47 protein-coding genes and 1 pseudogene are annotated in these 45,013 nt (G+C 68.4%); 9 read left to right on the top strand and 39 right to left on the bottom strand.

Going from position 1 to position 45,013, the window contains the following annotated elements:
- Positions 1-282 precede the first annotated feature (282 nt).
- The 5 genes from QSJ59_RS17645 to QSJ59_RS17625 form a co-directional block, all read right to left on the bottom strand.
- Positions 283-1,041: an NADH-quinone oxidoreductase subunit C gene (locus QSJ59_RS17645; protein ID WP_285760706.1), complete on the bottom strand. Its 759-nt coding sequence runs from the start codon at positions 1,039-1,041 to the stop codon at positions 283-285.
- Positions 1,038-1,598: a NuoB/complex I 20 kDa subunit family protein gene (locus QSJ59_RS17640; RefSeq protein ID WP_285760705.1), complete on the bottom strand. Its 561-nt coding sequence runs from the start codon at positions 1,596-1,598 to the stop codon at positions 1,038-1,040. Before QSJ59_RS17640 ends, QSJ59_RS17645 begins: the two co-directional genes overlap by 4 nt.
- Positions 1,599-1,677: 79 nt before the next feature.
- On the bottom strand, positions 1,678-2,037 hold the full coding sequence (locus QSJ59_RS17635; protein WP_285760704.1) for an NADH-quinone oxidoreductase subunit A: 360 nt from the start codon (positions 2,035-2,037) through the stop codon (positions 1,678-1,680).
- Positions 2,038-2,135: 98 nt separating this feature from the next.
- Positions 2,136-3,443: a geranylgeranyl reductase family protein gene (locus tag QSJ59_RS17630; protein ID WP_285760702.1), complete on the bottom strand. Its 1,308-nt coding sequence runs from the start codon at positions 3,441-3,443 to the stop codon at positions 2,136-2,138.
- A 458-nt stretch (positions 3,444-3,901) separates the two neighbouring features.
- Positions 3,902-4,612 (bottom strand): demethylmenaquinone methyltransferase, encoded by a 711-nt coding sequence (locus tag QSJ59_RS17625; protein WP_285760701.1) that lies wholly within the window; start codon positions 4,610-4,612, stop codon positions 3,902-3,904.
- Between the two features lie 137 nt (positions 4,613-4,749).
- Here QSJ59_RS17625 and QSJ59_RS17620 point away from each other — a divergent pair, with 137 nt between their 5' ends.
- Positions 4,750-6,039, top strand: a complete 1,290-nt coding sequence (locus tag QSJ59_RS17620) for a delta-60 repeat domain-containing protein (RefSeq protein ID WP_432707502.1) — start codon at positions 4,750-4,752, stop codon at positions 6,037-6,039.
- 61 nt (positions 6,040-6,100) lie between these two features.
- Here QSJ59_RS17620 and QSJ59_RS17615 read toward each other — a convergent pair whose 3' ends face one another.
- Positions 6,101-6,376, bottom strand: a complete 276-nt coding sequence (locus QSJ59_RS17615) for a DUF4229 domain-containing protein (RefSeq protein WP_285760700.1) — start codon at positions 6,374-6,376, stop codon at positions 6,101-6,103.
- A gap of 401 nt (positions 6,377-6,777) precedes the next feature.
- Here QSJ59_RS17615 and QSJ59_RS17610 point away from each other — a divergent pair, with 401 nt between their 5' ends.
- Entirely contained in the window at positions 6,778-6,978 is a 201-nt protein-coding gene (locus QSJ59_RS17610; protein ID WP_285760698.1) for a BldC family transcriptional regulator, read from the top strand.
- Between the two features lie 111 nt (positions 6,979-7,089).
- Positions 7,090-7,440 (top strand): PLD nuclease N-terminal domain-containing protein, encoded by a 351-nt coding sequence (locus tag QSJ59_RS17605; RefSeq protein WP_285760696.1) that lies wholly within the window; start codon positions 7,090-7,092, stop codon positions 7,438-7,440.
- 142 nt (positions 7,441-7,582) lie between these two features.
- Here QSJ59_RS17605 and ccsB read toward each other — a convergent pair whose 3' ends face one another.
- The 9 genes from ccsB to QSJ59_RS17560 form a co-directional block, all read right to left on the bottom strand.
- Positions 7,583-8,575, bottom strand: a complete 993-nt coding sequence (ccsB, locus tag QSJ59_RS17600; protein WP_285760851.1) for a c-type cytochrome biogenesis protein CcsB — start codon at positions 8,573-8,575, stop codon at positions 7,583-7,585.
- Between the two features lie 124 nt (positions 8,576-8,699).
- Complete coding sequence (gene resB, locus QSJ59_RS17595) at positions 8,700-10,253, bottom strand: cytochrome c biogenesis protein ResB (protein ID WP_285760695.1); 1,554 nt, start codon at positions 10,251-10,253, stop codon at positions 8,700-8,702.
- Between the two features lie 2 nt (positions 10,254-10,255).
- A complete protein-coding gene (locus QSJ59_RS17590; protein WP_285760694.1) occupies positions 10,256-11,071 on the bottom strand; it encodes a cytochrome c biogenesis CcdA family protein in 816 nt (271 codons plus the stop codon).
- On the bottom strand, positions 11,068-11,691 hold the full coding sequence (locus tag QSJ59_RS17585; protein WP_285760693.1) for a TlpA family protein disulfide reductase: 624 nt from the start codon (positions 11,689-11,691) through the stop codon (positions 11,068-11,070). The genes QSJ59_RS17590 and QSJ59_RS17585 overlap by 4 nt, the downstream gene beginning before the upstream one ends.
- Positions 11,692-11,916: 225 nt before the next feature.
- Entirely contained in the window at positions 11,917-12,120 is a 204-nt protein-coding gene (locus tag QSJ59_RS17580) for a helix-turn-helix domain-containing protein (protein ID WP_285760692.1), read from the bottom strand.
- 306 nt (positions 12,121-12,426) lie between these two features.
- On the bottom strand, positions 12,427-13,224 hold the full coding sequence (locus QSJ59_RS17575; protein WP_285760691.1) for a phosphatase: 798 nt from the start codon (positions 13,222-13,224) through the stop codon (positions 12,427-12,429).
- Positions 13,225-13,354: 130 nt separating this feature from the next.
- On the bottom strand, positions 13,355-14,533 hold the full coding sequence (locus QSJ59_RS17570) for an acetoin utilization protein AcuC (protein WP_285760690.1): 1,179 nt from the start codon (positions 14,531-14,533) through the stop codon (positions 13,355-13,357).
- Between the two features lie 87 nt (positions 14,534-14,620).
- Entirely contained in the window at positions 14,621-15,415 is a 795-nt protein-coding gene (proC, locus tag QSJ59_RS17565) for a pyrroline-5-carboxylate reductase (protein WP_285760689.1), read from the bottom strand.
- A 113-nt stretch (positions 15,416-15,528) separates the two neighbouring features.
- On the bottom strand, positions 15,529-16,428 hold the full coding sequence (locus tag QSJ59_RS17560) for a sugar phosphate isomerase/epimerase family protein (RefSeq protein ID WP_285760687.1): 900 nt from the start codon (positions 16,426-16,428) through the stop codon (positions 15,529-15,531).
- A 90-nt stretch (positions 16,429-16,518) separates the two neighbouring features.
- On the opposite strand from QSJ59_RS17560, the gene QSJ59_RS17555 reads away from it, so the two are divergent.
- A complete protein-coding gene (locus QSJ59_RS17555) occupies positions 16,519-17,217 on the top strand; it encodes a class I SAM-dependent methyltransferase (RefSeq protein ID WP_285760686.1) in 699 nt (232 codons plus the stop codon).
- Positions 17,218-17,226: 9 nt separating this feature from the next.
- Here QSJ59_RS17555 and QSJ59_RS17550 read toward each other — a convergent pair whose 3' ends face one another.
- Entirely contained in the window at positions 17,227-17,904 is a 678-nt protein-coding gene (locus QSJ59_RS17550) for a hypothetical protein (protein WP_285760685.1), read from the bottom strand.
- A gap of 211 nt (positions 17,905-18,115) precedes the next feature.
- On the opposite strand from QSJ59_RS17550, the gene radA reads away from it, so the two are divergent.
- A complete protein-coding gene (gene radA, locus QSJ59_RS17545) occupies positions 18,116-19,474 on the top strand; it encodes a DNA repair protein RadA (protein WP_285760684.1) in 1,359 nt (452 codons plus the stop codon).
- 249 nt (positions 19,475-19,723) lie between these two features.
- Entirely contained in the window at positions 19,724-20,452 is a 729-nt protein-coding gene (locus tag QSJ59_RS17540) for a GIDE domain-containing protein (protein WP_285760683.1), read from the top strand.
- Positions 20,453-20,705: 253 nt separating this feature from the next.
- Here the strand turns inward: QSJ59_RS17540 and QSJ59_RS17535 are convergent, their stop codons facing one another.
- The 11 genes from QSJ59_RS17535 to QSJ59_RS17490 all read right to left on the bottom strand — a co-directional run bounded on the left by QSJ59_RS17535 (position 20,706) and on the right by QSJ59_RS17490 (position 31,608).
- Complete coding sequence (locus tag QSJ59_RS17535; protein ID WP_285760682.1) at positions 20,706-21,416, bottom strand: type 1 glutamine amidotransferase; 711 nt, start codon at positions 21,414-21,416, stop codon at positions 20,706-20,708.
- A 15-nt stretch (positions 21,417-21,431) separates the two neighbouring features.
- Complete coding sequence (locus tag QSJ59_RS17530) at positions 21,432-22,688, bottom strand: MurT ligase domain-containing protein (protein ID WP_285760681.1); 1,257 nt, start codon at positions 22,686-22,688, stop codon at positions 21,432-21,434.
- Between the two features lie 244 nt (positions 22,689-22,932).
- Complete coding sequence (locus QSJ59_RS17525; RefSeq protein ID WP_285760680.1) at positions 22,933-24,855, bottom strand: hypothetical protein; 1,923 nt, start codon at positions 24,853-24,855, stop codon at positions 22,933-22,935.
- Positions 24,856-25,083: 228 nt separating this feature from the next.
- Positions 25,084-26,592, bottom strand: coding sequence for an RNA polymerase sigma factor (locus tag QSJ59_RS17520; RefSeq protein ID WP_285760679.1), 1,509 nt, complete (start codon positions 26,590-26,592; stop codon positions 25,084-25,086).
- A 243-nt stretch (positions 26,593-26,835) separates the two neighbouring features.
- Positions 26,836-27,141 (bottom strand): DUF1416 domain-containing protein, encoded by a 306-nt coding sequence (locus QSJ59_RS17515; RefSeq protein WP_285760678.1) that lies wholly within the window; start codon positions 27,139-27,141, stop codon positions 26,836-26,838.
- On the bottom strand, positions 27,138-27,977 hold the full coding sequence (locus tag QSJ59_RS17510; protein WP_285760677.1) for a sulfurtransferase: 840 nt from the start codon (positions 27,975-27,977) through the stop codon (positions 27,138-27,140). Before QSJ59_RS17510 ends, QSJ59_RS17515 begins: the two co-directional genes overlap by 4 nt.
- A gap of 20 nt (positions 27,978-27,997) precedes the next feature.
- Positions 27,998-28,474, bottom strand: coding sequence for a DUF4395 domain-containing protein (locus QSJ59_RS17505; RefSeq protein WP_285760676.1), 477 nt, complete (start codon positions 28,472-28,474; stop codon positions 27,998-28,000).
- Between the two features lie 122 nt (positions 28,475-28,596).
- The gene (locus QSJ59_RS24395) at positions 28,597-28,686 is read right to left on the bottom strand and encodes a putative leader peptide (protein ID WP_432707497.1); all 90 of its coding nucleotides are present in this window, start codon (positions 28,684-28,686) and stop codon (positions 28,597-28,599) included.
- Positions 28,687-29,054: 368 nt separating this feature from the next.
- Positions 29,055-29,378 carry a thioredoxin family protein gene (locus QSJ59_RS17500; RefSeq protein WP_285760850.1) on the bottom strand — a complete coding sequence of 108 codons (324 nt, stop codon included), beginning with the start codon at positions 29,376-29,378 and terminating at the stop codon, positions 29,055-29,057.
- 156 nt (positions 29,379-29,534) lie between these two features.
- Positions 29,535-30,224 (bottom strand): LmeA family phospholipid-binding protein, encoded by a 690-nt coding sequence (locus tag QSJ59_RS17495; RefSeq protein WP_285760675.1) that lies wholly within the window; start codon positions 30,222-30,224, stop codon positions 29,535-29,537.
- Between the two features lie 190 nt (positions 30,225-30,414).
- A complete protein-coding gene (locus QSJ59_RS17490) occupies positions 30,415-31,608 on the bottom strand; it encodes a putative quinol monooxygenase (RefSeq protein WP_285760674.1) in 1,194 nt (397 codons plus the stop codon).
- Between the two features lie 185 nt (positions 31,609-31,793).
- On the opposite strand from QSJ59_RS17490, the gene QSJ59_RS17485 reads away from it, so the two are divergent.
- Positions 31,794-32,675: an HAD family hydrolase gene (locus QSJ59_RS17485; protein ID WP_285760673.1), complete on the top strand. Its 882-nt coding sequence runs from the start codon at positions 31,794-31,796 to the stop codon at positions 32,673-32,675.
- A 30-nt stretch (positions 32,676-32,705) separates the two neighbouring features.
- On the opposite strand, the gene QSJ59_RS17480 is transcribed toward QSJ59_RS17485, so the two are convergent.
- From QSJ59_RS17480 to hemL, 6 genes are all read right to left on the bottom strand, one after another.
- A complete protein-coding gene (locus QSJ59_RS17480; RefSeq protein WP_285760672.1) occupies positions 32,706-33,623 on the bottom strand; it encodes a lysophospholipid acyltransferase family protein in 918 nt (305 codons plus the stop codon).
- A gap of 105 nt (positions 33,624-33,728) precedes the next feature.
- Positions 33,729-34,733 (bottom strand): NAD-dependent epimerase/dehydratase family protein, encoded by a 1,005-nt coding sequence (locus tag QSJ59_RS17475; RefSeq protein ID WP_285760671.1) that lies wholly within the window; start codon positions 34,731-34,733, stop codon positions 33,729-33,731.
- A gap of 130 nt (positions 34,734-34,863) precedes the next feature.
- Positions 34,864-34,962, bottom strand: a complete 99-nt coding sequence (locus tag QSJ59_RS17470) for a 30S ribosomal protein bS22 (RefSeq protein WP_078760640.1) — start codon at positions 34,960-34,962, stop codon at positions 34,864-34,866.
- A gap of 241 nt (positions 34,963-35,203) precedes the next feature.
- Positions 35,204-35,839, bottom strand: a complete 636-nt coding sequence (locus QSJ59_RS17465) for a histidine phosphatase family protein (RefSeq protein ID WP_285760669.1) — start codon at positions 35,837-35,839, stop codon at positions 35,204-35,206.
- Positions 35,836-36,834 carry a LysR family transcriptional regulator gene (locus QSJ59_RS17460; protein WP_285760668.1) on the bottom strand — a complete coding sequence of 333 codons (999 nt, stop codon included), beginning with the start codon at positions 36,832-36,834 and terminating at the stop codon, positions 35,836-35,838. The genes QSJ59_RS17465 and QSJ59_RS17460 overlap by 4 nt, the downstream gene beginning before the upstream one ends.
- 173 nt (positions 36,835-37,007) lie before the next feature.
- Positions 37,008-38,300 (bottom strand): glutamate-1-semialdehyde 2,1-aminomutase, encoded by a 1,293-nt coding sequence (hemL, locus tag QSJ59_RS17455; RefSeq protein ID WP_285760667.1) that lies wholly within the window; start codon positions 38,298-38,300, stop codon positions 37,008-37,010.
- A 179-nt stretch (positions 38,301-38,479) separates the two neighbouring features.
- Here hemL and rraA point away from each other — a divergent pair.
- Positions 38,480-38,965 (top strand): annotated as a pseudogene (gene rraA, locus QSJ59_RS17450) (ribonuclease E activity regulator RraA).
- A 91-nt stretch (positions 38,966-39,056) separates the two neighbouring features.
- Here rraA and solA read toward each other — a convergent pair.
- From solA to QSJ59_RS17435, 3 genes are all read right to left on the bottom strand, one after another.
- The gene (gene solA / locus QSJ59_RS17445) at positions 39,057-40,196 is read right to left on the bottom strand and encodes an N-methyl-L-tryptophan oxidase (protein WP_285760666.1); all 1,140 of its coding nucleotides are present in this window, start codon (positions 40,194-40,196) and stop codon (positions 39,057-39,059) included.
- Between the two features lie 258 nt (positions 40,197-40,454).
- On the bottom strand, positions 40,455-40,820 hold the full coding sequence (locus QSJ59_RS17440) for a BP74-related protein (protein WP_285760664.1): 366 nt from the start codon (positions 40,818-40,820) through the stop codon (positions 40,455-40,457).
- Between the two features lie 360 nt (positions 40,821-41,180).
- Positions 41,181-41,495, bottom strand: coding sequence for a hypothetical protein (locus QSJ59_RS17435; protein WP_285760663.1), 315 nt, complete (start codon positions 41,493-41,495; stop codon positions 41,181-41,183).
- A 544-nt stretch (positions 41,496-42,039) separates the two neighbouring features.
- Between QSJ59_RS17435 and QSJ59_RS17430 the strand changes: the two genes are divergently transcribed.
- The gene (locus QSJ59_RS17430) at positions 42,040-42,714 is read left to right on the top strand and encodes a formylglycine-generating enzyme family protein (protein WP_285760662.1); all 675 of its coding nucleotides are present in this window, start codon (positions 42,040-42,042) and stop codon (positions 42,712-42,714) included.
- A gap of 407 nt (positions 42,715-43,121) precedes the next feature.
- On the opposite strand, the gene QSJ59_RS17425 is transcribed toward QSJ59_RS17430, so the two are convergent.
- The 3 genes from QSJ59_RS17425 to QSJ59_RS17415 all read right to left on the bottom strand — a co-directional run bounded on the left by QSJ59_RS17425 (position 43,122) and on the right by QSJ59_RS17415 (position 44,878).
- A complete protein-coding gene (locus QSJ59_RS17425; protein WP_285760661.1) occupies positions 43,122-43,670 on the bottom strand; it encodes an NUDIX domain-containing protein in 549 nt (182 codons plus the stop codon).
- 163 nt (positions 43,671-43,833) lie between these two features.
- Positions 43,834-44,202: a VOC family protein gene (locus QSJ59_RS17420; protein WP_285760660.1), complete on the bottom strand. Its 369-nt coding sequence runs from the start codon at positions 44,200-44,202 to the stop codon at positions 43,834-43,836.
- 268 nt (positions 44,203-44,470) lie between these two features.
- Positions 44,471-44,878 (bottom strand): SSI family serine proteinase inhibitor, encoded by a 408-nt coding sequence (locus QSJ59_RS17415; RefSeq protein ID WP_285760659.1) that lies wholly within the window; start codon positions 44,876-44,878, stop codon positions 44,471-44,473.
- Between the last annotated feature and the right edge of the window lie 135 nt (positions 44,879-45,013).

Raw genomic sequence — 45,013 nt, 5'->3', positions numbered from 1 at the left:
CTCTCTCGACTCTGCCGCCGGCATGAACGCGCTCCGCGCAAGGACACCGCCGACTCCGCTCGCTCCTCGGCTCGCCGCTGCGAGTCCCAGTCACCGCCGCTTGCGTCGACGTAGGTTTCCGTCGGGGTCGTACTCATGGTCGCGCTCCCCTCCTCTCTCGACTCTGCCGCCGGCATGAACGCGCTCCGCGCAAGGACACCGCCGACTCCGCTCGCTCCTCGGCTCGCCGCTGCGAGTCCCAGTCACCGCCGCTTGCGTCGACGTAGGTTTCCGTCGGGGTGGTCACGCGTACGACCTCCGCTCGTCCGGCGGCGGGATCGTGGCTCCGCGGTACTCGACCGGGATCCCGCCCAATGGGTAGTCCTTGCGCTGGGGGTGGCCGTTCCAGTCATCGGGCATCTGGATCCGGGTGAGACCGGGGTGTCCGTCGAAGACGATCCCGAAGAAGTCCCACGCCTCGCGCTCGTGCCAGTCGTTCGTGGGATAGACGGCGACGATCGAGGGGATGTGCGGGTCGGTGTCGGGGCAGGTGACCTCGAGCCGGATCTCGCGGTTGTGCGTGATCGAGCGCATTTGGTAAACCGCGTGCAGCTCACGATCGGTATCGGAGGGGTAGTGCACGCCGCTGACACCCAGGCACAGCTCGAACCGCAGCGCGGGATCGTCGCGCAGGCGGGCGGCGACCTCGGTCAGGTGCTCGCGGCGCACGTGGAAGGTGAGCTCGCCGCGGTCCACCAGGACCCGCTCGATCGCGTCGCCGAAAGAGGTGCCGGCCTCCTTGAGGGCGTGCTCCAGGGCATCGGCGACGACGTCGAAGTCCGCGGTGCGGGGATCGGCCTCGTCGGCGTAGGGGCGCTCGGTTCCCAGCGGGATGTCCCGAAAGACCTGGAGCCCCCCGTATCCGGAGGTGTCCCCCGAGCTCTTCGCGCCGAACATGCCCCTGCGGGCGACCGGCGAGTTGAGACGTTCCTCACCCAGCTTCGAGGGGAGGTTTTCCCCTTCTGCTAGGTTAGGCTTACCTTCATGGCTTTCGGGGCTCATGGGGTGTTGCCCCCTTCGCTGTGCTGGACCAACGGCAGCATGCGCATGCGCCGCGTCTCCAGTTCTTCGATCTCGCGCTCGCGATGTGCGCCGAGCTTGGTGTTCTGGACCTTGTCGTGCAGTTTGAGCACGGCGTCCAGCAGCATCTCGGGGCGCGGCGGGCAACCGGGGAGGTAGATGTCCACAGGGACGACGTGGTCGACGCCCTGAACGATGGCGTAGTTGTTGAACATGCCTCCACTGGAGGAGCACACGCCCATGGCGATGACCCATTTCGGGTCGGCCATCTGGTCGTAGATGGTGCGCAGGACGGGGGCCATCTTCTGGCTCACCCGGCCCGCAACGATCATCAGGTCGGCCTGGCGTGGAGTGGCCGAGAACCGCTCCATGCCGAAACGGGCGATGTCGTAGCGCGGTCCGCCGACCGACATCATCTCGATGGCGCAACAGGCCAGCCCGAACGTCGCCGGCCACATCGACGTCTTGCGGACGAATCCGACGGCCTGCTCCACGGTGGTCAGCAGAACTCCGCTGGGCAGCTTCTCTTCGAGTCCCATCAGGCGAACCCCCTTTCCGGTTCTTCGATCTCACTGGGTCGGGACACACTGGACGGGCCGTGCGCGGGCCCCATACGCGTCAGTCCCATGCGAGTCCTTCACGGCGCCACTCGTAGGCATAGGCAATCGAGACGTTGACGAGGAAGAGGATCATCGCCACCAGGCCGAAGAGCCCCAGGGAGTCGAGATGGACCGCCCAGGGGACCATGAAGATGATCTCGATGTCGAAGACGATGAAGAGCATCGCCGTCAGGTAGTACTTGACGGTGAAACGACCGCCGCCGACCGGCTGCGGGGTGGGGTCGATACCGCACTCGTACGCCTGGAGCTTGGTGCGGTTGTAGCGCTTGGGGCCGGCGACCGAGCCGGCCACCAGCGAGACCACCACGAACGCGGCGCCGATCCCACCGAGTACGAAGATGGGTGCGTAGAGCTCCATCGCTAACCGTTCCCTGTCGTTGCTGCGCGGAATTTGTTCATCACTTGGGGTCCTCGCTGGGGTGTCTGAAGACGCGCGCTTTGGCTCCCGCGACCGGTTCAGGCAGCGGGAGCCAGTTTCGAGAGGCCGTTGATGACCCGGTCCATGGCATCGCCGTGGGTGGGCTCGGTGAGGTTGGCCAGCAGCTTGAGCGTGAAGCGCATCAGGAGCGGCTGCGGGAGGCCGTACTTGGTCGCGTACTTCATGAAGTCGGGGTTGCCGATCATCTTCACGAAATAGCGGCCCAGCGTGTAGTAGCCGCCGTAGGTGTCGCGCAGGATGACCGGGTAGCGCAGCAGGGTCCGCTCCCGGGCCTGCTGGGTGGGCCTGCTGAGCGCTTGGGCGACCACGTCGGCGGCGATGTGGCCGGCCTCCATCGCATAGGCGATGCCCTCGCCGTTGAAGGGATTGACCATCCCCCCGGCATCACCCACCAGCAGCAGCCCGCGCGCGTAGTGCGGCGTGCGGTTGAAGCCCATGGGCAGCGCGGCGCCCAGGATCTTGCCCTGCTGGTTCTCCTCGGTGAAGCCCCACTCCTCGGGCATACTCTGCGTCCAACGGCGGAGCAGTTCGCGATAGTCCACCTTGCCGAAGGAGGCGGTGGAGTTGAGGATGCCCAGACCGACGTTGCTCGTGCCGTCCCCGACACCGAAGATCCAGCCGTACCCCGGCAACAGGACGTCCTTGCCTGCGCTGCGGTCCCACAGTTCCAGCCAGGACTCCAGGTAGTCGTCGTCGTGGCGGGGGCTGGTGAAGTAGGTGCGTACGGCGACGCCCATGGGGCGGTCGTCGCGCTTGCGCACGCCCATCGCGACGGAGAGCCGGGAGGAGTTGCCGTCCGCGGCGATCACCAGCGGGGCACGGAAGTGCACCCGGTCGCCCTCGGAGTTCTTGGCCGCGACACCGACGATGCGGTTGCTGCGCTCGTCGATGACCGGCTCGGTGACGGTGGTGCGCTCCAGGAGCCGGGCGCCGGCCTTGACGGCCTGGTTCACCAGGATCTGGTCGAAGTCGTATCGGGTGCGGACCAGGCCGATGCCCGGGTATTCGGCGAGGTCGGGCCAGGGCAGTTCCAGGCGCGCACCCCCGCCGATGATGCGGAGTCCGTGGTTCTTGACCCACCCGTCGCCCTCGTAGGAGACGCCCATCGAGGTGAGCTGCTTGACGGCTCGCGGGGTGAGGCCATCGCCGCAGACCTTCTCGCGGGGGAAGGACGTCTTCTCCAGAAGGAGGACATCGACTCCGGCCTGGGCGAGGTAGTAGGCGGCCGTGCATCCGGCGGGCCCCGCGCCGACGATGATGACATCGGCTTCGTTCGCGGGTGGTCCGTTGACGGCAGACGATGGGGTCGGTGCTGTCTGGCTCACGAATGGTCCTGACTGCTCGGCGCGGCATTGCGCTGGGTCATGCTGGGAGACGGGGTTTGTGGCTATACATATTTGCGGGAAAGAACTCGCACCCTTGTGAAGCACTTCACAAGGGTTTGTGTCGCAGTCTAGACCGTCTCCCACCCCGGAGCGACCCCCGCCCCCACTTGGCGAACAGCGCAGCCGCACCCTCCCGACAAGGGGTTTCACCAACCAACGATGCGGATATATAGAGGGGTTTGACCGCCTTGTCGCACAAAGGCGAGAGGGCACACCCCCAGCGAACTTGGTTCCACGAAAGGGATATTCAACGCTTATCGCCCGAACTTCACCGCTTCCGCTCCCAGTCACACCAGGGGATATCAATCCGGAGAAGATCTTTTTCGGCGCACCCCGGATACACCGAGTGCGCACGACCGGTCGGTCGTGCGCACTCGGTGGAGCGGTGAGAAGTCGGTTCAGGCCCGGCGGTATCCCCGGTGCAGAGCGACCACGCCCAGGCTGAGGTTGCGCCAGGCGACGTCAGACCATCCGACCGCCTGCAGTTCCTTGGCCAGAGCCGGCTGGTCCGGCCAGGCCGCGATGGACTCAGAGAGATAGGAGTAGGCCGAGGGGTTGTCGCTGAAGCCGCGCGCCACGAGTGGCAGCACGACCTCCATCCCCTTGCCCAGGGCCTTGTCGAGGGCCCCGACCGGCAGGTGGCTGAACTCGCAGATGACGATACGACCGCCGACCTTGGTGACGCGCAACAACTCGGCCAGGGCGTCGCCGACGTCATTGACGTTGCGCAGACCGAAGGAGATGGTCACGGCATCGAAGGTCCGATCGGCGAACGGGAGCCGCAGCGCGTCCCCGGCCACCACGGTGACCCCGCGGCGGGAGGCGCCGCCCCGACGCTCGGCACCGACCTGGAGCATGCCCAGCGAGAAGTCGCAGGCGATGACCCTGGCCCCCTTGGCGGTGAAGGATTCCGACGAGGTTCCCGTCCCGGCCGCGAGGTCCAGCACCAATTCCCCGCTGTACGCCTCCACGGCCTGTACGGCCGCGCGCCGCCAGCGCCGGTCCTGGCCCAGTGAGAGCACGTCGTTGACGAGGTCGTAGCGTCCGGCGATGGCGTCGAACATCGCGGCGACGTCTCGGGGGTTCTTGTCGAGTTCGGCACGGGTCATGACGACCAGCCTAAAGCGGTCCGGAGTCCAGAAGAACCGGTTCCGTCTCGCCGGAAATCCTTTTTCCGCCCGACCCCGAACCGGAAAACGGTTACTGTAGGTAATCGCCTATGCCGTTTGAGCAAACGGATGACCTTTTGGAGCCCTGGAGACCGCTCGTGCCCCGCACCCTCTCGTTCCTGACCGCCGGCCTCGCCGCGTTGACCGTCGCGGGGATGCTCGCAGCTCCCGCCGAAGCCGGCACCGCGCACTCTTTTGTGGTCAGCGAGAAACCCGTGGCGTGGACCCCGCACATCCTCGACGGCAGCGTGAAGTCGATCGTCCAGATCGGTCGCACCGTGGTCGTGGGTGGCGACTTCTCCACCGTGACCGACCCCAACCGGGACGTGACCGTGGAGCGGGACGGACTGTTCGCCTTCGACTACGGGACCGGGCGGATCGATACGGACTTCACCCCCAGGGTCAACGGCACGGTGGTTTCCCTCGCAGCGGGCCCGGGCGCCACGGTGTACGCCGGCGGTACGTTCACCAGGGTCAACGGGTACGCACAGCGAGGGGTCACCCAACTCTCGACGGCAAACGGCAGCCGGATGACGGCCTTCGGCGGAAATCTCGACAACGGTGCGACCTACCGCTTGGCCACGCACAGCGGAAAGCTCTACGTGGGTGGGAGCTTCACCTCGATCAGCGGACAGTCACGCACTGGAATCGCCCGGCTGGACGGGACCAGCGGCGCCGTGGACGGCGCATTCGACATCGCGATCAGCGAACCGCGCCGCGGCACGCTGCGCGTGCAGGAACTCGCGCTGAGTCCGGATGGGCGACGCCTGCTCATCAACGGAACCTTCACCAAGGTGCAGGGGCAGCGGCGCCAGCAGATCGCGATGATCGACACCGCTTCCAGCCCTGCGCGTCTGGGGAACTGGTCCACCGAGGCGTTCGCCTCGGAGTGCGACTACGCCAAGCTGCACACGTACATGCGCCAGATGTCGTTCTCCCCGGACGGCTCCTACTTCGCGGTGGTCACCAGCGGGGGCCCGGAGAAGAAGCCGGGACTGTGCAAGAGCGCCAGCCGCTGGGAAACCACCGACATCCCCCAATCGCGCCACACCTGGGTGAACTACACCGGCGGCGATTCGCTGTACTCGGTGGAGGTCACCGGTGCGGCCGTCTATGTCGGGGGGCACCAGCGTTGGCTGGACAACCCCCGGGGCCACAAGTCCGCCGGGGAGGGCGCGGTCTCCCGGGAAGGAATCGGCGCGATCGATCCCCGTACGGGCAAGGCACTGGCCTGGAACCCGGGCAGGACCCGCGGATACGGTGTGGAGGCGCTGCTCTCCACTCCGGACGGTCTCTACGTCGGCAGCGACACCGAACGGCTGAACGGGCTCTACCGGGCCCGCCTGGGGATGTTCCCGGCCCTCTGAACCGAACGGCGGATCTGGTCGCGCCGCGTCCGTCGGGTGGCCGTGTCGAGCACGGTCGGGACTAGCCGACGGGGCGATGCTCGGCGTCTCCCTCGTCCTCTTTGGCCGATCCGGCGTCCAGACGGTCGGCGACCCCCTCTCCCTTGGCCAATCGCGCAGAAAGCGACGCCGACATCGCGTCGCGCTGCTTGGAGAGCAGAACAAAGCTGACCAGGCCGCTGACCAGGAAAGCAAGCACCAATGCCAAGAGGTCCCGGGCCCCGAGAACGTAAACCACACCGAGGGTGACCACGAACAACAGCAGGCGTGCCGCGGTATAGGTGATGACGTTGCGCATGAAACTGCCTCACAACGGGCGAGTCGGCGAATAGATTAGGGGAAGGCAACGCGCGGGGCCGGACCAGCGACCACCGCAAGAACGTGGTGTCGGCATCCGCACCGGAGCCCACAGCACGCACGTCCCCCCACATCACAGGGTAAGGGGGTCGCTTCCGGAGGCGGGAACCACCCCTCCCGTGCGCTGTCGCCTGTCTCGGCCCGGATATCCACATCCGACTCGACACAGGGGGCACCCAAAAAGTGACACCCAAATCAAAGATTACGTTCAGGTCACATCTCGCCGAGGGCCGATCCCTTCTTCCTAATTTTTACGAAAACTAGGGATGAAACGGACTAACTCGTGCACACTAGGGGATCAAACGCCCGTCCTGAATTCCAAGACGGGTCGGAAGGGGGATTGTGAAGGTGGAAAGAGGAAGCGAACGCTTGCTGACACCCGGAGAGGTAGCCTCCCTCTTCAGGGTCGATCCCAAGACGGTGACCCGATGGGCTGCCTCCGGTCGGATCAGCAGCATCCGCACGCCCGGCGGACACCGCCGGTTCCGTGAATCCGAGGTCCGGGCACTGCTACACGGGGAGACCACCGAGAGCTCGCGCTAGCGAGGCTTCAGCGGGTGTTCCTGCGCCGATAAACGTGACAACCCCGCCGATGCCGACCTCCCATCGTGTCCCCCCGCGCATACGGGGCGTTTCCCCGGATAGTGTGGAAGCATGGTGTGGCTCGGTGGCCTAATTACGCTGCTCTCGATCGTGCTCTGGGTGTACGCGTTCTTCGACGCGCTCACCAGCCCGGCAGAGGAAGTCCGCAACCTTCCTAAACTCCTCTGGCTGGCCATCATCCTGATCTTCATGGTGGTCGGTCCACTGCTGTGGTTCTACCTCGGGCGCCCACGCGCCCCCGTCACAGCGGCTGACTCCGCTTCCGTGACGGCGACCTCCGTCGATGACCTGGATCCCTCGGACTTCCAGAAACCGTCCGGACGCCAGCGTCCTCTCGGCCCGGATGACGATCCCGAGTTCCTGCGACGGCTGGACAACAAGCGCATCGACCCCGAGGACTGAGTACCCGAACAGACGAAGGCCCGCCCCGTAACGGGGCGGGCCTTCGTCGTTTCCGATGCGCGGGACGGGTTCCTCCCGGGGCACGCACAGCCGCCCGGGCCACAACGAGACGGGGCCGGCCGGCTCCGCCCCCGCGGGTGGATCACGCGTAGGAGTGCAGACCGCTGAACATGTAGTTGACGCCAAAGAAGTTGAACAGCAGGCACGCGAAACCGATCAGGCTGATCCAGGCGGCCTTCTTGCCCTGCCAGCCCGCCGTGGCCCGCGCGTGCAGGTAGGCGGCATAGACGACCCAGGTGATGAAGGACCAGACCTCCTTGGGGTCCCAACCCCAGAATCGGCCCCACGCCTCGTCCGCCCAGATCGCGCCGGCGATGACACCGAACGTCCACAGCGGGAAGGCCAGGATGATCATCCGGTGCGCGACACGGTCCAGCAGTTCGGCACTGGGAAGTTTGGCGGCGATGCTGCTGACCGTCTCACCGAGCGCACGCTTGGCCTCGGTCCGCTGGGCGACCAAGTAGGTGATGGTGGCCGAACCGGAGACCATGAAGGCGCCGGTCGCCAGGATCAACGCTGAGACGTGGATGGCGATCCAGTAGGAGTCCAGGGCGGGAACGACCGGTCCGGCCTCCCCGTCGAGCCAGCGCACCGCGATCCCCAGCAGCAGCAGAACGGGGATCAGGACAAAGGTCCCGAGGTAACGGGCCTTGTAGCGGAAAGAGGTGAACAGAAACGCGCCCACACCGCAGAAGCAGATCGCGACGACGAACTCGAACATGTTGCCCCACGGCCAGCGGTCCACCGCCAGCCCCCGGGTGACGATCTGCACGAGGTTGATGGCGAACCCGACCACGGTGACGCCGAGACCCACGCGCCCGAAGATGTGCCGTGACGCCTTGACCTCGGGCTCTTTCGAGCGCAGGTTGACCGTGAGGTCGTCGACCCGGCCCTCGGTGGCGCCCACGGCCACCAGCCGGGTCCCCGCCAGCGACTCGCGACGCCCGTAGGCGGCCTCGAAGACGAACAGGAAGAGGGCGATCGCGTAGGCGATGATCAGGGCGAGGACGAGGTCCTCGCTGATCCCCGCAAGATTGGAATCTGCCGCGACATTCGCGGCGAGGGCGTGCACCACCACTGCTCCTTCTCGGTACCTGTGTCCGTATGAGCGGGCCGGGCCCGCGCCTTGTCCCGACCCCGCGCTGCGGTGCGGGCGGCCGGTGTCCGGAGCACGCCATCGGGGCGCGGTCCGGACCGGGTCATCTGAGCCGCTGGTTGAGGCCGCTGGCGAGTTCGTGGAACCGGGCCAGGGAAGCCGCGCCCTCGGTCTTGACGAGTCCGGCGACCTCGACAACCGTACGCCCGTCGGCTCCGGGGCGGGCCCGGACCCACACCCGGCGAGGCTGGACGAACAGCGTGCCCAGCAGCCCCACGACGGCGGCGATCGCGCTGACGAGCGCCGGCACCCGCGACGGGTTGCTGGCGACCTGGAGGCTGATGTAGTCGCTGACGCCGGTGAACTCGATGGTCCCCGCCCCGTCAGGGAGCTCCCAGGTGTCGCCCGGGGCCATCGCCGGGGACTCCCCCACCTGTGTCATCCGCTCGGCGTAGAGCTGGTAGACCGACTGGGAGTCACCGCTGTCCAGGCCGAGGTCGCCGACGAAGCCCTTGAGGACGACCCGCGGATTGCGCGCCTCGGGGAAGTCGGAGACGAGATCGCCACTCTCCGCGGTCGCCGCCGACGGCAGGAAGACCCCGGTGAAACCGAGCTGCTCGGGCGCACTGTCGGGAACCTTCACCACGCCGTCGGAGGTGAAGGTGAAGGTGTCGCGGAACAGGAAGGGCACCGGCTGGTCGAGGACCACGTCGCCCCGGGAGTCGGTGACCTTGAACGAGGGGGCGTAGCCGTGTCCGAGCAGGTACACCTGTGCACCGTCGACCTGGAGTGGGTGGTTGACCTTTAGGACATGCGTCTGCTCGACCTCGCCGGGAGCCTCGCGGTAGGTGACATCGGCACTGAAGGAGTCGGCCTGTCCGGAGAAGCTTCCGTCCTGCACGAACGCGGCCTCGAAGTCGTCCAGACGCAGCCAGAACGGCTCGATTGCATCCGGGTCGACCGCGTGGCCGGGGTGGAAGGCGTCGTAGGAGGGGAGCGTGTTGGCGAAGCTGTCGCCCTCGACGAGCAGCATGTTTCCGCGGTAGCCGAAGAACGATCCGATGGCCAGGGCGACCAAGAGCGCCAGCAGTGCCAGGTGGAAGAGCACGTTCCCGGTCTCGCGCAGGTAGCCGGCCTCCGCCGACAACGAGTCCGTGTCGGCCTCGATCCGGTAGCCCTTGAGCAGTGGACGCGCCTGGGTGAGCACCTCGTCGGGCGTCGCGTCGGTGGAGAAGGTCGCGGAGTAGGGCATCCGGTCCAAACGGCGTGGCGTTTTGGGCGGACGGGCCCGCATCAGGCGGTAGTGGGCGAGTGCGCGCGGCAGGACGCACCCGGTGAGCGAGACGAACAGCAGCAGGTAGATCGCCGCGTACCAGGGCGAGGAGTAGACGTCGAAGAGGAAGAAGCGGTCGAGCCAGGGCGCCAGGTCGGGATTCTCGAAGAAGTAGTTCTGGACCTGCTCGATGCTGACCCCCCGTTGAGGGAGCAAGGAGCCGGGAATCGCGCCCAACGCCAGTAGGAACAGCAGGATGAGTGCGGTGCGCATCGAGGTGAGGATGCGCCAGGCCCAGCGCACCCAGCCAAGAGGCGAGAGTCGGGGCGCTGAGGAGCCGGGGCCGTCCGAGGAGGCCGGCGCGGTGGGTTTGAGTGAGGTCACTGCTAGATCACCGTCGTGAAGGTTGCGGCCCAGCCCTGCATGATGGCCGTGAGGTCGGTCCAGAGCCCGCTGACCAGGAGCAAGCCCACCAGGACGAGCATCGCGCCGCCGACGGCGGTGATGGCCCGGTAGTGGCGCTTGACCCAGTCGAAGGCCCCCAGAGCTTTTCGGTAGAGCAGGGCTGCGAGAACGAACGGCAGCCCGAGTCCGAGGCAGTAGACGAGGGACAGCAGCGCACCGCGGCCGACGCTGCCCTCGACGAATGCCAGGGACTGCACGGCGGCCAGTGTCGGGCCGATGCAGGGGGTCCAGCCCAGTCCGAAGAGGATGCCCAGCAGAGGGGCGCCGGCGAGGCCGGCGCTGGGAAGACGGTGGAAGCGGAACTCCCGGTTCAGTCCGGGAAGCACTCCCATGAAAGCCAGGCCCAGCACGATGGTCAGCCCGCCCAGTACCCGGGTGATGACATCGGCGTGGTCCAGAAGCAGCCCGCCGACACCGCCGAAGAACACGCCGACGGCGACGAACACGGCGGTGAACCCCGCAACGAACAGCAGGCTTCCGGCAAGCATGGTCCATCGTCGGGTGGCCAGTACGTCGTCCACGGTGACGGCGGTCGCGGTTGCCCCGCCTTCAGGGGGTGCGGTGGTGGCAGCACGCCGATGTGCGGCGATATCGGCACCGGTCATGCCCGTGACGTAGGACAGGTAGCCCGGGACCAGCGGCAGAACGCACGGGGAGAGGAAGGACACCAGTCCGGCTGCCATCGCCAACGGAACGGCGAGCAGAAGGGAGCCGCTGAAGATCGTCTCGGCGATCACGGGGTTTCCGCGTCTTTGCCGCCCTCTGCGGCGATGGGTTCGACGATCTCGGTGAGCCCGTCGTAGTTGGTGGCGCCGATGATCCGGGCGGCGATGCGGCCCTCACGGTCGATCACCAGGGTGCTGGGGATCGCCTGAGGAGGGACGGTGTCGCGGAACGCCTGGGAGACCTCACCCGGCTGGTCGTAGAGGCTGGGGTAGGTCACCTCCTGGTTGCGCTCGAACGCCTGCGCAGCGGTGAGGTTGTCCTTGATGTTGATCCCGAGGAACTCCACGCCGGCATCGCGGTACTCGGCGTACACCTCTTCCAGGACGGGTGTCTCGGCACGGCAGGGCGCGCACCAGCTGGCCCAGAAGTTGACGACGACGACACTGCCCAGATGGTCGGAGAGGGCCAATTCCTCGCCGTCCAGGGTCTCGCCTGCGACCTCGGGCGCTTCTTGGCGGTCGGCGACCGCGAAGGCGGTGCTGGAGCCGTCGCCCGCGACGTAGCGGTCCTCGGCTCCGGTGTCGCCTGCTGTCACCCCACCGGCGCAGCCGGCGAGCACGATGAGCGCCGCGAGGGCGGCACCGCACCGCAGGGCCGATCGCACGGGGGAGTGGAGCTGGCTGAAAGGCATCGTGAAAGACCTCGTCAGAGGGGCTTGAGCGGGATTACCTCAATAACGACGAAGTGTAGTAGATGCCTGGAAGCCCCTGACGGAGCCCCGTCGATAACCGGTTCGCCCACGGATTCGGCCGGTCACGCACTCCGGAGGCGCCGGCGGGACGGCCGGGAGGGCGGACAAAAAGCTTCCCCCGTGCGGGCGATGGCGAGTCATCGTCTGCACGGGGGAAGCAAGGGGCTACCCCGCTTCGACGAACGCCTCACGAAGGTAGTCGTGCACGGCGCGCTCCGGTACCCGGTAGGAACGCCCCACCCGGATCGCCGGGAGCACACCGGAGTGGACCATCCGATAAACCGTCATCTTGGAGACCCGCATGATCCCGGCCACCTCTGCGACGGTCAGGAACCTGACCTCGTCCAGTGGAGGCTTACTCCCGCTCATTTACGACGCCCTCTTTCCCGGACGTGCTGCACCACTGCCTGCCCACGCGGCACGTTGCCGCGTGGCCTTCTCTCCACGCCCACCGCCGCGCTCGTGTGTCGTTCGGTCACTACTGACACGTCCGTTTTCAGAGTAAATCCGGGCCCGGGTCATTGAAAGGTCGTTTTCCCTATCCGTGCGTCCGACTGGGGAATGCGGGACACCTGAGGTTTAGCCCATGGGTAGGCGAATCCGAAACTCCAGGCTATGGCCACTGACCAGGCATGCAGCCGGTGTCCGGACCGGTTTCGGTTCCCGGCCCCGAGGTCATGCCAATCCGGCCCGGCTCAACACGTAGTCCGACAACGGACGGTAGTCCTCGGTGAGGTATCCATCGTCCAGAGGGACCGTCGTATGCAACTTTCCTTCATACTCACCCAGGAACAGGGCAGGATCGTTACAGTCAGCAAATCCGACGGTCTCAATGCCCGCCTCCCCTGCGGCACCGGCGAAGCCGTGGTCGGATATGACCAACTGCGGCCATGGCTCACCGCGCTCGGTGAGGTCGGCCAGCGCGGCGCGCATCCCGAAGGGGTGATGGCTGTGGCGGGGGTTCTTGCCGTCCATGACGAGGCCGACCTCGTCACGCCACACCAGGACCCGACGGGACGGCGGATGCTCGCCGGAGACGTCGTAGGAGTAACCGGCTGCGCCGGTCACGACCTCGCACCCGCGCTCGGCGAGCGCGTCCTTCCACGCCCGGTACGTGGCGTGCAGGTTCTTGGGATGGCCCGTCGCGAACATGACGCGCTCCCGTCGGTCGGCCGCCTGGGCGATGCGGCCGGCCAGGGCCTCCAGCGCGTCCACCGTGCGGTCCGGATCGATGGTGTCGATCCCCCACAGGTACGTCTCGTCGTCGACGACCCCACAGCGCTTGGACATGAGCGCGAGAACCTCGGCGAACGACCATTCCTGGGAGAAGGTCAATCCGAACTGGTAGTAGGGGTCGCCCTGGACGAGCCGCCGGTAGTGCTTGAGGTTGTTCTGCCGCGGAGTGTCGACCTGACCTGCGATCCCAGTACGCACCAGATGATCGACGAGTTCCGCGCGGGAGGGCGGCGTCACCAGTGAACCCCCTTATCGAAATGAGTGAGCCCGAGATCCCGACAATCACGGACTATCGAGGCATCGTCATACCCGATTCACGACGTGTTCACCCGCACGGAGGCCGGGGTGTCGGCCCCACCGGCCCGCCTCAGAGCATCGGATCGATCCCGTGGCAGGGGAAAACCGCCCGTCTGGTGGCCTGAATGGCCCGGTCGACCGGATCATCAGGATCGAACCCGTCTTCGAAGGGCGTGTAATCGGGGCTGCGGCAGTCGGTCATGCGCAACGGCGCGGTCTCCCCCGTGCGCTCCTTGACGAAGCGCTGCCACTCCTCGGGGGTGGCCAGACCGGGGTCGAGCGGGTGTCCGGACGCTTCTGCGAGCAGATGGGTCCAGGCCCGCGGAACCACCTGGACGAGTTCGTAACCGCCCCCGCCGAGGATGACCCAGCGCCCCCCTGCCGTCTCCTTGGCGAGTTCGTGCAGCGCGGAGTAGGTCCGACGTTGGCCGTCGACGCTGAGCAGAAGGTTGGCGAGCGGGTCCAGCACATGGGTGTCGCAGCCCTGTTGGGTGACCAGGACTTCCGGCTGGAATTCGCGCAGCAGCGGCGGGACGACCGCGTGAAAGGCACGCAGCCAGCTCGCGTCGTTGGTGCCGGCCGGCAGCGCGACGTTGGCGGAATAGCCCTCGGCTCGGGGTCCACCGATCTCACCGGGGCGCCCGGTTCCGGGAAAGAGCGTCAGCGGGGACTCGTGCAGGCTGATCGTCAGCACGCGGGGGTCGTCGTAGAACATGGACTGCACACCGTCGCCGTGGTGGACGTCGACGTCCACGTAGGCGACCCGCTTGGCCCCCTGTTCGAGCAGCCAGGCGATCGCCAGGGCGGCGTCGTTGTAGACGCAGAATCCCCACGCGTTCTTGCGCATGGAGTGGTGGAGGCCACCGGCGATGTTGGCGCCGTGCTCGGCCTCGCCGTTCCACACCGCGCGCGCCGCGGCGACGGACGCCCCCGAGATGAGAGCGGCGGCGTCGTGCATGTGCGGGAAGACAGGGTTGTCCGTGGTGCCCAGACCGTAGGCGTCATCGGGGTGCAGGGTGGTACCGGCCTGTTTGACCGCCGCGATGTAGCCGGGGTCGTGGACCAGTTCCAGCAGGGCGTCGTCGGCCGGCTCGACCGGGGCGAAGGAGATTCCCGGAGAATCGAAGACGCCGAGTCCGCGCGCCAGCGCCATGGTCAGCTCGACCCGGATCGGGGCGAGGGGGTGGTCGGAGCCGAAATTGTATGCGGTCAGTCCGTCGTCCCACGCGATGCGCAGTGCGCAGCCCATTCGCCCTCCGTCAACTGATGCCGTGTCCTGGCACACACCCTAGCCAAAGCGGACGAACCAGAGGTGAACTGGGGTTATGGGCCCCGATCACCCTTCGGAAAGTTGGCGGCTGCGGTCGCGGGCCGCCTCGATCGCGTCGGTGAAAGCGGTACGGACCCCGTGACGCTCCAGTTCGCGTACCGCGGCGGCGGTGGTTCCGCCCGGGGAGCTGACCGCCTCGCGCAGCACCACGGGATGTTCGCCGGAGTCGCGCAGCATTGCCGCGGCACCGGTAATGGTCTGGGTCACCAGCTTTTCCGCCGTGGCTCGGGGCATGCCCATGAGGACGCCGGCCTCGATCATCGTCTCGGCGATGAAGTAGAAGTAGGCGGGTCCGCTTCCTGACAGGGCGGTGACGGTGTCCATGTACTTCTCCGGCACCCGCACCACCTCCCCGACCGAGCTGAGCAGCGACTCCGCGCGCTCCAGGTGCTCGTCGCGGGCGTGCCGGCCCCCGGCGACGGCCGTCATCCCCAAGCCCACGAGGGCAGGGGTGTTGGGCATCGCCCGAACGACGGCGGTATCGGGGTTGAGATGTTTCTCCAGCACCTCGGTGGTGATGCCCGCCGCGACCGACACGACGAGGCAGTCGGGGCGTAGTGCGGGAGCGAGATCGTCGAGCAGGGCGACCATGTCCTGGGGCTTGAGCGCGATGATCAGCGTGCTCGCTTGCCGGGCGGCCTCGGCCGCAGGGACGACGCGCACGGCGTAGCGCGCACGGAGCTCCGCGGCGTGGTCCGCGCGAGGCTCGGTGACGAGCACGTCGGCCGGGTCGTGCCCGGTGTTCAGCATCCCGGCGAGCAGCGCCTCGCCCATCTTGCCCGCACCGATGATCGCGATCATGTGGTCCCCACCTTTCGTACGCCCCCAACGGTAGCGGGAGGCGGCGCCACGAAACGACGGCACGGTCACGTCCCCGTGCCGGAGCAGGGGGTTCGGCAGACGCACCGAAGTGGTCAGGCAGTGCCGTCGACGGTTCCGTCCGAGTCCACCGAGAACACTCGGTGGGCGATGTCGGAACCGCTCCGGTGAGCCGCACCGGCGACCTGCTGGCGCGACGGCTGGGCGAAGTGCAGCCGGGTGAAGGCCAGTGCTTCTGCGAGCTCGGTGAGGCGCGTCTCGCGGTCGGACTTGCGGGTGCTGACCTCCAGGACGATCTGGCCCTTGTAGTCGATCTCGGCGAGGTGCTCCAGAAGCTCGGCGCAGGGCTGCCGGCCGCGACCGGGGATCAGGTGCTCGTCGATGTTCTGGCCGCCGATGCCGTCGGCCATGTGCACGTGGGAGAGCCGGTCGCCGAGTTTGCGGGCCATGTCCATGGCGTCGGAACGCGACATGGCGGTGTGCGAGAGGTCGAGGGTGACGTCGGGGTAGTCCCGGTCCAGGGGGTTCCAACTGGGGGCGTAGGGCACGACCTTCTTGCCGCGCATGTGCACCTGGTACATGTTCTCGACCGCGAACTTCACGTCGGTCTCGTCCTGCATGCGTGCGACGCCCTGCTCGAACTCCTTGGCGTATTCGCGCTGCCACTTGAACGCCGGGTGGACCACGATGGTCTCGGCGCCGAGGGCCTCGGCCATCTCCTTGGACTTGACGAGCTTGTGCCACGGATCGCGTCCCCACACCCGCTGGGTGAAGATGAGACAGGGCGAGTGGACCGCCAGAATCGGGATCTGATGGTAGTCGGAGAGCCGCCGGAGCATGTCGATGTCCTGGCTGGCGGGGTCGGTGGTGACCATGACTTCGACACCGTCGTAGCCGAGCTTGGCCGCGATCTCGAAGGCCGCAGGGGTCTTCTCCGGGTACACCGACGCCGTCGAGAGGACGACCGGCGCTTCTGGAACCTGGATAGCGCTCACGCGAAACAGCCTACGCGCTGTGGTGCGGGGTTGATTCGCACGGCAAAGCCGGTCGGGGTCGCGCCGGGGTGTCTCACTAGACTCCCGAGGATGAGAAAGGCGCTCGCCGGGGCGATCCCCAGCCCGAACATCTGGAACAGCCCGAGGCTGTACGAACTGGAGAACGCGGCTGTCGACCCGCACGGCCGGATCGAGGCCGCGATGCGCGAGGTCCGCGACTGGAGCGGGGCACACGTACTGGACGTGGGCTGCGGAACCGGTTATCACCTGCCCCGGTTCGCCGCGACCGCGGCACGGGTGACCGGCGTCGAGCCGCACCGCGAACTCGCCGCGGCAGCCAGTTCGCGGGTGCGCGGGCTGGCCAACGTGACCGTGGCGCACGGGGTGGCCCAATCCCTGCCCCTTCCCGATTCCTCGGTGGACGTGGTGCACGCGCGGTGGTCCTACTTCTTCGGCCCCGGCTGCGAGCCCGGTCTCGTCGAGCTGGGCCGGGTACTGCGTCGGGGCGGAACGGCCTTCGTCATCGACAACGACGCCACGCGCAGCACGTTCGGCGGTTGGTTCCGCCGCGCGCTGGCGGGTTACGACCCCGGTGCGGTCGAACGCTTCTGGTCGGCACGGGGGTTCCAACGGCGCAGCCTGGACATGGGGTGGCGCTTCGAGCGCCGTGCCGACCTGGAGGCGGTGGTCCGCATCGAGTTCTCCCCGGAATGGGCCGAGGAGTTCATCGCCGGACACACCGGCCTGGAGGTCGACTACGCGGTGAACCTGTGGTGGCGCGGCTACTAGCCGAGCCGGCTAGTAACGGCCGTAGAAGCTGATGCTGCCGTAGGCGGAGGTCTCCGCATCGTAGGTGCGGGTGCCCTCGTACTCGTCCTCGGCCACGCACGCGATACCGCTGGAACCGACCGAGCCGAGCTGGTATTCCTCCATGTCGCAGGCGACGTTCTCGACATCGGCGGTGTGGCGCAGCCCGTCCTCCATGAAGTCGCGTGCCAGCGGGACCTTGTCGGCGGTGTACTTGTAGCTGAAGACGAAGTCGCCACCGGTGATGTCCACGCTCCACTCGCTGGTGAGCCCGTAGACGACGGTGGTGCAGGTGATCGTCTCGTCCTTGCTGCCGTCCGTGGCGGCGCAGTCGGAGGTGGAGTCGGGGTCGTAGGAGCCGGCGAACTTGCTGGCGGAGGAGATGAGCTCCCACTCGATGGCCGCGCGGGGGTCGGATCCCTCGGGCTTGGGGGGCAGTTCGCCGGTGTCGAACTCGGGGCGCTCGTCGGGGATAGGGCCGTTGCGCAGGTCCGATGCGGTTTCGTCGGCCGCGCTCTCCTCTGCGGCGGGGGACTCCTCGATCACCGGATCGGCTGCGGGGTCGGTGGCGGAGTCCTGCGGAAAGAGCAGCCCGCAACCGGACAGGGTGACGAGTGCACCGGCGGCGGCGAGGCCGACCGCGGAACGGGCGAGGGTGGTGGCGGACAAGGGCTGTTTCCTCTCAACGTGCGCTGCCGGCAACAGCGACTCCCGTGTCGCCTGGGACGGCCGCGCGTCAGGTCATCCGATGTTTCGGATGCGCCCAACCGTGTCCCGGTTTCCACCATTTGATAACGAAATGAACACCCCCGCTGGTCATGAGTCCCCCGGTTTTCCCGACGGGTGCAGGAGTGTCGCTGCCAGGGGCTAGCGTGCTCCTATGGCCAGGTCTGCGAAAAGTACGTTCCGGTGCGGCGAGTGCGGTTGGACGACCCTGAAATGGGTCGGGCGGTGCGGTGAGTGCAGTGCGTGGGGCACCGTCGAGGAGGCCGGCGCGCCTGTCTCCGGCGGCATCGTCGCGGCAAAGGTCAGCATGCCCGCACGCCCCATCGCCGAGATCGACGTCGAGGCGGCCCAGGCCGCGCCCACCGGTCTGGACGAGCTCGACCGCGTACTGGGAGGCGGCGTGGTCCCGGGCGGGGTGCTGCTCATGGCCGGTGAACCCGGGGTGGGCAAGTCCACGCTGCTGCTGGAGGTCGCCGCGCTCTACGCCGACATCGGCCCCGTGCTCTACATCACGGGCGAGGAGTCGGCCGGCCAGGTCCGGCTCCGCGCGGAGCGGCTGGGCGCCCTGGCTCCCAAGCTCTACCTGGCGGCGGAGACCTCCATCGACACCGTTGTCGGCCACGTGGACGAGGTCGCACCCCGGCTGCTGATCGTCGACTCGGTGCAGACCATGAGTTCCCCGGACGCCACCGGAGTCCCCGGGGGCGTCACCCAGGTCCGCGAGGTCGCGGGCTCACTGATCCGCCTGGCGAAGTCCCGGGGTATCGCCACGGTCCTGGTCGGCCACGTCACCAAGGACGGGTCGATCGCCGGACCGCGCATGCTGGAGCACCTGGTGGACGTGGTGCTGCAATTCGAGGGCGACCGCCATTCCCGGCTGCGCCTGCTGCGTGCGGTGAAGAACCGCTACGGTCCCACCGACGAGATCGGCTGTTTCGAACTGACCGACTCCGGCATCATCGGGCTTCCCGACCCCAGCGGGCTGTTTCTGACCAGGCGCAACGAACCCGTTCCCGGCACCTGCGTGACGGTGACCCTGGAGGGCCGTCGTCCGCTGATCGCCGAGGTGCAGGCACTGGTGGCGCCGACCGCTCTTCCCCAACCGCGTCGCGCCACCTCGGGGCTGGACTCCGCACGCGTGGCGATGGTGATGGCGGTGCTGGAGAAGCGTGCCAACCTGCGGGTGGGAGCGTCCGATGTCTACGCGTCGACCGTTGGCGGGGTGCGCCTGGTCGAACCGTCGGTGGACCTCGCCCTGGCCCTGGCACTGGCCGGGTCGCACACCGACCTCGCCCTGCCCCGCGGATTCGTCGCGATCGGTGAGGTCGGCCTCGCCGGCGACGTCCGGGCGGTGAGCGGCATCCAGCGGCGGCTGCAGGAGGCACAGCGGCTCGGCTTCACCAAGGCCGTCGTCCCCAAGAACACCGAGGCTCCGGTGGAAGGCATCGAGACCATCGGAGTGGAGGACGTGGGCGAGGCCATGCGGATGGCCCTTCCGGCCAAACGGCGCTAGTCGCGGAACCCGCGCTCCTGTCGTTGCGGGCGGGCTCGGCCCGTCCGCCGGTCGCCCCTACCCGCTATCGGCCACGGCTGCGGTGCGCCTCCGTCCCCGCACGTTCCACCGCCTACGTCGTCCCCTGTCCGGACGCGCCTGCGACCGTGGACGTCGTCCGGCCGGCGGTGTTGCGCAGAGAACGCCGTGGGAACCGTCCCGGGGCCACGCGCATCTCATTCGGACACCCCACCTTCCCCAGAGGACACCATGAGCGGTTCGATCATCGCGGCCCTGATCCTCGCGGCTGTGGCCGCGTTGTTTTTCCTGTTCGGTTTCCTCGTTCGCAAGAAGCGGCTCGTGTTCATCGACACTCCGACCCTGACCGCTGCCCAGCTCGCGGAGGCGACCTTCCGTGCCGGAGAGGTCGTGGCCGAGGTGTCGGGGCGTACCGGGGCCGGCCCGGCGGGGCCGCTGTCAGGCCCCTACTCCGAGATTCCCTGCGTCTGGTACGAGACCACGGTCGTCCGGCACTACCGCAAGACCGAGACCGACTCCAAAGGCAACGCCAGGCTCGTCAACGCCACCGAGACGGTGGAGACCAACGAGTCCCACCAGGTGTTGACGATCAAGGACGCCACGGGCCGGGTGCTGTTCGAACCTGTGAAAGGCAGTGTGGACGGCGCCTCGCAGACCCATGAGCGCTACGAACAGGCCGGGCGGCGCGACCGCCGGTACGGTCATCGCCAGGGCACGACAGGTTTCACCTACCGGGAGCGGGCGCTCAAACCCGACGTCGCGGTCTTCGCGATCGGCCGGGTGCGTGCCCAGGACAGCACCCTGGTGATGGGCAAGCCGGAGAACGGGCCGTTCATGGTGTCCACCCGTTCCGAGGCGGAGCACCTGAAGAGCGGCTGGTTCTGGCAGCGGTTCTGGTTCGGTGGTTCACTGACGGCGGTCGCCGTGGCCATGGGCCTGATCGTCTACGACCTCCTCTGAGCCCATCCGACGTCACCGGACGTTCGCAGACGATGGGGCCGACGCCGGCCAAGAGGGGCCGGGGCCGCAAGGGCCAGAGGGCGCAAGCGGCACCCCCCGCGCCGGAAGGCGTGCGCCCCTTCCCCCGCACCGACCGGTGGACGGCCCCGGCGAGAAGCCAACGGTGCCCGCCCACCGGGCGGACGGCGCACACACGGCCGCGGCCCGCCCGCTCGTGACCGGAGGGGCGGGCCGCGGTCCGCGGCGCGACAGATCAGAGCGCGGCAGCCAGTCGCTCCTCGTGCAGCTTTTCGCCCCATGACGGCTGGAGAGGCGCGATCTCGCCGACCCGCCAGCGCAGCAGGAGGTCGGCCAGGGCCGGGTTGCGCGGCAACGCGGGACCGTGCAGGTAGGTGCCCAGCACCTGCCCCTGGTAGGCGCCCTCGGTGGCGTCGTCGTTGCCGATGCCCTTGACCGTGGTGGACAGCGGCCGGGCGGAGGGGCCGATGGCCGTGCGTCCCTGGTGGTTCTCGAAGCCGGTGATGCGACCGACGCCCAGCTCCGGAACGACGTCGGCGACGATCTCGCCGACCGCACGTGTTGCGCCGCGGCTGCTGCGCACGTCGAGGATCCCCACGCCGGGCAGCGGGTTGTCGGCGTCGTCACCGTAGCTCTCGCCGATGATCTGGTAACCGGCGCAGACCGCGAACACGGCGGCACCGCGGTCGGCCGCGCGCTTGAGGCCGCCGTCCGCACGCAACCGCTCGGCCGCGAGGATCTGCGGACGGTCCTCGCCTCCGCCCACCAGGTAGACGTCGCCCTCCACCGGGACCGGGTCGCTTGAGTGCACGTGCAGGGTCTCGGTGCGGATGCCGCGGAGTTCGGCTCGGCGGCGCAGGATCAGCACGTTGCCCTGGTCGCCGTAGGTGCTCAGCAGGTCCGGGTAGATCCAGACGATGCGCAGCGTGCTGCTGGTGTCGGTCATTGGGTGCGCTCTCCCCTACTGGACGCGGCCGTAAGCCGTGCGGATCTGCTGGAAGGCCGTGTAGTTGGCGATGACGTCGACCTTGGTGATGTCGGGCTGCTCCGACTTGAGCGTGGCAATGATCTGGTCCACGCGGTCGGCGATCTCGAAGGGCACCCCGTCGGTCTCCAGGCGCAGCGCGAGGTCGGTACGGCGTTCACCCATGACGAAGACGCGCCGTCCCTTGAGGACCGTGTAGTCCACGTCCCACAGCCAGGAGGTGTCCTTGCCGTCGGGGATCTGTGCGTTGACCGAGAGGATCACCGGGACCCGGGGCGGGTCCAGGACCGCGAAGGACTCCAGCCAGCCGGCCGGGTTCTTGGACAGCAACAGCCGCACCTCGACACCGTTGGTGACAACAGAGGTGTAGCGGCCGGCCACCGACTCGATCTCGCGCAGCCGCGGCAGCGCCTGCTTGGGGTGGATGCCGTAGGCGGCGGCGGTGGCCAGCGCGATGACGGCGTTGGCGCGGTTGGCGTCCCCGGGCAGGTTCAGCTGGAGCTTGAGCTCCTGGGCGTTGGGGTCGGTGACGGTGTCGTTGTCGTTGTCGACCGACCAGGTGGTGTCGGGCCGGCGCAGACCGCACTCGGGGCACTCCCAGTGCGGGTCGGGGTCACGCTTGAGGTGACCGCCGCATTCGGGGCAGCACCAGGAGTCCTCCTTCCAACGCTGTCCGGCGGAAACCCAGGTGGCGTAACGGGCACCGAGCCCGGCCCAGGCCACGAGGGGGTCGTCGGCATTGGCGATGACGTGGGTCTCGCTCTTGGCGAGCGCATCGCGCCATTTCTTGGCCAGCAGGTTGATTTCCGAGGCGCGGTCCATCTGGTCGCGGCTGAGGTTCATCAGGACCACGACGGCAGGCTTGGTCTCGCGCAGCACCTGGGGCAGGTACTTCTCGTCGGTCTCCAGGACACCGATGCGGGCGTCGGGGCTTTTGGCAAGGGCGGTGATGTGCCCGGTGGGCATGTTCGCGCCGTGCTCGTTGGTGGCGATACCACCGAGCTCACGTAGCGCCGACGTGATCAGCCGGGTGGTTGTCGTCTTGCCGTTGGTCGCACTGACCAGGGCGATCCGGCGTCCGCGGGCGAGTTTGGCGAGCAGATCCGGTTCGACCTTGAGCGCGACGCGCCCCCCGATGACCGAACCGTCGCCGCGGCCGGTGGCCCGGGACAACGAGGCCGCGCCCTTGCCCAGCGCAGCGGCCAGTTGGGCACGCAAGGGAAGTTCGCTCATGATCCCCACAACATTCGATGAAAAATACGATTCGCCTTCGCACGAGGCGGTCGCCCCAGCCTATTGCCCTGTCGAGCCCCCGGTGATCCGCCGCGTGATGGGGACTGTGTTCTTCACACGTCCGGAGCAAGGGGTTAACACGCGGTCGACCGACGCGTTCTTTCCTCGCCGGCCTTCCGCTTCGCCCTCTCCCGTCCCCCGTCTTTTGGGGGGGCGAGGTGCCTTGGAAAGCGCATACACCTGGTCAGACATCGGTGGCGCGGCGCCAGTCGAGACGCTCGGGGGGTGGACCGACGTTGGCGGGGGGCGGGGTCTGCGGCGGGCCCGCCACCCGTTCGGGCCCGGCCTCACCGGTGGTCATCAGAGTGGCGGTGGCCAGTGTGAGGATTCCGGGGTTGGCGTCGGCGAGGAGCGGGCCGTTCGCGCCGGGAACCACCATGGCGGTGGAGGGCAGACGCCTCAGGCCGTAGGCGTCCAGGCGCTGGTCGGTGAGACGGTCCGTACCGTCGGAACCGGCCGTGTCGTCGTGGTCGGCGGCCTGCGCGGTGGTCCTGCCCCAGTCGGTGGCCGAGCGCATGTGCCGGACCAGGTCCAAGGGCGCGATGGACTTGGCGGTGTAGCGGACCGGGACGGCTGCCGTGACGCTCTCGGCGGCGTCGGTGACGTAGGCGTCGGCCTCCTGGTCCTCCAGGGCGGCACCGATGATCTCGGTGAGACGGTGCAGTTCGGCACGGTGGCCGGCGCCCAGGAACCCGGCGAGCGCGGTGGCGGACTCGGCGTCCGGGGGACGCATCACGACCGGAAGACCGTCATCGGCGACCAGTGACTCCACGGCGTCCTCCCCCGCTCTGCGATACATCAGCACCAGACCGGCGGAGACTTTCGCTGCGGCGTCGGCCAGGCGCTGGACGGACCAGCCCGGTAGGGCGTCGGCCCCGCACAGCACGATGGTGTGCGCCCAGGGTTGCACCGGCCCGGTGGTGCGGGCCCGCAGGTCCAACAGCTCACTGAGGGAGTCGAGGGTGTAACTGCCGTAGGCCCGACCCGCGAAGTCCCCGGCCGAGCGGTCGGTAGCGATGATCTTGACCTGGGCGTAGGGCTCCTGTTCAGCACGGGTGCCCAGTCCCTCGAACGGGATGAGCGCTCGTTGCAGGTGCGGGCAGCGTTCCGACACAGCAGCGGTGTCCCCGGAGAACGCCTCGCGCAACTGCGCGCGCTCGCCGCAACTCAACAGGACCAGAGCGGGATCGTCGTGCGCGTCGGCCTGGCCCGGTAGTCCGAGCAGGCCGAGAGCGGCGGTGACGCGGGCCACGGAGGCGTCTGCGCCGAGGACCCCGAAGATCGTCACCAGGATTGCGTGGTCGGCCTCGATATCGGCACGGGGGTCGGTGGCGAGAACGGTGGAGGCGAGGATGTCGGCGCGGTGGCTCGCTTCCAGGTTGTTGCCGAGGTTCATTCGAGGCAGGTCGGCGGGCAGCACCCACACCCGCGGGATGAGGCCGCAGCGCTGGGTGAGTGCCACGAGTTGTCCGGCCAGTGCTTGGCCGGAAAGGTCGACGACGGTGAGGTCGCCGCCGTCGCGGAGCCTGGACGCCCCGATCGTGGTGAGCAGCGCCGACCAACCGGTATCGGTGCCGCCCACGACGGTCACCCTGCGTTTTCCCTGCGGGACCTCAAGCGAGTACCAGCGGGGCTGGGCTTCGTATGCCTGTTTGCGCTGCTGCCATTCGGCGTGGCGGTCGGCATGTTCTTCCTGTTGGAGGCGCAACCGCAACTCGCGTTCGCGCCGTTCTTCGGCAAGGCGGTCCTTCTCCTCGTTGAGGCGCTCGCCGACGGCCTGGCGGCCCTGTACGAGCGCAACGATGATCGGCAGGGCCACGACCAGGCAGCCGAGGAATCCGACGAGGGCCAGCAACAGGGGGAGTACCCGGACCATGACAAGCAGTGGGAACAGGGTCGCCAGCACGAACAGTGCGAGGAGCGCGAACAGGAGCGGCCGGTTGATGTCGGCCTCGGAGCGGCGCTGGGCGATCACCCACTCGGGTTCGAGGCCGGCCCCCTCCGCGGGGACCGGCCTGCGCGGCGGCGGTCCGGGGTCACGGACGAGTACCTCGTGTCGCCAGCCGAGATGGGTCTTGCGCCTGCGCGCGGGTTTGGCCTCGGGCACCGCTGAGTACCTCCCACCCGGCCGCGTGGAGGGCGGTCCGGGCCGATCACGACCAGAAACAGGGGCATGTTGTCGGGCTGTAGCAATGGTGTCACGCGGGAATGGGAAAAGGGAGTTATGCCGTCTTTTGGGTAGGCGGTATCGGATGTGTCGGGGCGTCTTGGCAGGTCCGGAAGCACGAGCCAAACGGAAGTTCCTGTTGGGGCGATGAACCGGGCCGCGCCGGGCTCAACCGGTCGGGGTCGGGTCCGGCGAACAGCTGGCCCGGCTGGTGGTGTGCGGACCGTTGGCCGAGGACGCGGTCCCGGGACCGCTGGCCACGACCGTCCATGTGACGGGGGCGTCCATCGGCAGCCCGACGGCTTGCGCCGACCAGGCCCCCCCGGTCGAGGTCATCGGTATCCGTTGCCCGCCATAGGGGGTATCGACCTCCAGTGCCACACGGGTCGCCTCTCCGTCGACGCCGGCCGACACCTGAAGTGTCCACGTCTGCACGCAGCCCTCCGGAGTGATGTCCTGACCGCTGGCGGAGGTGACCCGCATCGCGGGGCTCTGCGAAGGCGTCTCGTCGGGCGACTCCTCCGGTGGGATCGGGGGCTCCTCGTCGGGGGTGCCCGCGACCGGTCGGGGCGGGGTACCGACGGGTGACCGTTCGGAGGTCTCTCGTGGCTCGGGAACGAGTTGACGAGTCGAAGAGGACGGCTGTGGGAGGTGGTAGTGCGAGCGCTCCGGGTTGGCCGGCTCCAGGGAGACCACCGTGGTGACCTCGACCTCGCTCCCGGGTGCGATCCGGTCGGCCAGGATCGGCAGGACCAACCAGCCCACCAGGGCAACGACCAGCGCACCGGTCACCAGGGTGAGGACGGGGGACATCACGAGGGGCCGCACGGGGACGCGCGGCCGGGGCTCGGAACGGGCCGGTGCGGGGAATCCGTCGGCACGCAGGGGTCCGGCCTGGGCTGCGAACTCGGCGTGGTGCCCGTCGAGTTCGGGGTCGAAGGCGTTGGCCATCAACTGGTCCCGCAGGTAATGCGGTGCGGTGGCGATCGGCACCGCATCCACCAGGGCCTCAGGGGCGACCAGCCCGGCACTGCGGCGCTCGCACCGCGCACAGCCCGCCGTGTGGCGGACGATGCGTCTGCGCAACGGCGGGGTGGGTGCACCGTCGTGGTCGGCCAACAGCGCCCGCAGCCCACGGCAGTCGCGAATGCGGGCGAGCGCGGGCGGGCTCAGTGCGCGCTCCAGCCGGGCGCTGGCAGCACGCACGACCTCATCGGCCTGTCGTGTGGCGATCCCGAGCACCGCGGCCAGTCGGGGCCCGTCCAGCCGATGACGAAGAGCCAGGTGAACCACTTCGCGGTCGCGCGGATCGAGCCCGGACAGAGCGGTGCGTACCGAAGCGTGCGATTCCGGGCGGCCGACGGACCGAACGGAAACGGTGTCCGGTTCGGAGTCCTCCTCCACCAGGGGGAAGCGGTCACGGTCGCCCAGGGCACGGTGGCACTGGGAACGGGTGATGGCGTAGAGCCAGGGGCGGAGCATGGCGGGGTCGCGCAGTCGGGGGATCTGCTCTCGGGCGATGAGGAAGGTGTCGTGCAGCGCGTCGGTGGCAGCCTCTGGCTCACCGAGGAGTCGCAGGGAGTAGTCGTAGAGGCGATCGGCGTACCTTGTGTACGCCTCGCCCAACCCGTCTGGTCCGCCCACGATGATCGCGTGCACGATATCTGCGTCGCGCATGATCAAAGCCTAGACCCGTAGGGGTTTTCGGCACAGTCCGGCGACTGTGCCAAGACGGTCACGGAGCCGGGCCCGAGCGGGCTCGCTCGGTCTTTTGCGCACGTCTTCGGGGTAGCGGCGGTTACTCGGTGCAGTCGTGGACGGAGGTGCCCGACGGCCGACAGTGGACAGCGTCCGCCCCGGGTAGACGCCGAGCGCCGGCGGCGGGAAGTCTCTCCCGGCCACCGGCGCTCGGTGGAATCGCTAGGCGCTGACCTGGAGATCGATCACCGTTCCGGTTTGGGCCTGAACGGTGAACTCGTCGGTGAAGCCCTTGGAGGCCAGGACCCGGACCTTCCACTCGCCGTCGGCGGCGAAGAAACGGAAGGTGCCTTCGTCTCCGGTGACGACCTCGCCGGCGAATTCGCCGTCGTCGTTCAGCAGGCGCGCGTAGGCGCTACTGAGCGGTTGGCCGTCCCGGGTGACCGTGCCCTGGATGACTGCCTGGTTGCCGGCGTCGACTCCGGCGAGGGCGACCCCGCCGATGGGTGCTCCGCAGCTGTCGCTCACTTGGCCTCCCCGAGCTCCACCGGAACGCCGATCAGCGAACCGTACTCGGTCCAGGAACCGTCGTAGTTCTTGACGTTGGGAACGTTGAGCAGCTCACTGAGCGCGAACCACGCGATGGAGGAGCGCTCACCGATACGGCAGTAGGCGATGATCTCCTTGTCCAGGTCCACGCCTGCGCCGGTGTAGAGCTCGCGCAGCTCGTCCTCGGACTTGAAGGTGCCGTCCTCGTTGGCGACCTTGGCCCAAGGGATGTTGCGGGCGGTGGGAATGTGTCCGGGCACCTGGGAGACCTCCTGCGGCAGGTGCGCGGGGGCGAGCAGGCGGCCGGTGAACTCGTCGGGCGAGCGCACGTCCACCAGGTCCTTGGTGCCGATCGCGGCGACGACCTCGTCGCGGAAGGCACGGATCGAGGAGTCCTGGTCCTTGGCGACGTAGGTGGTCGCGGCGCGCGCGGGCACGTCCTCGACCAGCTCGCGGGAGTCCAGCTCCCACTTCTTGCGGCCGCCGTCGAGCAGACGGACGCTCTCGTGGCCGTAGAGCTTGAAATACCAGTAGGCGTAGGCCGCGAACCAGTTGTTGTTGCCGCCGTAGAGCACGACCGTGTGGTCGTTGCCGATCCCGCGGTCCGACAGCAGCTTCTCGAAACCCGCCTTGTCGATGAAGTCGCGGCGAACCGGGTCCTGGAGGTCCTTCTTCCAGTCGAGCTTCACGGAATTGCGGATGTGGCCCTTGTCGTAGGCGGACGCGTCCTCGTCGACCTCGACGACGACCACATCGGCGTCGTCCAGATGCGACTCGACCCATTCGGCGTCTACGAGGACATCAGTGCGGCTCACGGGGAACCCTCCTTGATTCATTACTGTCGTTGCTGCGCGGGTGCGTGGTGATCACCGTCGGGCCGGTCCGGGTGGGCGGCCCGATGAGTGAAGTCGGTGAGTCGGCGGATGAGCAGGTAGGTCTCACAGCCCAGGCAGAAACCGAAGGCGGCGTTGAGGAAGGCTGCGAAGAGCGCGACAGCGGTGGCGCCGATACCCAGCCAATCGCCCACGAAGAGGTAGCCGAGAAGGCCGATCAGGCCGAAGGCGAGGCCCACTCCCTGGGCGAAGCGCGGCGGAGCCGCGTCCTCCAACTCGCGCGGCGGACCGAGCCTGGGCCTGACCAACCGCGTATAGAGGAGTCCGTAGGGGGAGAACCGCAGCCCCAGCAGAACCGCGGCCGCGAACACCAGGGTCTGGACGGCGAGCAGCCAGGCGTTGGCGGTGACGAGGACGGAGGCGAGAACGAGGGTGGTGATGCCAGCGGCGAAGCGCTGCCCTCTGGGATCGACCTGCATTGTGGCTTCCCAGCTGCGTAAGCGATGCGAGAGAGATCTTCAGACACTGCGGCACCGCAAGAAAAGGGTGCGGGAGGAGGTCCGCGGCGGTCCGGGCGCCGAAGGGCGCGCGAAAGATCCGCTTAGCGGGCAGCGCGACAGAGCGCGGTGGCTACGCGGCAGAAATCAACCGCGCGCCGCTTCGTCAAAAGCGCGCCTGTCAGGAAAGTCACGCTCCCGATGGTACGTGTTCGCGAACACGATGTCACGGGTGGGGTGGTTCACAATGCCTGAAAAACCGATCTGGTTGGTCGGCATTCCTGTCGGATAGCAGGTGGCGCTGCCCGCGCCCGGCACGGGCGGACGAGCCCCTTCGTCCGATGGCCGAAAGATCCAGGGTGCCGGCAGGTGCGCCGGGAAGCCCCTTCCCCGTGTCGAGCAGGTCCGATCGGTCCTCGGCGCCGCGCCCGGCAAGCGCGGCCGGCGGCCGTGATCTCCTGGGCGAGGGGCACGGTCCCGGTTCTCCTCGTCTGCACCGCGTCCATGGGCCGCCCTCTCCCCGCTGCGCCGCACCGGGGAGGTCCGCACGCACGGACCGCGCCTATCCGGGGATGGCCCGGCCCAGCGCGGCGATGACGTCGGGTTTGGTAGGCGTCCCACTGGCACGGGTACTGACGCGGCCGTGGGCGTCGAGCACCAGAACAGTAGGGGTGCGCAGGATGTCGAGGCGGCGCACGAGGTCGAGATGGGATTCCGCGTCGACCTCGACGTAGGCCACCCCCGGAACCAGTCCGCTGACTTCGTGAAGAATTCTGCGGGCCGCACGACAGGGCTGGCAGAACGCGGTGGAGAACTGCACCAGGGTGGCCCGCTCCCCTAGCGCCTGGCCGAGGTCGGCAGGGGTCAGGGAGTCTTTGTCGCTCATGGCCGCCGCACTCCCCCGCCTTCCGGATTTTCTGAGCGCCGGGGTCCGGAACCGACCGCTGGAGCGTCGGGCCACCAGGCCGAGGACCGTGGCGAGCAGGAGTGCGACGACGAGTGCCGCACTCCCTGCGATCTGCACGGTTTCCATGGAAAGGACCTACTGGGTGAGCTGACCGCCGACGATCGGGACGTCGGTGCCCGTAGCGGTGGCCTGCACCCCGTTGGGCAGCAACTCGACGTCGGTGACCTGGAGGTCGAAGGGCAGTCGGGGAAGCTTGATCGACGGGGAGAGGCTGGTCTGGACCCACCCCTTGGGGATGATCTGCTCGCCGAGCTGGATCTCACCGGGGATGACCGTCAGAATGCCGTCCTCGACCTCGATCGTGAACTCGCTCTGGAGTGCGACGCTGAAGCCCTGGTAGGCGATGTCACCGGAGATCCTCGGCGTACCGTTCTCGGTCTCGATGACCACGCCCGGGGGCAGCCGCTTCTGGAGTTCGCTGTAGGGGAGAAGCACGGTGCCGTCAACGGTTCCGGCGACCGCCGTGGGGCTGGAGAGAAGATCGGCGAAGGGGGCGTTGACGTCGCTCAGTGTGGCGTCGACCCGGTCCACCTGGACGTCCTCGATGCTGAGTGCACCGGTGACGACCCGGATCTCGGAATACTGACCGTTGATCGCCTGGTTGAGGAACGGGATGCCCTCGATGGTGACCTCGGGCTCGGTCGCCATTCCGTACTGCTGGGCGATGCGCTTGGCGATCTCGTTCTCAGCGGCGTAGTGCGCGCCACGATCGGCTGCGACCAGCAGGATCAGCAGAAAAATCAGGAATACGAGGAACTTTCGCATCGGGCTTCCAGCACACTCCCGGTCGATCTGGCGAGTCGCGCGGCGCTTGACGACCGCACCTGACCCCGGACACGTTTAGGAGCGTACTTCAGGGTTGGACACCCTCCGGCTCCCGGGGGGAGTTCTCCCAGCGAACTTTGAGGAATACCCACTTTGCCGGGGCCCTGAAACCCCCTGGGCACCTTCGGCCTCAGCGAGGCATCAGCATGTCGACCAGGCCATCAGTGGCCGACGCCCCGGAAAGGGACAGTTCGATCACATTCGTCGCCACCACGTGCGGGGTCCGCCGGCGGGCGAAGTCGGCCACATGCGGCTGCTGCTCGTGCTCCTCGAGAGCGAGCTCGTCGCGGTAGATCGCATAGACGATCCGCTGCAGCGGGGCACTGGGCACGGTGTGACAGGCGAAGAAGAGGGTGTCGGGCTCGTGGCGGCGGACCTCCTCGACGACCTCGTCGGCGTCGTCGTCGAAGGCATCGGCGTGACCGTTGGCAAGCGTGTAGATGGTGATGACCCCGCACAGGCGGGGAGATGGCCGAGACGGAGCCACTGGCTCGTCGTCGTAGTCCGCACCGCGCCGCTTGCGCCGCACCGGCTGCTCCTTCTCGTCGGGTTCGTCGTAGTCGTCGTAGTCGTCGTCGAAGTCGTCGTCGTAATCGTCGAAGCCCTCCTCGTCCTCGTCCTGCTCCCGCGTGCGGCGTCCGCCCCTGCGGCGGCTGGAGCGCTCGCGATGGGGTGCGGTGGCCCGGATCAGCGCGACCCAGACCGCAGCGATGGCACCGAGGAGAATGACCTGGCCGAGCAGGCCGAGGCCCATCCGACCGACGAGCACCAACAGCAGGACGGAGAGGGCGATCAAGGAGAGGACGACGAACTGGTGCTTGGCCTGGCGGGGCTGCTCGCCCAGCCTGCGCCCGGCTACGATCGCGCACGCCAGCAGGGCGATCAGCGCGAACACGTCCACCAGGGCGATCGCGCTCATGGGAATGGCGGCGTAGTGGTCGGCCGCCGCCGGATACCCGTTGCCGTAGCGCCCGCGCAGCGGGTCCAGGGTGAGGACTGCCAGGGGGACGATGCCCAGGGTGGTGACGACCAGTCGCACGCCGAAGAGAGCGCGTGGCGACCGCACCACGTACTCGACCGCGCCCCACGCCAGCAGCAGCGGTCCCAGAAGGCTGACGCCGATCTGGAAGAGCCGGAACGTGAGCGGGGAAAACCCGAGCAGCGCTCCGGGGAACGCCGCGCTGAGCGCGATCGCGAGGATGAGGACCGCAGCGGTCCAGACTCCCGCAAAGAGCTCGGGCTTGCGGTACGTACGCGTACTGAGCGCCGCGGCGGCGCTCCATGCCACCAGGGCGCAGATGAATGCCAGTCCTACCTCGACCATCTCGACAATGATGCTGCACTTTCAGCCCAGAACGCGCACTCGGTGGGTAAAGCGGTCCCGCTTCCAGTGTGATCCTGCTGGCATCACGCCCAATAGACCCACCAAGATGTGACTTACCTCACCAAAGGATGTCCCTGACGAGCCGCGCGTAAGCAGCCTGCCACCGCTGGCCGTAGGCTCACAGCATGTGGGCGTATCTCCGAGACCGTGACCACGGCCGCGCCGCGCTCGCCGGGCAGGCCGCCGCCGCGGCCGCCGAGGCACTTCTGGCCGCCGAGGGCGAATACGAGCCGACCAGCAATACGCGTGGGGCGGCGTTCTTCGATGTGGACAACACCCTCATGCGAGGGGCATCGATTTACCATTTCGCGCGCGGTCTGGCCGCGCGCGACCTGTTCACCACCCGTGACCTGCTCCGATTCGGCTGGGGCCAGATGGTCTTTCGGATCAGTGGCAACGAGCAGCCCGAGCACATCAACGCCGCGCGCGAGGCCGCACTGGCCTTCGTCGCCGGGCACAAGGTCGACGACCTCGTCGAACTGTGCGAAGAAATCTACGACGACTCCATGGCCGACCGTATCTGGGAGGGCGCCCGTGTACTCGTGCAGCGCCACCTGGACGCGGGGCAACGCGTCTGGCTGGTCACCGCCACTCCGGTGGAGCTGGCCGACATCATCAAGCGCCGGCTCGGCCTGACCGGCGCGCTGGGCACGGTGGCCGAATCCGTGGACGGGGTGTATACCGGCCGCCTGGTGGGCGACCTGCTGCACGGTCCGGCCAAGGCAGAGGCGGTACGCGCCCTCGCCACCATCGAGGACATCGATCTCGGCGCCTGCACGGCCTACAGCGACTCCTACAACGACCTGCCGCTGCTGTCCATCGTGGGCCACCCCAATGCCGTCAACCCCGACGACGACCTCAACAGCCACGCCGACGCCAACGGCTGGCCGGTGCACGACTTCCGCAAGCACCGCAAGGCGCTCAAGGTCGGCGTTCCCGCGGCGATCGCGGGCGCGGTGGCCGGCGGCGTGGCCGTGAGCCTGCTGCGCAGGCGCGCACGCTCCTAGGCGGCCATGGCCGCGAGCGGGGCGCCCCTCCTAGAAGGGGTCGCCCCGCTCGATCACCAACCGGTTCAGGGTCTGCTGGATGGTGTCGTGCACCTGGTCGCCCACCTCGAAGATCACTCCGGGGTCGTCTGCGGCTTCGGGGGCGTACTTCTCGGTGCCCATCGGCTCGCCGAACTCGATGATCCACTTGGTGGGCAGCGGGATCAGGCCGAGCGGTCCGAGCAGCGGAAAGGTCAGTGTCACCGGAAAGTACGGCAGCTTGAGCAGCCGGGCCAGCGCCGTGAGGTCGCCGATCTTGGGATAGATCTCCTCGGCACCGACAACCGAGCACGGGATGATCGGCGAGCGGGTGCGCACAGCCGTGGAGACGAAACCGCCGCGCCCGAAGCGCTGGAGCCGGTAGCGCTCGCTGAAGGGCTTGCCCAGACCCTTGTAGCCCTCCGGGAAGACCCCGACCAACTCGTCCTGCCCCAGGAGCCGTTCCGCGTCTTCTGGGGTAGCGAGTGTGTGGCCTGCCTTCCGGGCGAGGTGGGACAGCACCGGAATGTCGAAGACCACGTCGGCGACCAACATCCGGAATCGACGCTCGGCCGGGTGGTGGTCGCGCAGCGCCACCTGGAGCATGAGGGCGTCAAAGGGCACCACCCCGGAATGGTTGGACACCACGAGGGCTCGCCCGGCGTCCGGGACGTTGTCCAGGCCGCGTACCTCGATCCGGAACCAGTTCTCGTACCAGACCCGGATCAGGGGCAGCAGGACCTGCTCGGTGAGGTCCTCGTCATAGCCGAAGTCGTCCACCGCGTAGGCGCCGGTCAGGCGACGTTCGCAGAACTCCAGGAACGCGTTGAGCGGCTCGGCGCGTTCCACCGCGGAGACCAGCGGAACGACCGGCGCGAGGCCGGGTTCGGCTGTGGTCGGATCGGTGGCGTCGTCGCCGGGCGTGGTCAAGGCTTTCCCCTCGTTCGTGAAGAGCAGCGCCACCGTGGCAGCACAGCACTGGCATCGTCATTATTTCGTGACAATGCCGGAAAGGGGGAATCGATCAGGAGTGGTTCAGGGCACTTCTCGCAGCTGGCGGCGGGGCCAGACCTGCCCGATGAAGCCCGCGGGCTCGCCGCCGTTGGTGGCCACGTAGCTGTCGAATGCTTCCTGGGAGGTGTAACTGGGCTCCCAGTCGAGGGCGCGTTCGAGCTTGCTCGCGTCCAGGACCCGTCCGTAGCAGAGCAGTCGCAACTGCTCGGGCGAGTAGTCCAGATGCCCCTTGCGGGCAAGGCCACCCAGGACTTTCAGACCGCGTGCGGGAACCGGCATCTCGGGGCGCCCCGCGCGGCGCAGGCACTGCGACAGCGGCATCGCACCCGGCGCGGCGACGTTGAAGACCCCGTCACGCTCGTTGAGCGCCATCCGACGGATGACCTCGACGCCGTCGTCCTCGTGGATGAACTGCATGCGGGGGTCGTAGCCCAGGACCGTGGGCACCAGCTTCAACCCGAAGTAGCGGGTCAGCGGGGAGTCCACCGAAGGCCCCATGAAATTGGCGAAGCGCAGCACCGAGATGGAGAGGTCGGGGCGTCGGCGGGCCAGTCCGCGAACGTAACGCTCGACCTCGACCGCATCCTTGGCGTAGCCGGAACGCGGGGTGTCGCGGGCTTCGAGGTCCTCGGTGTAGAGCGCGGGGTCGCGCGAGGAGGAGCCGTAGACGGCAGCGGTGGAGCGGACCACGAGACGACGCACGGTGCTGGAGCGCTGGCAGGCCGCCAGCAACTGCATCGTGCCCAGGACGTTGTTCTCCTTCATCTCCGCCCGGCCGCCCGCTGCCGAAGGGGTGGCGACGAGGCTGAGATGCAGGACGGTGTCGGCTCCGGAGTCGCGTACGACGGTGTCGACGCTGCCGTCGTGGAGTTCGGCCTTGACGAACTCGGTGCGCCCCAGCGGCTGCTGCGGCGGAGAGGAGTCCATTCCGATTACCCGGTCGATCTGGGGATCGGCCTGGAGGGCGTTCGCGACCCGGGCTCCCAGATAGCGGGAGACCCCGGTGACGAGCACGACGCGGGCCATAACGGGCACGCCTCCTTGACTTGCAGCGGGACGCACGGCACAGGAGAAAGAAGTGTCTCCGCGCCGATCACGAAACCGGGCCCCGCCATCAGGCGGGCCGGGATCGTGATGCATCCGCGGAGAGACGGGCCTACTTCTTGTTGCGGCGCGCGATGCGGGTCTTCTTGAGCAGCTTGCGGTGCTTCTTCTTGGCCATGCGCTTGCGGCGCTTCTTGATAACGGAACCCATGGGATCACCTCAGTTGCACACGATCAAAAGAGAACACGGCGACGGACTCGGGACCATCTCCGCATTCGCGGGGAGGATGGAGGCTCGACTCGCCGTCCTGCGAGTGCGGCAGCGCGCGTTGCACGCGGCCCGACACCAGGGCAGACCCGCCTCCGACAGAGGCGGCACCCGAAAAACTAGCCTACCCTCTTCGTCCGGGCCCTGAACGCAGGGCCGGGACGAAAACGTTGCGGATGCGCGATCACGCCCCCGGAACGACCCGGCCACTGGTGTAGAGGGAAGCTGCCGGCTCGGTGTAGGAGACGCTGACCAGCTTCTCCTCCTCGAAGGTCAACGACGTGACGCTTGCGAGGTTGCACTGGCGTCGATCGGGACGGTGCCACAGCCGTTGCTTCTCGGCTGCCCTCCGCGCCATCCAGATCGGCAGTTGGTGGCTGACGCAGACCGCTTCTCTCCCCCACGCCTCCTTGCGCACTGCGCGGATCACCTCGACCATGCGCTTGACGATGAAGGTGTAGGGCTCCCCCCACGAGGGCTGCATCGGGTTGTACAGCCGCCCCCAGTTGCGGGGATCGGCCACCGAACGGGGGTTGAACGGCTTGCCCTCGAACCGGTTGCCGGCTTCGAGCAGCCGCGCGTCCAGCCTGATCGGGAGGTCGAAGGCGACGGAGGCGGGCTCAGCTGTCTCCTGCGCGCGTTCCAGCGGAGAGGAGTAGAGCGTGGCGATGTCGCGGCCGTCGAACCATTTGGCTGCCAGTTCGGCCATCGCGTGGCCGCGCTCGCTCAGGTGGAAATCAGGCAGGCGGCCATAGAGAATCCCGTTGGGATTGTGTACTTCGCCATGCCGTAGTAGGTGGACGACGGTGGTCGTGGTCATCGTGGCGGAACCGTTTCCCTTCCGGATGCTGCCCCGGCTCGCGTCGTGCCGCTGGGCTGAAAAGACCGCGCCGGAGTGAACTCCGGGCGACTCCCTTCAACCGTATCGACCGCCGCGCGCAAGGCTGCCACCGTGGCCTGCACAGCGGGTCGACGGCCGGCCTCGGTGCGCCAGACGACGTAGACGTGCCGCACGAGCCGGGGCTTCACCGGCACGGTGACCACGCCGGGAGGCAGCAGGTCGCGCCCCAGCCTGGGCAGGACAGCGACACCCAGCCCGGTGGCCACCAGCGCCAGCTGAGTGGGGTACTCGGAGGAGAAATGCGCGATCTTGGGTTCCACGCCCCCGTGGCGCAGCGTGTGGGACAGCCAGGCGTGGCAGATGTCTCCGGGAGGTGCCCCCACCCATTTCTCCTGGGCGAGGTCGGTGACGGCCAGCCACTCCCGGCCGGCCAGTGAATGCCCCGCGGGGAGTGCGACCTCTGCGGGATCGTCCAGCAGGTGGAGCTTCTGCAGCCCATCGGGGAAGGGCAGGGGGGAGTTCTTCCAGTCCTGCACGACGGCGACGTCGAAATCGCCGCGCAGGACCTGGGGAAGCGCGGTCTTGGGGTCGCACTCGTGGAGTTCGACGGTGAGCTGGGGATGGATGTGGGCGATTCCGGTGAGCATCGTCGGCATGATCCCGCGCGAGGCCGTGGCGAAGGCGGCGATCTTGATCGTTCCGACGACGCTTCCGCGCTGGGCCTCCAGGTCCGCTTCGGCCTCGGCCACCATGCTGAGGATGCGCTCGGCATGGCCGACCAACAATTGTGCGGCATCGGTGAGCCGGACACCGCGCCCGTTGCGTTCCAGCAGGCGGGAGGAGGTCTCGCGTTCGAGTTTGGCGATCTGTTGGGAGACGGCCGACGTGGTGATCCCGAGGATTTCGGCGGCCGCGCTCACCGAGCCGTATTCGGCGACGGCGTTGAGCGCGCGTAACCGGTCAAGGTCGAGCATCCCATCAGCGTAAACCTGTCCTAAACGATCGGCTGACGAAATACGTAGCTCATCTGATCACAGCGAGGGCGACCGTGGTTGCACGCGTCCCGGAGCAGCGCGGTTCGCCCTCCGGGCGGGTGGAACCGATCGCCGTCGGACAACCGCGGCGGGCCGGGCCCGCCGCGGTCCGGTCAGGCCGCTCGGGCCGCGGCACGAGCTGCGGCGGGGAGTGCGGAGAGCACACGGTCCAGTGCTGCGTCGTCGTGGGCCGCGGAGAAGAACCACGCCTCGAAGGCCGCGGGCGGCAGGTAGACGCCCTGTTCCAGCATGGCGGTGAAGAAGGCCGCGAACTGCCCGGTGTTCTGGGCACGGGCCCCGTCGTAGTCGATGACCTCGGCGTCGGTGAAGAACACCGTGAACAGGCTGCCGCCGTGCTGGATACGGTGCGCCACCCCGGCTGCGGTCAGCTCCGCGGCGACAGCGGCTGACACGGTCGCGGCGGCGTGGTCGATGCGCGTATACACCTCAGGGTTGGCCCCGCGCAGCGTGGCCAACCCGGCCGCGGTGGCCAGCGGGTTCCCCGACAGCGTCCCGGCCTGGTAGACCGGTCCCCCCGGGCTGAGCTGGTCCATGAGGTCGGCACGGCCTCCGAACGCGGCGGCGGGCAGGCCGCCGCCCATCACCTTCCCGAAGGTCATGAGGTCGGGGACGACGCCCTCCAGCCCGAACCAGCCGGCCGCGCTCACCCGGAAACCGGTGAGGACCTCGTCCAGGACCAGCAGCGCACCGTGCCTGGCGGCGATCTCCTTGAGGCGGGCGTTGAAACCGGCCTGCGGCGGGACGACTCCCATGTTGGCGGGGCACGCCTCGGCGATGACGCAGGCGATCTGGTCACCGGACTCGGCGAAGACCCTCTCGACCGCGGCGATGTCGTTGTAGGGCAGCACGATGGTGTCCGCCGCGCTGGCGCCGGTGACACCGGGCGAGTCGGGCAGTGCAAAAGTGGCGACGCCGGAGCCGGCTGCGGCGAGCAGGGCGTCGACGTGGCCGTGGTAGTTCCCGGCGAACTTGACGACCTTGGGGCGTCCGGTGGCTCCGCGTGCCAGGCGGATCGCCGACATGGTCGCCTCGGTGCCGGAGTTGACGAGGCGGACCTTCTCCACGGGGGTACGGGCGACGATCTCCTCGGCCAGCTCCACCTCACCGGGGGTGGGCGCACCGTAGGAGGTGCCCTTGCCGGCGGCCTCGGCGAGCGCGGCGACGACCTCGGGGTGGGCGTGGCCGAGAATCAGCGGTCCCCACGAGCAGATCAGGTCGACGTACTCCTTCCCGTCGACGTCGGTCAGGTACGCGCCCTTGCCCGATGCCATGAACGGGGGCGTGCCCCCGACCGCTCCGAAGGCGCGGACCGGCGAATTCACCCCACCGGGGATGACGGCGCCGGCGCGTTTGAACAGCTCACGAGATGTCTGATGATTACCCACCCGTCCAGTCTCTCAGCTGCGGAGACAGCCCCGTATCGGGGACCGGTCGAGCGGCGAGCCCTGATCAACGGTGTCCCCGGCCACTTCCGCGGGCGGCCCCGGACCGGTGCCGGGCACGAGGAAGCACGATGGGTAGCGTGGCTGGGCGGGACCGCCCGGAAGCGAAGAAGGAGACCGCCATGGCCGGGAGCCCCGCCACCGCCGGCCTGATCGACGACCACGGCGACTCCATCGCCAGTTGTGCGACCCGGTTCCGTCAGTTCGGCGGGGCGTGCGTCTTTTCCGGACCCATCGAGACGGTCGCCTGCCACGAGGACAACGCCCTGGTCAAGGAGCAGTCGGGGTAACCGGGTCGTGGCCGGGTGCTGGTGGTGGGCGGCTGCGGGTCGCTGCGCGGCGCGCTCATGGGGGACATGATCGCCAAGGCGGCGGAGGCCGACGGTTGGGCCGGCGTGGTCATCAACGGGGCGGTGCGCGACGTCGCTGAGCTGTCGCCCCTGCGTCTGGGCGTCAAGGCGCCGGGGCCCGACCCCCGCACGTCCGCCACGGCCGGGAAGGGACTCGTGGGCGCCCCGGTGTTCTTCGGCGGCGTCCTCTTCTCCCGGGGCGGCCGGCTCCACAGCGACGAGGACGGCACCGTGGTGGCCGAGGAGCACCTGGGTTGACGAGGACTTCGTTTCCGATTCCGTGTCCGACCGGGCGGACGCCGTGCGCGGACGGCTCTCGTGAGGACGCGCGCCCGGGAACCGCCGTGGCCTACCGTCTCCGGGCATCGAACAGGGCGATGGGGTGTCGAGTCGTCCCCTCCACCGCGAGGTCGGCGAGGATCTCCCCGATCACCGGCACGAACTTGAAGCCGTGGCCGGAGAAGCCGCACGCCACTGTCACCTGTGGATGCTCCGGATGGAGCGACACAACGAAGTGCGCGTCGGGAGTGAGCGTGTAGGTGCACGCCGCTCCCCTGACCAGGGGGCCGGCCAGGGCCGGGATGCGAGGGCGCAGGAACGTCCGCAGCGCCTCGGCCTCGACGTCGTGGATCTCGCGGTCGAGCCGGTCCGGGTCGGCCCGATCCCCCACCGAATGGAAACCGACCTTGACCCCGCCGCCGGGGCCGTCGAGAGCGGGGAAGCCGTAGACCTCGCTCCCCGCCGACTCCTCCCAGATGTAGACGGGATGACGGGCGACGTCGAAGGCAGCCGTACCGCCCTCGGGGGCGAACCAGTACATGACCCGGCGTTCCACCCGGAGGGGGACCGCGAGCCCGGGGAGCAGCTTCGGGGCCCAGGCACCGGGTGCCACGACCAGCCGACCGGCCGTGACGACACCGTTGGGGGTGGTGACCCGCACGCCTCCCCCCTCGTCCGCGGTCCAGTGGAGTGCCGGCGTATGGAAGCGCAGCTCTGCTCCGGAGCGTTCCGCCACCGTCAGGTGGGCGGTCACTGTGGCCTCCGGGCGGGCAACTCCCCCTTGGGACTCGTAGAAGGCCACCTCGTCGCTCCCCGGGGTGAAGGTCGGGAACCGGCGACGGGTCTCGACCGCGTCGAGGAGTTCGTGTTCCAGTCCCCACTCGTCGGCGCTGCGCAGGCATCCGTCGACCATCGGGCCGCCCTCCTTGCCGACCGTGAGGAAACCGGTCCGGGTGAAGACGCTCTCCCCTGCATCGCGCCCGAGCTGGTCCCATAGTTCCCGGGCCCGCAGCAGCAGCGGTACGTACTGGGGGCCCTCGGCGTAGCTCTGCCGGTAGATGCGGGAACCGCCGTGACTCGCGCCGAGGCTGTGCGCCGGACCGAACTGCTCCAGGCCGAGCACTCGCTGTCCGCGTCGGGCGAGGTGGCAGACCGCCGCGCTGCCCATACCGCCGAGGCCGATCACGATGACGTCGTATGAGGAAGGCATGACGGGACTCTACGCAGCTCAGAGCGTGGGGGCCACGTGGTTGCCCGCGAGGCGCGCGGACGACGACCGTATCCCGCGTATCCCGCGGGGTTGCCCCCTCCGCCGCTGGTGTGGCACGGCGGGGAGGCCAACGGACGATGACCGGTGCTTCTTCCCACCTCGCGATATGCGGAAGCGCTTCCCTGCCTCGGGTGGAACCGGCCGGCGCATCGTCCTCACGACTCCTTCGGGACGAACGGCTGCCCCGAAGGGGTCCGGTCAGACCGCGGCCACCTCGGCTGCCGGGACCTCGCGGGTGACCTTGGAATCCCACGGGCACCAGAAACATCCCGGCAGGAAGGCGCCGCACGCCTCATCGAGGTGGTCGTTGACGTAGTGGGGAGAGGCGTCGCACACCTCGATCGCCATCGTGAAGAACGAAATGGTGTCGGGATCGAAGTGGAAGTCCCAACGGGGGTTGTAGTCCTTTCGCTGCTTCCTGATCCTGCCCATGACATGCACGGATTCCGTCTCCTCGCCGGAGACGATCCGGCGGGCCTCGGCGATTCGCGCCTCGCTGGTGAGCTTGAAGATGAACTCCGGATGGCCGTTGGCGGTGAAGGCGAAGTAGACGGGGTCGCTCATATCCGTACTCCTCGTGAAGTGTGCAAACCAGTTCTGAACAGGGATGGGGCCCCACCCAGAAATGGACGCTACCCCAAGTCGCCAATCGATTTCGGAGAGTTTTCACCCTTGGCCGGTGGACACCATCGGGCGAACTCGGCCCCGGAGGAGCGAGTGTCGAGCTCGCCCCCAGGGGACCCCCTGGCAGCCGAGCCGGGGCCGCGCGACGGCATGGCACACGGTTGTGCACCCCGCTGCGCCCGCACGGGATGCACAACGCGAACGGCCCGGTCGAAGGGCGCTGCTTCGAGCCACGAGCGAACTCGGCGGACCGCTTCGGGCGGTCGTCCCGCACCCCGGGAGCGGGCGCCGACCGAACGGCTACTCCTCGCCCAGGATCCGGAGCGAACTCACGGCCGGAACGTCCAACTCGTAGGTCTCCCCCGCGGCCACCGCACCGATACGCCCGTCACACGCACCGTTCTCGAACAGCACAATGGTGCGGTCGGTCTTGTTGCGCACCCTGCTGGCGGAGAACTGCGAACCGTCGTCGCTGCTGTTGTAGCACTCCCCGCCCTGGGGTGCGGAGATCGTGTACTCCGTGTTGTTGAGCGGGTCCCACAGCAGGATGTCACCGTGGGCGGCCTGGGCCGGAAAGACCGTGACCAGGATCAGGGCCGCGGCGGCCGTACACATACCGAGGACGCGAGGCGCCCTGGGCCCCGTCGGACCGGTGACAGCCGGTACCTCGACCGAACGCCGGACGACCAGCGGCGGCATCCCGTCCGCAACCGGGGACGGGGCGGCCCGGCGAACCGGCGCGGACTGTTCGCGCACCGCCCGCACATCGATGGCGCGTCTCGCCGCGCCCGGGCGGATCCGTTCCCCTCGAACCCGGCGGGCCGGGCAGGCGCCCCCCGGCAACGATGCCCTGCGAAGTCTGGGGACAGAGGTCGGAGCCGCTGGAGAAAAGAGCATCGTTCGCGCTCGGGGCCCATGAGTTTTCTGCACTCTTCTTCGGCCTTCTCGTAAGGATCGGACTGAATCTGCGGACAGACCGGGCCGATGGCGCCCGATGCGGTGGGAACGCACCGCAGGACCCACCAACCACTAGATGACTCTAGGTAACCGATTATAGAGAATCACTACACAGAGTAATTACTCGCCACGCCATGCGCCCGGGCATGCGACCCGACGGCGGACGTCGGCGCACGGCATCGGACGGCTAGGATCATCGCCCATGAACGCGCCTGCGGAGAACACGATGGTGGCCGTCTCTCCGGGGCAGGTGATGCTGTCGGACCGGCGGACGCAGCGCACATGGTCAGTCGAGGTCGCGCCGTACGAACTCGGCACGTACCCGATCACCCGGGCACGCTATGCACAGGTCACCGGCCGGCAGCCGGGCACCGCACGCGGTGACCGGTTGCCGGTCGAAGGCGTTTCCTGGTGGGACGCGGTTCGGTTCTGCAACACACTGTCCCGACGCGAGGGCCTGACCCCCGTGTACGACCTGCATGCCGGTACGGAGACCGCCGGGTGGAACACCTCCGCCGACGGGTACCGGCTGCCGACCGAGGCCGAATGGGAACACGCCTGCCGGGCCGGTACGACCGGCGCACGGTACGGGGAGCTCGACGCGATCGCTTGGCACCGCCGCAACTCAACCGAACGGGCCCACTCCGTGGGCGGCAAACAGCCCAACGCGTGGGGCCTGTACGACATGCTGGGCAACGTCTGGGAATGGTGCTGGGACGTCTACGACGCGGAGGTCTACGGCACCTACCGGGTACTGCGCGGCGGCGGGTGGGCGGACGAGCACTGGAGCTGCCGGGCCTCGGTGCGCCGTCGCAGTCATCCGACCTTCCGGATCGACGACGTAGGTTTTCGCATCGCGCGTTCCCCCGTGTGCTGATACGCGACCGCCCACCACCGACGCGGTGAACGCGATGGGGCACACACCGGTGCCCCGGGGGCGTAGGAACGCGGGTTCACCTTCCCCGACTGACACGGAACGGAAGACGCGCAGAGGGTCGATCGGGCGCTCTTCGCCGGGCACCGGTAGGTGGAGAGAGCTCCCCGCGCTCGGGGGGCGTGTCCCGGGATGCGGACGCTGCTTCTTGACGTCACTCCTATGACGGGAAGCCCTGGCACCTGTGCGCTGCTTTTTAACGCCGGTGCCCGCCGGCCAGCGATCGTGAGAGGGTGACGCGACGCTCCAGGAACAGCCCCTACCCGGGGCTTTGGCCGCCTAAGCTGCGACGGGGCGGAAGTGTGGCCGGTTTTTCGTCCCTGTCGGGCGAAGCCCGTGGACCGAACCGGTCAAGAAAGGAACGTCTGCCTGTCGGGGCGGGCATCCGGAGTCGTTTCGCGAGGCTCGTCCACCCCGCCCGTCGACGGCCGACCGAGCGGTTCGCCGTTCTCCAGGTAGGCGATCGCACCTTCTGCCCGGGCCTGGACGGCATGGGTGATTCGGCGGGCCAGGCGGGGCGTGGTCCGTTCGTGGAGCACGGCGACGTCGTGGAAGCCGTAACCGGTCAGCTCGACCTGGTCGAGGACCACGGCGTCGAGATGATCCTGTGCCAGTCGCCCGCCGTCGAAAATGAACAGCTGCTTGTCCCCCTCCACGCGACTGGGCGCCCAGTCGATGGCGAGCAGCCGACCGATGGGCGGTTCGATTCCCAGTTCCTCCTGGACCTCCCTGGCGGCCGCGCGGCTCGGCGTCTCCCCGTGCTCGATGTAGCCGCCGGGAAGGTCACGGTGGTTCTTGTAGGAGGGGACCACCAGCATCACGTGCCCCTGCCCGTCGAAGAACAGCACGCCGGCCGCTGCTCGGGGGCGGGAGAAGGACTCCGTGGGATCAGCGCTCATCCGCCCGACCCTAGTAGCGGCACCGGGCCAGGGTCCATCTCCGAGCGTTCGGGGTTCACCGCGGCCGACCGGAACGCGACCGTCCGCGGTCCTGACGAGATCCCCGCCGGCAGTGCTCGGCTCCTCGGTGTCCCGAGCCCTGTGGTGACATCGGCCGGGGCGCTCACCTGCCCTCGATGCCGATGACGGTGCCGAACGGGTCCACGATCTGGGCGATGCGGCGTCCCGGCCGCACATCGAGAGGGCCCCGGTGGCGGGTGCAGCCCACTGCCAGCAATGACTCCAGCGCCTGCTCCAGATCTCCTTCCACGGCCCAGTAGACGACCGGACTGGCACCGCGGGGGTTGCGCTCGTCGTCGGCGGGGTGGAAACCGTACTCGACCCCGCCGAGCTCGATCCACGCGTAGACCGCCCCGTGCGGCGCCACATCGCGGTGCACGGTGACACCCAGGACATCGGCCCACCACCGGGCGGACACGTCGGGGTCATCGGCGACGACCATCACGGCGGCGACACGGCGGAAAACGAGCACGGACCCTCCTTGACCAGACGGGCGAAAGGCACCGCACGCCATCGCGTCCTCTCCTGCTCGGCACGACTTTCCCGAACCACCATCGGTACTGCCGGAAGTCGGTACTGCCGGAAGTCGGTGCCATGTGGCCCGCAGAGGGGGCATCCCTGCGGGCCACGCCGGCCGGGCGCTACGTGGCGGTTCCCTCCGGAACGCGGGAGCGGATGCTCGTGGGCGCCACGCCGCCCTGTCTCTCGGGCCGCTTTCACTGTCGCCGGGCATACACCTGTCAGAAGTCGAAGACCGGGTCCGTCGCCGACCACAACACACAGGCGTTGGGGTACGTCCTGGTCCAGTCGACGGAACGCCCGCGGTGCTCGCCGACTGCGGTGGCGGTAACGGGGTCGTACTCCTTGGTACAGGGCCGCGGCCTGCCCGGCAGCGCATCGAGGTCGCCACGGGCCCGGTCCAGCGCCGCGCAGGCCGCTTCCGCGTTGGGGTGGTCCCCGCCCCTGCCCGATTCGCAGTCCAGATCGACCCCGCGGATCCACGTGTCGTTGGAGCCGGAAACCGTGAGGAAAAGCCCCGGCCCCACCGGGGCTGCGCTCGCCGACTGCACAACCACGAGTGGACCGGCCAGTACCGCGGCGACCAGTGAGGCACCGGCGATCCGCCGGGCAAAGGTGCGAGCGATCATGGGACCATCATCACCCAGCAGCACGTCTATGCAGGTCAAGACACGCGGAGCTGCAATCATGGAGGTGGGTTGCGCCGGAGCGCCGGTGATCGCTCAGTGCCCGGCCGCAGCACCGCCGAACCGACCGAAACGACC

It is taken from the genome of Nocardiopsis ansamitocini (assembly GCF_030268225.1).
GTDB classification, from domain to species: Bacteria; Actinomycetota; Actinomycetes; order Streptosporangiales; family Streptosporangiaceae; genus Nocardiopsis_D; species Nocardiopsis_D ansamitocini.
The sequence above is the reverse complement of the archived record's forward strand: the minus strand, read 5'-3'. Positions and strand labels throughout refer to the sequence as shown.

Excerpts from the sequence above, each read along its gene's own strand:
- QSJ59_RS17645 (WP_285760706.1), bottom strand. The coding sequence starts at position 1,041 with ATGAGCCCCGAAAGCCATGAAGGTAAGCCTAACCTAGCAGAAGGGGAA.
- QSJ59_RS17640 (WP_285760705.1), bottom strand. The coding sequence starts at position 1,598 with ATGGGACTCGAAGAGAAGCTGCCCAGCGGAGTTCTGCTGACCACCGTG.
- QSJ59_RS17635 (WP_285760704.1), bottom strand. The coding sequence starts at position 2,037 with ATGGAGCTCTACGCACCCATCTTCGTACTCGGTGGGATCGGCGCCGCG.
- QSJ59_RS17625 (WP_285760701.1), bottom strand. The coding sequence starts at position 4,612 with ATGACCCGTGCCGAACTCGACAAGAACCCCCGAGACGTCGCCGCGATG.
- QSJ59_RS17615 (WP_285760700.1), bottom strand. The coding sequence starts at position 6,376 with ATGCGCAACGTCATCACCTATACCGCGGCACGCCTGCTGTTGTTCGTG.
- QSJ59_RS17605 (WP_285760696.1), top strand. The coding sequence starts at position 7,090 with ATGGTGTGGCTCGGTGGCCTAATTACGCTGCTCTCGATCGTGCTCTGG.
- QSJ59_RS17585 (WP_285760693.1), bottom strand. The coding sequence starts at position 11,691 with ATGCCTTTCAGCCAGCTCCACTCCCCCGTGCGATCGGCCCTGCGGTGC.
- QSJ59_RS17580 (WP_285760692.1), bottom strand. The coding sequence starts at position 12,120 with ATGAGCGGGAGTAAGCCTCCACTGGACGAGGTCAGGTTCCTGACCGTC.
- QSJ59_RS17570 (WP_285760690.1), bottom strand. The coding sequence starts at position 14,533 with ATGGGCTGCGCACTGCGCATCGCGTGGGACGACGGACTGACCGCATAC.
- proC (WP_285760689.1), bottom strand. The coding sequence starts at position 15,415 with ATGATCGCGATCATCGGTGCGGGCAAGATGGGCGAGGCGCTGCTCGCC.
- QSJ59_RS17555 (WP_285760686.1), top strand. The coding sequence starts at position 16,519 with ATGAGAAAGGCGCTCGCCGGGGCGATCCCCAGCCCGAACATCTGGAAC.
- radA (WP_285760684.1), top strand. The coding sequence starts at position 18,116 with ATGGCCAGGTCTGCGAAAAGTACGTTCCGGTGCGGCGAGTGCGGTTGG.
- QSJ59_RS17540 (WP_285760683.1), top strand. The coding sequence starts at position 19,724 with ATGAGCGGTTCGATCATCGCGGCCCTGATCCTCGCGGCTGTGGCCGCG.
- QSJ59_RS17535 (WP_285760682.1), bottom strand. The coding sequence starts at position 21,416 with ATGACCGACACCAGCAGCACGCTGCGCATCGTCTGGATCTACCCGGAC.
- QSJ59_RS17530 (WP_285760681.1), bottom strand. The coding sequence starts at position 22,688 with ATGAGCGAACTTCCCTTGCGTGCCCAACTGGCCGCTGCGCTGGGCAAG.
- QSJ59_RS17520 (WP_285760679.1), bottom strand. The coding sequence starts at position 26,592 with ATGCGCGACGCAGATATCGTGCACGCGATCATCGTGGGCGGACCAGAC.
- QSJ59_RS17505 (WP_285760676.1), bottom strand. The coding sequence starts at position 28,474 with ATGCAGGTCGATCCCAGAGGGCAGCGCTTCGCCGCTGGCATCACCACC.
- QSJ59_RS17500 (WP_285760850.1), bottom strand. The coding sequence starts at position 29,378 with ATGAGCGACAAAGACTCCCTGACCCCTGCCGACCTCGGCCAGGCGCTA.
- QSJ59_RS17495 (WP_285760675.1), bottom strand. The coding sequence starts at position 30,224 with ATGCGAAAGTTCCTCGTATTCCTGATTTTTCTGCTGATCCTGCTGGTC.
- QSJ59_RS17490 (WP_285760674.1), bottom strand. The coding sequence starts at position 31,608 with ATGGTCGAGGTAGGACTGGCATTCATCTGCGCCCTGGTGGCATGGAGC.
- QSJ59_RS17485 (WP_285760673.1), top strand. The coding sequence starts at position 31,794 with ATGTGGGCGTATCTCCGAGACCGTGACCACGGCCGCGCCGCGCTCGCC.
- QSJ59_RS17475 (WP_285760671.1), bottom strand. The coding sequence starts at position 34,733 with ATGGCCCGCGTCGTGCTCGTCACCGGGGTCTCCCGCTATCTGGGAGCC.
- QSJ59_RS17470 (WP_078760640.1), bottom strand. The coding sequence starts at position 34,962 with ATGGGTTCCGTTATCAAGAAGCGCCGCAAGCGCATGGCCAAGAAGAAG.
- QSJ59_RS17465 (WP_285760669.1), bottom strand. The coding sequence starts at position 35,839 with ATGACCACGACCACCGTCGTCCACCTACTACGGCATGGCGAAGTACAC.
- QSJ59_RS17460 (WP_285760668.1), bottom strand. The coding sequence starts at position 36,834 with ATGCTCGACCTTGACCGGTTACGCGCGCTCAACGCCGTCGCCGAATAC.
- solA (WP_285760666.1), bottom strand. The coding sequence starts at position 40,196 with ATGCCTTCCTCATACGACGTCATCGTGATCGGCCTCGGCGGTATGGGC.
- QSJ59_RS17440 (WP_285760664.1), bottom strand. The coding sequence starts at position 40,820 with ATGAGCGACCCCGTCTACTTCGCCTTCACCGCCAACGGCCATCCGGAG.
- QSJ59_RS17435 (WP_285760663.1), bottom strand. The coding sequence starts at position 41,495 with ATGTGTACGGCCGCCGCGGCCCTGATCCTGGTCACGGTCTTTCCGGCC.
- QSJ59_RS17430 (WP_285760662.1), top strand. The coding sequence starts at position 42,040 with ATGAACGCGCCTGCGGAGAACACGATGGTGGCCGTCTCTCCGGGGCAG.
- QSJ59_RS17425 (WP_285760661.1), bottom strand. The coding sequence starts at position 43,670 with ATGAGCGCTGATCCCACGGAGTCCTTCTCCCGCCCCCGAGCAGCGGCC.
- QSJ59_RS17415 (WP_285760659.1), bottom strand. The coding sequence starts at position 44,878 with ATGATCGCTCGCACCTTTGCCCGGCGGATCGCCGGTGCCTCACTGGTC.